The following is a 57,671-nucleotide window of genomic DNA, read 5'->3' on the forward strand; positions in this document are numbered from 1 at the left end:
CTTCAATTGCTATTGGAAAGTGTTTAGGATTTATGGTTGTGTTTCTTTTTGTTGAATATGTTGAGTCAACAATTGTTTTGTTATCTATTTTTTTTACAATATGTGGGGTGTAAAAGTAACCTCTATTGGCAATGGCTGCTGTCATATTAGCTAATTGCATTGGGGTGGTTAATATTTCTCCTTGCCCTATAGAATTTGAAATAGTATAACTAGATCTCCATCTGTTTCTGTACCATTTATTATAAAATTCAGCATCAGGGACCATTCCTTTTCTTCCTGCAGGTAAATCATACCCTAAATAATTACCAAGTCCAAAACTTTCAACATGTTTGTTCCAGTTTTTCATACCAATTTTAGGGTCGTCAGTTTTATCAATAATTTTTTTATAGGTGGTTGCAAAATAACTATTACAAGATTTTGCTATGGCTGTTTTTAAACGAACAGGTCTTCCTGTAATACCGCAATGACACCCCATGAATTCATTCTTACGCGCTCCATATTTGTAACCATGATGGCAATAAACACCAAATTGTTCATCTATAACTTCTTCTTGTAAACCTATCAAGCCATTTAAAATTTTAAAAGGGGAGCCAGGAGGGTACATAGCTTGCAAGCCACGATCAAATGTTGGCATATTAATGGTGTCGTTAAATAATTTGACTGAATTAGGAGATCGTTTACGACCAACCAATAAATTTGGGTCATAAGATGGTGCAGTTACAAGAGCTAAAATTTCACCAGTTTTTGGTTCAATAGCAACAATTCCTCCTCTTTTTCCTTTCATTAATAATTCACCATATTTTTGAAGTTCACTATCAATAGTAAGCGTTAAATCTTTACCTGTTACGGCAAGGGTATCATATTTACCGTTTTTATATGAGCCGGTAATTTTATTTAGGTTGTTTCTTTTAAAACGTTTTTTTCCTTTTATTCCTCTAAGAATTTTTTCATATTGTTTTTCAACTCCTAACTTACCTATTAATTCACCTTGTTCGTAGTAATTACTTGTTCGTGCTTTCTTTTCATTTACTTCGGCGATGAACCCTAAAATATTCGCACCTGCTTTAATAGGATAGTCTCTAATGATACGTTTTTGAATGTAAAAACCATTGTATTTTGGCAATTTTTCTTGTAAGTAAGCAAAATCTTCTTTGGCTAATTGTTTTAAGAACTTTGAAGGTAGCCACCGGGCAAATTTTTCTGCTTTTTTAAAACGTTTTTTAAAATTTTCTTTGGTTATTTTTAAAAGAGAGCAAAACTCTAAAGTATCTAATGATTTAACATCTTTAGGAATTACCATTACATCATACGATAGTTGATTTGCTACTAATAATTCCCCATTTCTATCGTAAATATGTCCACGCTCAGGATAGTCGTATTCAATTTTAATAGCTGAACTTTGTATAGGGTTTAAGTTGGCCCCACGAATAATTTGTAGTTGAAATAATCGAGCAATATAAATTATAGCAACAAGGGTAATTAAAAATACAAGTAAGAAACTTCGTTTCATTGATTTTTTGCTAATTTAAAAGCAATAATTTGCTTTAGATTGGTTTTTTTTTAAAAATAAAACTTCCCAAAAAGTACAATACTAATGTGAATATACTAGAGTATAATGTGGTTAAAAGTACTTTTGAGAACGAGTAAAAACTAAAATTAATGAAACTAAACAAAATGAAGTGATGAACCAATGTTAAAATTACAGTGTAATTAAAAACTTTATCAAATGTTTCTAGTTTTAAGTTAAATAATAAATAATCAGCTTCATTTTTTTTAAAGATAGTTTTTATAAAAAAGAGTCTTATATAGGCGATAAATAAAATTGAAAATGCATGCATTCCGCCTGAATCAGAAAAGGCATCTACACATAAACCTAGTAAAAAAGAAAGGGTTAGAAATGGAAATCTATTTATGTTTAAAGGGTATAAAAAAACAAAAACAATATATAAGTAGGGGTTTATATAACCTAAAAACAGAATGTTATTTAGTACAATAACTTGTAACAAAAGTAAAAATACAAATAAAAATATGATGTAAATTGTTCTATTCATTCTTATTTTCTACTCTTTTAATTTCCTCTTTATTAAGGTTTGTTATTATATAAATATGTTTTAAGTTGGTCATGTCATTAAATAGCTTAATGTCGATAGTGTTTGAAGCAGAAAGCTCTTCAGGTATTTTACTAACAAATCCAATAGGTATTCCTTCGGGAAAAATAGTCGATTTACCACCTGTAACAACAGTGTCTCCTATTTTAAAAATAGCTTGACGTGGTATATCTGTTAGTTGAACAATATTATGATTTTTTCCATTCCACTTAAGAGTACCGTAGTAATTATTGTTTTTAAAACTAGCGTTAATACTACTTTTAGCATTTAAGATAGATTGAATTCTAGAAAATTTGTTATCTACATTATCAGTAATTCCAATAATTCCATTACTATTAATAACTGCCATTTCAGTAGAAACTCCATGACTACCACCTCTATTTATTGTGATAAAATTATTGTTGTTATTGTAAGTGTTGTTTATTATTTTACCACTAATATATAAGAATTTTTGATGAGAATTAGTTGTGCTCTTATGCGTGTTTATGGTATCATTAAGAGAATGAAGTAAAGCTATTTTGTTTTTTAGTTTGGTGTTTTCTTCAGTTAGTTTTTCGTTATAACTTTTTAAATTAATGTATTCAGAAAGGTTAGCTGATTTTTTATAAATACTACCTGTTATAAAATTTGTTGAGCTGATGAATTTACTTCGATGAAAGGTGTGGTTATTAAAGATTAATGCAACAGCAATAATTTCTAAAAAGACAAAAAACAAAAAGGTTTTATACCTCTGAAAGAAATAAATAAGCTGTTGCATAAATAATCATTCAAAATTTATTTGATTAATACAGATTTGTATTTTTCAAGGTTTTTTAATGCAATTCCGGTACCTCTTACAACTGCACGTAAAGGATCTTCGGCAACATAAACAGGTAAATCAGTTTTTCTAGATAAACGTTTATCTAAACCTCTTAACATTGAGCCACCACCAGCTAAATAAATACCAGTATTATATATATCGGCAGCTAATTCAGGTGGGGTTTTTGATAAGGTTTCCATAACTGCATCTTCAATACGTAAAATAGATTTATCTAGGGCTTTTGCAATTTCTCGATACGATACTTGTACTTGTTTAGGTTTACCGCTTAGTAAATCTCGTCCTTGTACCATCATATCTTCTGGAGGATTTTCTAGATCTTCCGTAGCAGAACCTATTTGTATTTTTATTTTTTCGGCAGTTGTATCACCAACATACAAGTTATGTTGGGTGCGCATATAGTACATAATATCGCTTGTAAATAAATCACCAGCAACTTTTACTGATTGGTCACAAACAATACCAGCTAATGCAATTACTGCAATTTCAGTAGTACCACCACCTATATCAATAATCATGTTACCCTTAGGTTCCATAATATCAACACCAACACCAATTGCGGCTGCCATAGGTTCATAAATTAAATAAATCTCTTTCGCATTCATATGGCGACCAGAGTCGATAACTGCTCGTTTTTCTACTTCAGTAATGCCAGAAGGAATACAGATAACCATTCGTAATGAAGGAGGGAAAAGTTTCTTTTTTATGGCCGGAATTTGCTTAACAAACTCTTTAATCATCTCTTCAGATGCTTGGAAATCAGCAATAACACCATCTTTTAACGGACGGATAGTTTTAATGTTTTCATGCGTTTTTCCTTGCATTCTGTTAGCTTCATGACCGGTAGCAATAATTTTGCCAGTCAGTCTGTTACGTGCTACAATAGAGGGATTGTCGATGACAACTTTACCATTGTGGATTATAAGTGTATTGGCAGTACCTAAATCGACTGCAATATCTTCCGTCATAAAATCGAAAAATCCCATATAAAGTACGTTGTTTTACTTGTTTTTAATGTATTCTCACAAATCTAATAAAAATCTGTGGGTATTTTACATTGATTTTAATTAATGTTTAAAATGTCTGGTTCCTGTAAAAACCATTGAAACATTGTTGTTATTACAGTAATCTATACTTAGTTGATCTTTAATTGATCCACCAGGTTGAATTACGCTTTGTATACCTGCGTTATTTGCAATTTCTACACAATCAGGAAAAGGGAAAAATGCATCACTAGCCATCACCGCTCCTTTTAAATCAAAATTAAAACTATTGGCTTTTTCAATGGCTTGTTTTAAAGCGTCAACTCTACTTGTTTGCCCAGTTCCACCAGCTAATAATTGTTTGTTTTTTACTAAAATAATTGTATTCGATTTTGTGTTTTTACATAATTTAGAGGCAAATAACAAATCATTTAACTCACTTTCTGATGGTTTAGTATTTGTAGGGTACGATAAATCACTTAATTTATCTGTAATAAAATCTTTATCTTGAATTAAAACACCATTTAAAGCAGTTCTTACAGTTTGTTTTGGTAATTCAATTTCTTTTTGAATTAATAAAACCCTATTTTTCTTACCTTTTAAAACGCTTAAAGCATCATCGTCATATGAAGGGGCGATTACAACTTCACAAAATAATTTATGAATTTCTTCAGCAGTAGCTTTATCTATCTTTGTGTTTGAAATTAAAATACCACCAAAAGCAGAAACAGGATCACCAGCTAAAGCATCTGTATAGGCTTGGTAAATGGTTTCTCTTTGCGCAAAACCACATGCGTTATTGTGTTTTAAAATTGCAAATGTTGGTGCTTCTCCTGTAAATTCATTCATCAAGTTTACAGCAGCATCTACGTCTAAAAGATTATTGTAACTTAATTCTTTTCCGTGTAGCTTATTAAACATTGCTTCTAAATCTCCAAAGAAATATCCTTTTTGATGTGGGTTTTCCCCATATCTTAAGGTTTTAGAAATCGATTCACTTGCTTTATAAACAACTTCGTCTTCATTAAAATAATTAAAAATAGCGGTGTCGTAATGAGAAGAAATATTAAAAGCTTTTGCAGCTAATTTTTTTCTATCGTTTATTGATGTGGTTCCGTTATTTGCGCTAATAAGCGTTAGGAAATCTGCATATTGATCCATAGAAGAAACCAGTACAGTGTCTTTAAAGTTTTTTGCCGCAGCTCGAATTAATGAAATTCCTCCAATATCAATTTTTTCAATAATATCTTGTTCAGGAGCACCAGATGCGACTGTTTTTTCAAAAGGGTATAAATCTACTATTACTAAATCTAGTTGCGGAATGTTATATTCTTTCATTTCAGCAACATCGCCATCATGATCTTGACGGTTTAAAATACCTCCAAATACTTTAGGGTGTAATGTTTTTACACGTCCTCCTAAAATTGATGGGTAAGAAGTTACATCTTCTACCGGAACTACATCGATACCTAATTCTTTAATAAATGTTTCAGTACCTCCAGTTGAGTATATTGTAACACCTAATTCGTTTAATTTTTTTACAATTGGCTCCAATCCATCTTTGTGAAATACGGATATTAGTGCTGATTTAATAGTTTTTGTACTGCTCATTATTGTTGTGTTGTTAAGCTAGCAAAGCTACTAAAACAGTAAAGTTTACACAATAGTTATTTTAGGTTATTGCTAAATAAAAACACCATCAAAATTTTTAAAAATTTGATGGTGTTTTTTACATTAAAAAAAGAAAAATATTATTCAGCGTTTTCTAAAAAATCGCGAAACCATAAAGTAAATTTTTCTAATAATGATTGTTGAGATTTTGTACGAGCATTAGTGTTGCCTAATGCAGCGTAAGAAGGATATTCTTTAGTACTCATAATTTAGGGGATTATGTGGGGTTATTTAAGAATACGAAAATATATATAATAATCTTAATAGTCAAGTGTTTATAGGGTAATTATATAAAAAGAGCGACTTTTTTACAAACATGTTCTAATAATTCTTCATCATTTTCCGTAAATGGATTAACTGTATGGGAGTCAATGTCTATTTGCCCAACATTTTCTTTATTAACAAAAATAGGAATTACAATTTCTGATTTAACCTTCCATCCACAAGAAATATAATTATCTTGCTCTTGCACATCTTGTACTACAAAGTTTTCATTACTAACAGCAACTTGACCACAAATACCTTTTCCGAAAGGAATAATTGTGTGATCTGTAGGCTCTCCATTAAATTGCGCTAATTTTAATTCATCTTTATCTCCGTTTTTAAAATAAAACCCTACCCAGTCGTAATATGAAATTTCAGCTGCTAAGTAATCACAAATTTGTTGCAATTTATTTTCTTTAGTAATATTACTTTCTGATATTTTATTTATGTTTTTTTTTAATTCTAGTAAGTTCATTGTTAATGAGTTTTATATACTTAATCGTAAATTGAATTAAGAACTTGCAAAAATAGATTTAACAATTGTTTTAAAAAACAATTTTTTATTTTTTTGTACCTTTGTAGTCAATGAAACAAGTATTTACTAAAATATCAACCGTATTATTGGCGCTATTAGTGTTGTTTTCTACGTTCTCTTTTACGATAGAAAAGCATTTTTGTGGTGATTTTTTGGTAGATATTTCTTATGTAGGTGAAGCAAACTCTTGTAATAAAGGTCAAAAAGACGATTGTGCAACTACAACTAAGAAAAAAAAATGTTGTAAAGATGAGATTCATCAAATTAATGGACAAGATGATATTCAGAAATCTTCTTCAGAAAAAATAAGTTTCAATCAAGCTAAATTCATTTTAGCTTTTTGTGCTTCATTTAAATTATTGTTTCAAACTTTAGATAAACAATCTTTAACTCACCAATATTATTCTCCGCCTAATTTAGTTTTTGATATTCAGGTTCTTCACGAAGTATTTATCATTTGATTTTACAATTCTATTAAATAACAAGAATTGTAAAACTTAATATGATATAAAAATAATGAAAATACATATAATCGGTATGTTTATACTGATGTCTACTATCTCTTTTTCTCAAGAAAAATTTAAAGGGATGATTATGGACAAAAACGGATCTAAAGACAATTTAGGAATCTATGGAGCAAGTGTTTACTGGTTAAACACAAACATAGGAACAACTACAAACGAAAAAGGATGGTTTACCATACCCTATAAATCAGAATATAAAAAACTAGTAGTTAGTTTTGTTGGTTTTAAAACAGATACTATTACAATAAATAATTTAAAACCAATACATCATTTTTTAAAAGAAAGTAATACTTTAAAAGAAGTAACCATAAAAGCTAAAAAAAGCGCCACTCAAAAATCGTACTTAGAGGCACAAAATGTAATGATGATTAATAGTGAAGAACTTTTAAAAGCAGCCTGTTGTAATTTAGCTGAAAGTTTTGAAACAAATCCATCAATAGATGTTAATTTTTCTGATGCTTTAACAGGTACTAAGCAAATACAAATGTTAGGCTTAACTAGTCCTTACTTGTTAATTACGCAAGAAAATATTCCATCTATACGAGGAGCTTCTCAGGTATTTGGGCTTTCATTTACTCCTGGTACTTGGGTAGAAAGTATTCAGATAACCAAAGGGGCAGGTAGTGTTGTAAATGGGTACGAAAGTATTTCGGGTCAAATAAATGCAGAGTTGGTAAAACCGTATACAAATCATCGTTTTTTTGCAAATGTATATGGCTCAGCAGGAGGTAGGTTAGAGCTGAATACTCATTTGAATAAAAAAATAAGCAAGAAATGGCAAACAGGTTTGTATGTTCATGGAAATTATAGAGGAGAAAAATTTGATAAAAACAATGATGGTTTTTTAGATAATCCGCTTGCGGAACAAATAAATATAATGAACCGTTGGCAATATGTTGATGCTGAAAAAGGTTGGGTAAGTTTTATCAATTTTAGATATTTAGATGATCAAAAACAAGTAGGGCAAATTAATTTTAATCCAGATATAGATAAAGGGTCAACTACTGTTTGGGGTAGTGAAATAAATACATCTCGATTTGATGCCTCAGCAAAAATAGGTTATGTTTTTCCTGATTTGCCTTTTCAAAGTATGGGTTTACAAGCAGCTTATAGTGATCATAAGCAAGAATCATACTTTGGCTTAAGGGATTATAATATTAAGCATCAAAGTTTTTTTAGTAGTTTTACTTTTAATTCAATTATTGGTGATACCAGAAATAAATTTAAAACAGGGCTTAGCTTTACTTACGATAAATATGATGAATTTGTAAAAATTAATACAATTAATAATTACGATCGCAAAGAGAATTCAGTAGGAGCATTTTTTGAATATGCCTATGATAATTCTGATAATATAAGTGTAACAGCAGGTTTAAGAGTTGATACACATAATTTATTAGGAACATTTATTACACCTCGTTTACATATTAGATATGTGCCTTGGGAAAAAGGGGTGTTTAGAGCATCAATAGGAAGAGGAAAACGTAGTGCGAATATTTTTGCAGAAAATCAACAATTTTTTGCATCATCAAGGCAAATTAATATTGATAAAGCTGGGGGTAATATATATGGATTAGATCCTGAAACAGCTTGGAATTATGGAGTTTCATTTTTGCAAGGTTATAAGTTGTTTGGAAAGAAAGGTGATATAACTTTTGACTTTTACAGAACAGATTTCGAAAATCAGGTGGTTGTAGACTGGGAAAATCCGCAAGAAATATCATTTTATAATTTAAAAGGAAATAGTGTTGCCAATAGTTTTCAAGTAGAGGTAAATCAAAATATAATACCATATTTTAATACGCGTTTTTCTTATAAGTATTATGATGTTAATACGGATTATAAAACAGGAAACTTAGATAAGGCTTTACAAGCTAAACATCGCTTTTTTGCAAATATATCGTACGAAACTGAAAAAAATGAAAATGATGCGCATTGGAAATTTGATATAACTTATAATTGGGTTGGTAAACAGCGATTACCTAATACACAACTTAACTCAGTTGAATACCAATTACCAGTATATTCAAAAAGTTATAATTTACTAAACACTCAAATAACAAAAGTGTTTTCTAAAAAGTTTGAGATATATGCCGGCGCAGAAAATATAACAAATTATAAACAAAAAAATCCGATACTTGGAAGCGACAATCCTTTTGGTGCAAACTTTGATACCACTATTATATATGCTCCAGTATTTGGAAGTAATTTTTATACAGGTTTAAGATTTAAAATAGATTAAGATGAAAAAAACAGTATTAGTACTAGTAGTTTTGTTGATGAGTGTATCTTTATCAGCACAAAAAAAGAAAAAAAACGCCAAAGTATCTATTGATGTAGACGGTGTTTGTATGATGTGTAAAGGACGTATTGAAAAAGCTGCTTTAAATGGTAAGGGTGTTAAGTATGCGCAATGGAATGTGAAAACGCATGAGCTAAAGTTAATTATTGATGAGCGTAAAACAACCATTAAAACCATTCAGCAGAATGTAGCAAATGTAGGTCATGATACTAAAGCAATAAAAGCAACTAAAGAGGCTTATGATAATTTGCACCCCTGTTGTAAGTATAGGAGTGAAGAAATAAAGGAAGATCATAAAAAAGAAAAATAAGTAAATTAAAAATCCCGAGTTTTAAACTCGGGATTTTTTTTATAACATTTGTAAAGTGTTTACTTCTTGACTGGTTAATTCACGCCATCTACCGCGAGGTAAATTCTTTTTTGTCATACCAGCAAAAACCACACGATCTAGTTTTGTAACTGTATATCCAAAGTTTTCAAATATTTTACGTACAATTCTATTTCTTCCAGAGTGTATTTCAATACCAACTTCGGTTTTACGTTCGCCTTCTACATAAGAAACGGCATCAATAAAAACTTTTCGTCCTTCAATAATTACTTCCCCTCGTAATTTGTCTAAATCAGCTAAGGTTAATTTTTTATCTAATGAGGCATGGTATAGTTTACGTACGTTATGCTTTGGGTGTGTTAATTTTTTAGCTAATTCACCATCGTTTGTAAATAGTAATAATCCAGTGGTATTTCTATCTAATCTTCCAACAGGATAAATACGTTCTTTAGTCGCGTTAGCAATAATTTCCATTACAGTTTTACGTCCACGGTCATCCTCCATGGTTGTAATGTAATTTTTAGGTTTGTTTAATAAAATATAACGTTTTTGTTCTATTGAAATTAAGGTTCCGTCAAAACGAACTTCATCAGTAGGTTGTACTTTGTAACCCATTTGAGTCATTAATTTTCCGTTAACAGAAACACTACCGTGTTCAATATAAGTATCTGCTTCTCTACGAGAACAAATTCCTGAATTTGAGATATATTTATTTAAACGAATACCAGTATCTTCAGTGTTTTTTTGAGTTGTTTTACTAGCTTGTGATTTTTTAAAATCTTTTTTAAACTGTTTTCTGTTGTCAGAAGCGCTAGTTACAAATCTTTTTTTATCAGAAGAATTGTTGCTTCTATCAGTTTTAAAAGATTTTTTTTCTTGAGGATTGCTGTTTCTGTCAGCTTGTCGTCCTCTCGACGATTTTTTTGAGTTCATAATTTTGTTTTAAAAAGGGTGCAAATGTACAGTAAATATTTGAGTGTTAATCTAAAACATGTACGACTTTGTCTAAAATTAATGATTTATCAATAAAAAGCAAACTAAAAACTCCTATTAATAATAATATCTTTAAAACGTTATGTAATAGGCGGTATTGATTTGTTTTTGTTGCTTTCCAAGTGTAAAAACCAATAAAGAATAATACAATAGCAGTTAAATAAAAATAATATTTCATATACTCAATTGCTGGGTAATTGAATAATATTCCGACAGGAATCAGCGTAAAAATCATTAATAAAATGATTAATTTTTTAGTGATTTCTTCACCGTATTTTACAGGGAAAGTACTATAATTATTTATGATTGCCCCTTTTATGTTTTCTAGTTTTTTTATTAATTCACGAATCATTATAATTAAAAAAAGAAAAATAGCGTGTACAAAAATTACTTCAGAGAAATTTTTATAATGTACAAAAACTACAAAAAAAGGTAGTATTGTTAAGATTGTAGCACTAATTAACCCTATAAGAGGATATTTTTTAAGTTTATGAGAGTAAAACCATATACCAAAAATATAGATGGCAAAGAAAAAAGCAGCTCTTAAAGAAACTAGCCAGCCAAAACCAAATCCAATAAAGTTTAATAAGAAGTAAAGTGATAATTTTGTTTCTTGTTTAATGTAAGCATCAACTCCAGTTTTTATAGGACGGTTTATTTTATCTGACTTTTCATCATAAAAGTTGTTAATGATATATCCGGCAGCAACCGTGGTAACTGTAGCAATTACTAAGTATAGTAAATGCCAATCAAAAAGCACAGGTTTTACCGATTTTTGTTCAGAAAAAATAAAAATAGCAGCCAAATATTGGGCTGCTATTAATACTAATATATTATATCCTCTAATAACTGATAAGAGGCTAAATATTTTTTTAATTAATGTATTTAATTTTAATGCACTACTCATTAAATTGCATTTTAAAATCGATACACTAGTTCTAATTTATAATCTTTTAAACTTGTTTTGGCTTTTTCATAATCTTCAGTAAAACCTAAAATATAACCTCCACCTCCAGAGCCACAAAGTTTTAAGTAGTATTCATTTGTTTGGATTCCTTTTTCCCAAATCTTGTGAAAAGCACTCGGAATCATTGGTTTGAAGTTGGTTAAAACAACTTTCGATAATTTTTTTACATTACCAAATAATGATTTTATATCGCCGTGTAAAAAATTATCGATACAAGCATTGGTGTGTAAAGAAAATTCTTCGCTTATCATTTTACGGAATCCTTCATTCTTCATCTTATTCATAAAGATGTTTACCATTGGTTCTGTTTCTCCAATTTGTTCAGAATCTAATAAAAATACAGCACCTTTTCCTTCTTTTTGAGATGGAATACCTGCTGGTTCTATATGTTCTTTTGAATTGATTAAAATAGGTAAACTTAGATAAGAGTTTAAAGGATCTAACCCAGAACTTTTACCGTGAAAAAAAGATTCCATCAAAGAAAAAATCTGTTTTAAAACTAATAACTTATCACGGGTTAAGTTTTCTAAAACGGTAATTTTGTTTGTTGCATATTTGTCGTAAATAGAAGCAACTAAAGCTCCTGAACTTCCTACTCCATATCCTTGCGGAATAGACGAGTCAAAGTACATACCATTGTCAATATCATTTTTAAAAGAAATTAAATCAAAAGAAACTAAATCAGAGTTTAAATCGTTTAAGTAATTGTAAAAACGTGTTAAATTATGGTTTGACTTTTCGGCTTCACCGGTTAAATTTGTTGCTGATTTTAAAACACCCTTGTAAGAATTAAAGGGAATAGCAAGACCTTTGGAGTCTTTTATAATTCCGTATTCTCCAAAAAGTAATATTTTAGCATAAAATAAAGGTCCTTTCATAGTTGATTTAATTACTTAGCAAAAGTACAAGTAAAAGCGTTAGTTTACAAACTAGTATACGTTTTTGTAAAAAGTTTTCCAAACGCCTACTTTTTCGTTATTACGATATTTTCCTTTGGTTTCTATTTTTCCGTTTTTATAAAAAGTTTTCCAAACGCCATTTCTTTGCCCGTCGGTATATTTTCCTTGTTCTTTAAGTTCTCCTGTTTCGTAAAATACCTTACGAACACCATCAAGTTTTCCGTTTACATAGTTGGCTTTGTGAAAAATGTTTCCGCTTGCATGATAATACATCACTAAACCATCAAAAACTTCTTGATTTGGAGTTTTTTTAGTGCTAAAACCTTCCATTTGAACTTTACCATTTTTGTGGTAATCAACTAACCAAAAGCCATTTTTAATTTTTTTTGGTGCAGGTCGGTAATATTCATGGTTTTCTTTAGTAGTTTCTTGCCAATTGGTATCAAACCAAATTGTTTCTTGTGCATTTATTGCTGCAGAAAAAAAACAAATAAATACAGTAATTATTAATGCTGAAGTTTTCATACGGCAGAGAATTTAAGTTAAAGAGCCTTTGCTCCAAAGCCCACATTATCACAAATATACTGATTTTTTTGGCAGTAATTGGCTAATGTGTTTTTAATAAAGTTTTCAATATCAGTTTTTTCGATGTTTGGATATAAAACATGTACATTGGCACCAGCGTCTAATGTAAAACAAATATTACTGTCATTTTGTTCTCTGTATTCCCAAATTTTATTAATAACTTCTAAAGTGTTTGGCTTCATTAATATAAAATATGGATTACTTGTAAGCATCATAGCATGCAAGGTTAAAGCTTCACTTTCTACTAAGTTGATAAATTCTTTAATATTTCCGTTTTGAAGAATTTCTGACAATTTGGTTAAATTATCATTGGCTTGCTTAAAGCGCTGTTGAGCATACGGATGATTGTGCATTAAGTTATGCCCTACGGTTGATGAAACTTGCTTTTCTCCTTTATCAACCAATAAAATAGTGTCGCAATAGTTTTCAAAAACTGGATGTACTTTGTATGGATATTTTACACCAAATAAATCTGAACTTCCTTCTATTTCAGGATGTGTTCCCCAAACAACTAAAGGGCCTTCAATACTTCTACTAGCACTACCAGAGCCTAAACGTGCTAAAAAAGAAGCTTTTTTATTAATATAAGTATCAGTTAAATTAGGGTTTAGTTCTTTTTCTAAACTTAATAGACACATTGCTATCGCACTCATACCACTTGCTGAAGAAGCAATTCCACTACTGTGTGGGAAAGAATTTTCAGACGAAATCACCATTCTATAATCTAAAATATATGGGCAATAGACTGCTATTCGCTCAAAGAATTTTGCAATTTTTGGTTTAAAATCATCCTTCTTTTTTCCTTCAAAAAATAATTCAAAATCAACAACAGTATTGTTTTCTTTTTTTTCGAAATCAATTGCTGTGTTAGTATGACAATTATTAAGCGTAAAACTTATAGAGGCATTTTTTGGTATTTGGGGATCACTTTTTCCCCAATATTTTACCAAAGCAATATTACTTGGTGTTTGCCAAGAAGTTGATAAGTTTTTTACTGTTTTTTCTTCTGAAGAAAATATAAATTCTGATGTATTCAACGTGTAAAATTTTGCTGTAAAGATAAAATTTACCCTACACTTGTGCTAATTTTTGCAAAACGGATTCTTTATAGCTTCTGCTTATTGGTATTGCTTTTCTCTCAATTTCAATAAATTCGTTTGTATAAGAACTTATTTTTTGAATAGAAATAATATAAGATCGATGAATTCGTAAAAATTGATTAATTGGTAGTTTAGATAATAAATTACTCATAGTTTCTCGAGTAACAATAGTTGTGTTATCAGTAAAAATTTTTAAATAATCGCCTAAACTTTCTGCGTATAAGATATTGTTTAGGTTTATTTTTATCATTTTTCTGTCAGCTCTAACAAAAATAAAATCTTTTTCTAACTCTTTGTTTAGCGAAGCGTTTACAGTAATATTTTGTTGAAGCACTTTTTGCGTAGCCTGTAAAAAACGATCAAAAGCAATTGGTTTTAATAAATAATCTACCACGTTTAAATTAAAACCGTCAACAGCATAATCTCTATAAGCGGTGGTAAAAATAATTTTTGATTTTTTATTGATGATTTTAGCCAAACTCAAGCCATTTATTTCGGGCATATTAATGTCTAAAAAAAACAAATCAACTTCGTTAGTTTGTGTAAAAATAATTGCTTCAGAGGCATTTTTACAGGTTTTTATTAGGTGTAAGTTTGGTGTTTTTTTTATATAAGTTGCTATAATTTCTCTAGCCATAGGTTCATCATCAACAATAACACAACGGAGTATATTAGCCATTTTTTAAGGAAATTTTTAATTGAACATTAAATAAATTTTCATTTCGGGCAATGTTTAGTTGGTGTTTATTATTGTACAACATATTTAATCTTTTTCTAATATTATCTAATCCAATCCCCTTTTTTAAGGTTGAGTTATTTTTTGTTGAATTATTAATCTCAAAAAACAAGAAATCATTCGTGGTTTTTAGATAGATGTTGATTTTTAAAACATCGTTAATTTGTGAACCATGCTTAAAGGCATTTTCTACAAAAGGTAATAATAACATCGGTGCAATTTGGATGTTTTTTAAATCGGTTTCTTTGATGAAGTTGATACTTAAACTTTCCTGAAAGCGCATCTTTTCTAGCGAAATGTAGTTTTCAATATGACTAATTTCATCTTCTAAAAAAACCAAAGGTTTGTCTACTTGATACAAAATATAATCTAATAAGTTTGATAGTTTTAAAATCATTTCAGGAGCATCATCTGCTTTTTTTAAAGCAAAACCATACAAGGTGTTTAAAGTATTGAATAAAAAATGCGGGTGAATTTGCATTTTTAAGAACTTCAATTCTTGTTCTTTTAATTGTAGTTGCGTTGCCAAGAATTTGTTTTCAATATCTTTTTTATCTTCTGTAGATTTGTGATTGTGTTTTAATATTTTGAAGCTCGTAAACAATACTATTGTTAAAATAACACAAACAAATATTACATAGCTGTTTTTTGTTAAATCGGGCATTTGTTTATATTCTAGATTGAAAAAGAACATAAATCCAAAAAGCACAGTTACTAAAACACTAAAAAGTATAAAAATTATTAGATAGCTTACGTAAAGAGAGAATTTCCAATATTTTTCTAATATTAAAAACTCTGGAATTAATTTATAACCTATAACATATGAGCCACTTATTGCGATTGCAGAGAGTGTTATTGAAAAGTAAAGTAAAAAATTAATATTTGCGGAGCCAATACTAAAAAAAGAATAAAAGAAAAAATATACAATAAGCCAAAAAAATAGGTGCAATATCGTTTTTTTTAAAAGACACTGAATTTTTTTTTTCATTTTACAAATGAACATTTTTTTTACTAATAAAAAAATAATATGCGATTAATTGCATCTTTAGTGAGTTGTTTTACATAATTTAGTGTTTAAGCGCTATTCTTGTTATCTATGTACTTAAATTGTCGATCTATCTATTTAAATAAAAAGAATTATAAGTTGAATATACTTTTACCATAAAATAACTTAAAATATAATATTATGAGATTTATTACAGATGGCGCTTTAGAATTTAGAATACCATTGTTAATTTTACTAATACTGGTAGTGTTTTTTATTTTTAAAGGAATTAAAAACAACACAGATAAAAACTCAAACTTAATAAAAGAGATTAGTTTGTTTGCTTTGTTTTTTGGAGTTTTATGTTTTGTTATTGGTTGGATAGAAGCACTTGGGGTTATGGAAAGAGCAAATGAAATAGCTCCACAAGTTTTGGCTGGAGGTATGAAGTATAGTTTATTAGAGCCAACTTTTGGTATGGTAATTTTTTTAATAGGAAGATTAGGACTTATAGGTTTAGCAATTAAGAAAAAGTAAATAGCAAAATTCTTAAAATCAGTTAGTTTATTTAAATGCTCATTTCAATCATAGAAATGAGTATTTTTGTTTTTATAAAACACATAAATTGTGGATAGAAAAATAAAACTAATATGGGATTTTAAAGGCCCTGACGGATTAGCAACCGCAAAGCATCATTGTATTCATTTAAAGGAATTTGCACAAATTGATCAGTTAACATATCACGAAGTAAATCATAAAGAATTAAACCCAATGCATACCATTGCTTTTATTATTGTTGATGAAAGTAATATGAAAACTTTTAGAGACGCTTTAAAACCACATAGAGGAGAACTCGCTTAATTAAACTAAAAAAATAAAATTATGTTTTTAATAAATGCTTTAGCAAAACCAAAAAAATCATCTGAACATTACGACGAGGTTTTAGGAGCTTATGTAAGTTTATATATCGATTATAAAGATATTGAAGGCGCACTTAGACTTGCCAAATATTACATAAAATCTGAAGGATGGAAAGTAACTGAAATAGAAGAAGAGTATTTTACACTTGATTCTGTAACTGATGTTGATGAAGATCAAAAAGAATTATACAATGAAGCCATTGAATATGGATATACCATTGTTTTTAACTGTTATGAAGAAGAATAACAGCTAAAAAAGTTAATAAAATAGCCTATCTTTCAGTAAAATTATTTTATGAAAAATAGGCTTCTTTTTTTTACGGTGTTTTTAATGTGCGTTTCAATACAAGCACAGCATAAACTTTCTACCTATACCGCACATAAATCGATTACCGAAGCGATTCGGATAAATACCGAAGTAATTGCAGGGCGTACTTCTTTTTTTGAAAAACAAGCTGCTCAAAAACCATTAATGTTTCAAAAAACTAAAATTATAGTGGCTGAGTTTAATCGTTTGTCAAATAATGTATCAAAATATATTGAAGAAATTCAGAGTAAGGTAAATACCGAACAGGTTTTGTATGATATGCTAACCAATGGTTTTTATAAAAACATTCTTTTTCAAAGTAATAATGAGTTAACTTTTAAAGGTGATCAATTAAAAATTAAAATAGATAGTTTGTATAATTACTCAATAAAAATGAATGTACATAAACTATCTCAAATAAGTAATTTTGCAGATTCACATTTTAAAACAAGCAATGTTTTTTATGATTTCGATGAAAATGAATTAAATTATTTTCAACACCTATTTTATGATAAGTCTAATTACGGAATTATGATGGCCATGAACTGCTTGATTTTAGATGTAAAGACATTTCAATTATTATACTATGGAACCGTAATGAGTTACTAAATAATTACTTGCTAAAATAAAATAGCTTTGTGGCTCATATTCAGATAATTTAACTAATTTCGCGGGCTAAATTATTTCATACAAATGAAACGTATTAAAGAATATAAGAAGCTTTTTAATGTAGAAGGAGCTATCGATTTAAAAGAGCTTAAAAAAACATATCGCGGATTGGTAAAAGAATGGCATCCAGATAAGTTTTTGGAGGAAGATAAAAAGTTAGAAGCCGAAGAGGTAAGTACTAAAATTATTGATGGTTATCATTTTTTAGTAAGTATAGCGCCAAAAACAAAAGAAGACAATTTAGAGGCTTATAATACCACAATTACCGAGTTTAAAGTTGCCGATTATCAGCATAAAAGTATGTTGTTGGAGGTAACTTTTACTGATGGTAATACTTATGAGTATTTTGGAGTAACAAAAAAAATATTTCTTAAGTTTATTAATGCCAAATCTATTAATAACTATGGTAAAAGAAATATTTTTAATTCTTATACTTATAGAAAGTCGATGAAAGCATCTGCTACGGTTTAAACTAAAATCGGATAACATAAAAAAAGACCTTTTACTAAATACAGTAAAAGGTCTTTTTTTATTAATAAATTTATTCAGCAATACTTTTTGCACAAATAAATCCGCCTGTCCAAGCATTTTGAAAGTTAAATCCGCCAGTTACGGCATCAATATTTAAAACTTCACCTACAAAAAAGAGGTTTTTATGTTTTTTGCTTTCAAAACGTTTAAAGTTTATTTCTTTTAAATCTACACCACCAGCGGTAACAAATTCATCTTTAAAAGTGGTTCGTCCGTTAGCATTAAATAAACCTTTGGTCAATTGAGTTGCTAAATTATTTAAATGTTTATTACTTAAATCGCCCCAATTTTGATTAGTTTTAATTTCTGCAGCGGCAACAAAACGTTCCCATAAACGACGAGGAATATCAGTAAAAGGCGATTTTAAATGAACTTGTTTTTTTGGTTGTGATTTTTTTAACTGCAATAATTCTTCTAAAACCAAATCAAAATCTTGCCCTAGCCAATTTACTATAACATTGTATTGGTAATTTTTGTCAGCTAATATTCTTGCGCCAAAGGCAGATAGTTTTAAAATAGCTGGGCCACTTAATCCCCAATGTGTAATTAATAACGGACCAGAATTTTCAAAATTTGTTCCTGCTAATTTTACTTCGGTATTTGGTACAGCAATACCGCCTAGATCTATAATTCGTTTATCTTTTATATTAAATGTAAATAAAGAAGGTACGGGTTCAATAATTGTATGATTAAGTGTTTTACATAAATCCCATACTTTTTTAGAACTTCCAGCAGCAACGACTACAAAATCAGCCGTAAATTCCTGGTTTTTTGTTTTTACAAGCCATTTTTCTTCTTGTTGTTCGATAGAATTTACACCATGATTTTTTAAAACTGTAATACCTAAACTATCAACATTTTTTTGAAAACAATCAATAATTGCTTGCGATGTATTTGCTTCAGGAAATACACGATTGTCACTTTCAATTTTTAAAGGAATTCCTCTGTCGTCAAACCACTCAAAAGTATCACCAGTCATAAACTGATGAAAAGGCCCTAAAAGTTCTTTTTCTCCTCTAGGATAAAATTTTACGAGTTCTTTAGGTTCAAAACAAGCGTGTGTAACATTGCAACGTCCACCACCTGAAATTTTAACTTTCTGTAAAACTTCTTTTCCTTTTTCAAGAATCGTAATATCTAAATCAGGATTATTTTCTTTTGCATTTATTGCTGTAAAATATCCTGCTGCACCACCACCAATTATAATTACTTTCTTCATTTTGTATTTTGTTAGTTCGAGTAATTTTGATTTTTAGTCAAAATTGTATCAAGAACTTTTTATAAAACCATTTCTTTATAAGGTACAATTGTATCGTACCCTTTCTGTTTAAAATAAGATAAGGTGTTGTCATTTCCTGTAGCCAGAACGAAATCGCCACCCCATGCGCCTAAACTTTTTATTTCACCAAAATAATCAGGAAATAACCGTTTTTTTACAGGTGTTTGTTTAATAATTGAACTAATTAATTGTTCGTGCTCAAATATTATTTTGTTTAAATTTAAAGAAGCGTTGGCTTTTAAAAACTCTTGCGTAAGCTTATTTATTTCAGGAATTAAATTTTCAGCAACCTCTCGATGTTGTTTATAATGTGCAATTCCCTCTCTGCTATTTTGTTTCTGATTTAAGTATACAAAAAACAATTCGTCTTTAAAATTCGGGTTGAATTTTACCTCGCTAACAATAGGTTTCAACTCGAGCGTAGTCGAGAGGTTCTTTTTTAGTTGATATAAAATAGGCGATTTGTTACTAGCGCAAGCAATGTCGTAGCCACTACCAGAAAAAGCATTCCATAACAACTTAAACGGATTTATATTAGCCCAAGTAGCAATGTTGTTAATTAAAGTTGATGAACTTCCGAGTCCCCAATTTTGAGGGAATGTTAAATTGGTTTTTACGATAAATCCGTTTTCAGAATTTAAAAAATTAGAATTTAACTTTTTTGCTTCTTGTAAAATATCGGATAATGTTTCTGCTATAAATTCGGCACTACCTTCTTTATCAGAATTAAAAGTGGCTGAGGTTAATCGTAAGTTAGGTAAATCAAAAGTGGCTTCAAACCAGCATTCGCCAGTATTGGTAAAACTACCCCAAATAATTTGAGGTTCTTTAATTGGTTGAATAGTTAAATCTTGCCCAAATTTTGTAGGAACCGCCAAAGAAGTTGCTCCATCAAGAACTACATATTCGCCTGTCAATAATAATTTTCCGTTACTGTAAAATCTATCCAAAATTATTTTCTTAATTCGTTAAATTTTGCAACCACAGCACTATGCGAAACTGTTTTGTTTTCAAAATAAGCGGTAATAATTTCTTTTTCTGAAGGTGTAGCTTCTAACTGATTTAAAATATTTTGCAAGTGCATTTTCATGTGTCCATGTTGAATTCCTTTAGTTGTTAAAGCTCGTAAAGCAGCAAAATTTTGAGCCAATCCTGCGGTAGCAATAATTTCCATTAGTTTTCTTGCAGACGGTTTTTGCATCATGTTTAACGATAATTTTGCCATGGGGTGTAAAGCAGTTAGTCCACCAACAGTACCAAGAGCTAAAGGGATTTCAATCCAAAAACGAAATATATCATTTTTAACTTCACAATGCGTTAAGCTTTTGTACTGTCCGTCTTTACTAGCATAAGCATGTGCACCAGCTTCAATAGCTCTAAAATCGTTACCAGTAGCTAAAACAACGGCATCAATACCGTTCATAATTCCTTTGTTATGAGTTACGGCTCGGTATGGTTCTATTTCTGCTATTTTAACAGCTTGATGAAATTTTTGTGCAAATTTTTGAGGGTTTTCACCACCAAGTTCTTCTACTTTACAGCTTACCTCGGCTTTTACGATACATTGAGGTACGTAATTAGATAGAATACTCATTACAACTTCAATATCATCTTTTCTAAAAGTTTTCGCGATAGCTTCTAAGCATGAGTTGATAAAATTGGCCCCCATGCTATCTTTGGTTTCAAAAGTAACATGTAACTGATAGTAATTATCAAGTTTATTTGTTTTGTCAACTAATTGAATATCTAAAATACCGCCACCACGTTTTTCCATGTTTTTGGTAATAGAAGCGGTTGCTGCGTATAGTTTTTCTTTTTGTTGTTTAAAATAAGTTGTTAAATCAGCTTTGTTTCCTTGATACATAAAATGCACCTGACCAATTTTGGTAGTTGATATAACTTCGGTTTTAAATCCGCCACGAGTACTCCAGTATTTAGCAACCAAAGAAGCAGCAGCTACGACAGAGCTTTCTTCAACAACCATTGGTATAACGTAGTCGCTACCGTTAATAACAAAGTTAGGCGCAATACCATACGGCATGTAAAAGTTAGATATGGTGTTTTCTATAAAATCGTCGTGTAGCTGTTGTAATTTTTCATCTACATTCCAGTATTTTTTAAGTGTTTGTATAATTTTAGGTTGGTTATTAAAATAAGTTTTAGCCAACCAATCTATTTTTTCTTCTTTGGTAAGTTTAGAAAATCCAGCAACAATTTTAGACATTCATTGATTAATTTAGGTGGTTCAAAGATAAATTAATCCTGTTAAAATAGCGTTCTTATTTACGATTTCTACTTTTTTTGAGGCATTTTTTGGCGATTTTTCCGTAAACTTGGCAAACTTTTTAGATAAACAACAACATAACATGAAAAAAATATTAATACTTTTCATTGGATTTTCTTCGCTTTTACAAGCTCAGAAAAAAGATATTTCTTTAGAAGATATATGGAGAAAGGGCACATTTAGAGGCGATTATATGAATTCATTGAACTCAATGAATGGAGATTTTTACTCATTATTAAACTATAGTAACGGAAGTTCATCAGTAGATAAATACGATTATAAGACTTTAGAAAAAGTTGCAACAATTGTAGATAGTAAAGATTTAAACGGATTAAAATCATTTAGTTCTTATAGTTTTAATAGTGATGAAACAAAATTAATTTTAGGAACTAATTTTAAACCTATTTTTCGTCGTTCTTTTTTAGGAACTTTCTATGTGTATGATATTGCTTCAAAATCATTAAAATTGATTGGAGAAGATATTCAACGCCCTACTTTTTCGCCAGATAGCAAAAGAGTAGCGTATGCAAAAGATAATAATTTATTTATTAGAGATTTTTCTAGCAACACACTTGTTCAGATTACAAAAGACGGAGAAAAAAATAAAATTATTAACGGTATTACCGATTGGGTTTATGAAGAAGAATTCGGTTTTGTAAAAGCTTTTGAATGGAGCGCAGATGGTAGTAATCTTGCTTTTTTACGTTTTGATGAAAGTGCTGTGAAAACATTTTCTATGGATGTATATGGAAAAGGAAAATATCCTACACAAGATGTTTTTAAATACCCAAAAGCTGGCGAAGATAATGCAAAAGTAACCTTGCATGTATACTCGTTAAAAACAAACGGAACCGCAAAAATTATTTTTGGAGAATATGAATATATACCAAGAATTAATTGGACAAAAGATGATAATATTTTATCGGTACGTACTTTAAATCGTCATCAAAATGATTTAAAAATGTATTTTATAAATGCAAAAACATACGATACTACTTTAATTTTAAATGAAACAGATGCTGCTTATGTTGATGTAACAGATGATTTAACATTTTTAAATGATAATAGTTTTATATGGACAAGTGAAAAAGACGGATTCAACCATATTTACCATTACAACAATAAAGGAGAATTAATCAATCAAGTAACTAAAGGTAACTGGGAAGTAACCTCTTACTATGGTTTTAATGCTGATAAAAACACTGTTTACTACCAGTCAGTAGAAAATGGTTCAATAAATCGTGGTGTTTATAGTATTTCTTTAACTGGAGAGAATAAAAAAATAATTAGTAATCCTTCAGGAACAAACAGCGCCTCTTTTAGTAAAAACAATCATTATTTTATCAATACTTTTTCCGATGCAAATACACCAACAGTATATTCTTTAAGAAATGCCGATGGTAAAGTGTTAAAAACAGTAAAAGATAATGCTGCTTTAAAAGAAGTTATTGCTGGGTATAATTTAAGTAAAAAAGAGTTTTCTACAATTAATGTAAACGGAAACGACTTAAATATGTATACCATTAAACCTGCTAATTTTGATGCAAATAAAAAATACCCAGTATTAATGTATCAATACTCTGGGCCTGGTTCACAAAATGTAAAAAATAGCTGGAATGGAGCTAATGATTACTGGCACCAAATGTTAGCACAAAACGGTTATATTGTTGTTTGTGTTGATGGAAGAGGAACAGGTTTTAAAGGAAGAGACTTTAAAAAAGTTACTTATATGAATTTGGTAAAACACGAAACAGAAGATCAAATTTCAGTAGCTAAAAAATTAACTGAGTTACCATATGTAGATGCAAAAAGAATCGGTATTTGGGGATGGTCGTTTGGAGGACACATGAGTACTAACTGTTTATTAAAAGGAAATGATGTTTTTGCAGCAGCAATAGCAGTGGCACCTGTTACAACTTGGCGTTTTTATGATAGTATTTATACTGAGCGTTATATGAGAACTCCAGAAGAAAACCCTGCAGGATATGATGATAACTCACCATTAAACTACCCAGAGTTATTAAAAGGTAAGTATTTATTAATTCATGGTACAGGTGATGATAATGTACATGTGCAAAACGCTTACAGAATGGCAGAAGCTTTAATTCAAGCAAATAAGCAATTTGAATGGGGAATGTATCCTGATAAGAATCACGGTATTTATGGAGGTAATACACGTTTGCACCTGTATACTAAAATGACAAACTTTATTAAAAATAATTTATAAAATATGGACACAGTTAAACAAGAAGAGTTTTTGGGACATCCTAAAGGCTTGTATGTATTATTTTTCGTAGAAATGTGGGAGCGTTTTTCATATTACGGAATGAGAGCAATTTTAACATTGTATTTAGCAGCTCCTATATTATTAGGTGACCCACAATCTGGTTTTGGTTGGACAAATGCTGAAACAATTTCTTTTTACGGGACATATACAATGCTTGTTTATTTAACTTCTATACCTGGCGGTTGGATTGCTGATAAATTTATAGGACAGAAAAAAGCGGTAATGTTAGGAGGTCTTTTATTATGTATTGGTCATGGTATTTTAGCAGTTGATGCACAATGGGCATTTTTTACAGGACTATTATTTATTGTAATTGGAGTTGGTTTTTTAAAACCGAATATTTCAACAATGGTTGGTGGGTTGTATCCAAAAGGAGATGATAGAAGGGATAAAGGCTTTTATGTTTTTTACATAGGGATTAATTTAGGTGCTTTTTTTGGTGCTTTAGCTGTTGGAATTGTAGCCGCTGAGTATGGCTGGCATTATGGTTTTGGTTTAGCAGGTATTGGTATGGCTTTAGGGCAAATTGTATACATGTTCGGACTTAAATATTTAGAAGGTGTTGGGGAGTTTTTAGGTAAAAAAGATTCACCTGATAAAGAGTTAATGAAAAAGCCATTAACCAAAGTTGAAAAAGATAGAATGTTAGTAATGTTTTTATCATTTTTAATCATTATTGTTTTTTGGGGAGCTTTCGAGCAAGCAGGAGGCTTAATGAGTTTATATACAGAACAGAAAACTGATAGATTAATATCGTTTTTAGATTATCAATATGAAGTTCCAGCTGCTGTTTTTCAATCAGTCAATGCTTTTTTTATCATCGTTCTAGGTACATTAGTAGGAGGATTTTGGCATAAATGGGGAAGAAAAGGGAAAGAATCTTCTTCTTTATTTAAAATGGCAATTGGTGTAATTATTATGGCTTTTGGTTTTTTCTTTATGAGTAAAGCAAGCACTGAGGTGGTAATGAATGGAGATAATGTGGTTGAAAAATCAGCTATGACATGGTTGGTATTAGCGTATTTATTTCACACGATAGGTGAGTTATGCGCATCACCAGTAGCATTATCATTTATTACAAAATTGGCACCAGTAAAGTATGCGTCTTTTATGATGGGAGCTTATTTTGCTGCTACAGGATTAGGAAACAAAGTTGCTGGATTAGTAGGAGAAATGTCAGAAGGGGCTGGAGAGTTTCAAGTATTTACAGGTATAGCAGTGTTTTGTACATTGTTTGGAATACTAATTTTATTAATATTAAAACCTTTAAAAAGATTAACACACGGAGCTGAAGATATTGAGGTAACTTCAAAAGAAGAAACTGAAGGTTTTGAATTAGCAGACAATAACTAAAAATAAAATAAAGTCTTGTAATGTATTTGAGCATTACAAGACTTTTTCATTTATAAATTATATAACAAAAATATGAGTACAAACACTGTTAGATTTGAAGGTTCTGAGATGAACCGTAAGTTATTAATGGGACACCCATCAGGATTATTTGTCCTTTTTTTTACAGAAATGTGGGAGCGCTTTTCGTATTATGGAATGCGTGCAATTTTAGTATTATTTTTAACATCAGCAATTACAGGAGATAATCCAGGTTGGGGTTGGTCTAGAGAAGATGCTTTAGGGTTATATGGTACTTACACAATGCTTGTGTATTTTTCACCTATTATAGGAGGTTATTTAGCTGATAAATTTTTAGGATATAGATATGCGGTAGCTATAGGAGCATTAATTATGACAGTCGGACACGCTGCAATGGCTTTAGATACTCCCTGGAGTTTGTATTTAGGAATAGGGTTTTTAGTTGCAGGGAATGGTTTATTTAAACCAAATATTACATCTATTATTAACGGAGTTTACAAAAATGCACAAGATAAAAAAGATGGAGCCTTTACCATATTTTATATGGGTGTAAACGCTGGTGCATTTGTTGGGATATTACTTTGTGGATATGTGGGTGAGACATCTGGATGGCACTATGGTTTTGGACTAGCAGGAATATTCATGTTTTTAGGAATGTTACAATTTTGGTTTGCTCAAGGAATTTTTGGAAGTATTGGTTTGTCTCCATCTAAAACAATTGAATACAATGATGCTATTGATAACAATGAGGAAAAATTAGTTGAGGAAGAAAAAGTTCCGGCAAAGGTTCAAAGAGATAGATATATTGTTGTAGGTATTTTAGCATTTTTTACGGTATTCTTTTGGGCTGCTTTCGAGCAAGCAGGAGGGTCTATGACTATTTTTGCTGGAGATTATACAAACAGAGTTTTAGAAGGAGGGTCTGCCAATGTATTTAGAATTGCTAATACATTATTAACAGTAATTCCATTATTAATAATAACTTATGTTTTATTTCAATTGTTTAAAATAACTTTTAAAAAGTATGCATTGTCTAATCTTTTTTTAGGGGCTAGTTTTGCTATTATTTGGTGTATTGTTATTTGGATGTTAAAAAACCAATTTAGTGATGTTAAAACTGAGGTTCCGGCATCATGGTTTTCTATTTTAAACTCATTTTATATTATTGCTTTTGCACCATTAATTTCAAAAATATGGGAAAGTAAATTTAATCCACCAGCAACTGTAAAATTCGGAATGGGATTAGTTCTTTTAGGATTAGGTTTTGGTGTGCTAGCATACGGTTCGGCTGAAATACCACAAGGAGCACAAACAGCATCTGTAAGTATGATTTGGTTAATATTGGCTTATTTATTGCATACTTTAGGCGAGTTATGTTTATCACCAGTAGGTTTATCTTATGTATCTAAACTTGTACCAGCATCTACTATTGGTGTTATGTTTGGTCTTTGGTATATTGCTGTAGGTATGGGTAATAAGGCAGCAGGTTCAATGGGAGGTATGATTGATAAAATTACAGCTGCTTATGATATGAGTACATTCTTTTTAATTTTTACTATTGTACCAATACTGGCAGGAGTTATTTTAATGGGGTTAACTCCAGTAATTAAAAAACTAATGCACGGAGTGAAATAGTTAAATCACAAACGTTAAAATATATATAAAGCCTATCAAGAATAAAAACTTGATAGGTTTTTTTGTAAATTTGGAACACTTATTGAGACCAAAGAGATATGAGAAAAATAATTTTAGTAGCTGTATTTGCATTTATTTCAGTCGTAGTAAAAGCACAAGAAGAAGTTAATTGGTTAACTTTTGAAGAAGCGATAGAAAAAAACAAAGAAAACCCAAAGCCTATTTTAGTAGATTTATATACAGATTGGTGTGGATGGTGCAAAAAGATGGATAAAACTACCTATAAAAATGAGGTTATCGTTAAGTATATTAATGATAATTATTATGCAGTAAAAATGGATGGTGAAGGAAAAGAAGATATTACTTTTAAAGGTAAAACTTATAAGTTTGTACAACAGGGTAGAAGTAAATATCATGAATTAGCTGCTGCTATTTTAAAAGGAAAAATGAGTTATCCTTCTACTGCTTTTTTTACTCCAAAAGAGCAATTAATTCAAGCAGTTCCTGGTTATTTAGATGAAAAAAAGTTTGAAAAAATTTTAGCATATTTTGCAAAAGACAATTATAAAAAAACTAAGTGGCAAAAATTTTCAAAAAACTTTAAAGGGACTATCTAATTAGTTTTTAAAAAGAATATATGCTCCGTTTTGTCCAGTATGATGAAACGGAATTTTTTGTTTTCTACAAGTTACCTTCCATTGGTTTATATAACTCTTGTAATTACTTCCGTCAGCAACTATTTGTTTAGGTTTTAAGATGTTTATCAAGCGAGTTAAATTAATTTTAGGAGAATGTTGTAATATCACAATAGGGTTTTTAGTACCAATATTATAAACACCTAAACTATCAATGATTATAATTTCATCAGAATTAAACTTAAAGTAATTAGGTATTTTATTAGTAAACTTACTTCTTACATTTTCATTTATCTGATAATCTATAATTGCTTTGTTAGCAGTTATTTTAAGACTATCCAAGTTGTGAAAAACACATAGTTGATTCCCATTTCTTTTTGCTAAAATATTTTTTCTACTTCTATTAAAAACTATAAATTCCTGTTTTTGTTGTCGATCCCTTTTTTCGAAAATAAACACGGTTTGTATAATAACGATGGATGTAAATAAAAACAACAGTTGTTTTGCTTTTCTAACAAGTATAAATTGATACGTAAATATGATTATAAAATACCAGCAAATCATTTCGTAAAAAGACATCGATATTTCTTGCCATAAAAAAGTTTCTTGATTTGCAATCCCATCAACTATTTTATTCATTAAAGAAATAACAAATCCGTAAATATCAACAAGAAATTGCGGGAGTAAATTTAACAACGCAAATAATATAACTAAAATTCCGCCGATTAAGATACCGCCTAAAAAAGGAATGATTAGTAGATTTGATATAATAAAAAGCCCAGGAAATTGATGAAAATAATACAAGCTAACAGGTAATATTCCTACTTGTGCAGCAACAGAAACTGTAAGTAAACTCCAAACTTTATCGAGCAACCAAAGTTTAGGTTTGTATAGTAGTGGTTGTATCCAAATAATTCCGAAAACAGCCAGATAACTTAATTGAAAACCTACATCAAATAAAAACATAGGTTTTACTAATAATAAAAGAAACATCGAGCTTATTAATGAATGTTCTACGATTCTTTTTTTCTTAAAAGAAGCACCAAAGGCAATAAATGTAAACATAGTAACTGCTCTAACAACTGAAGCTGATAAACCAGCGATAAAAGCAAACATCCATAGTAAAATAACGACGAGTATTGCTTTTATTGTTGCTCCATATTTTAAACGCTCTAAAGGTTTAAATAAAGATGATAACAGGAGTAAGATAATACCGATATGTAAACCAGAAATGGCTAAAATATGTACAGCTCCAGCATTGATATAACTTTCAAGAAGGTTTTTAGAAATATCTTGACGCTGCCCTAATAACAAAGCATTAATTACTGAAAGTTGATCTTTAGTAAAAGAGTATCTTTTTAAGGAAGTTTGTATTTTATTTCTGAATTGTGCGGATAATCCATACAAAGAAACAGTTTCTTTTTGTAATACTTTATATTCTTTTTTATGGATGAAAATCTGTTGATAGATATACTGTTTATCTAAGTATTTTTTGTAATTAAATTGATGCAGATTTAATGGAGCTGTTAAGTTTTTAAAATCAGGTTTTAAAAAGATACGATCATCAATAGTTAAAGTTGTAGAAACGCTGTCTTTTTTTAGATTTATTAAAATCGATCCACTAGTTTTTTTAGAATCAACTTGAGTTACATCGGCAATAAATTTATGATTGTAATTGTCTGATTTTAAAACTTTATGAATACTTACTATTGCTGTTGAATTGTTAGAGATATGATATTGGTAATAATCGTTGTAATTTTTAGGGTTGTGTATAAATACAGATGAAATTCCGATAATTATAAAAAAGAACAACGCATTAATAGAAAACAACTTTCGAAATTTCTTTCTTTTTAATACGTATAAAAAAAGTAGAAATAAGAGTGTACATGCAATTAGATAATTAAAATCATAATACCATATACGATTGTAATACTGTAAAATAATCCCAATTATCAAACAAATCAGAAATTGAAAAGGTAAATATTCAATTAGTTTTTTCATAGCTCACTAAAGTTAGTGAAAAATAATTAGCTATTTATAAGTTGAATTAAATGTAAAAAAAGTGTAAAAATTAAGGTTTTACACTTTTTTTACATTTAATTTTCAGATACTTATGTACTAATAAGTATATTTACTATGTAAAAGAAGACATTTATGAGAACAAAAATTTTTATTTCAACAAGTTTATTAATTATTACAAGTTTTATCATATTTAGTTTTATAGATAAGAAAGATTATCAAAAAAAGGTTGCCCTAAAAAACTGTGCGGACGTTATGTCTACAGGTTTTAGTAATACGATTTTAAAACCAACTCCTATAAGAAAACTTACGTATTCCGTAAGGAGTGCAAACAATAAAACAACTACAAAAGGTATTTTAAGTAAAGCTAAAACAGTAAAAGAAATATTTGAGTATTATCCTTCTAGTTGGATTGAAGAATATGTTTTAGTTGAAATTACAAGAATTAGTAATAATAAAGAAAAAAAAGAATTAAGTAAAAATGTAGCTTTAACAAGTAAACAACAGGCACTCTTAAAGAGTGCAAAGGTTGGTGATGATATGTTAGTTAGAATCGTTTATAAAACGAAAAACTCTGTGAAAAAGGGAGTAGATACTAGCGAAATAAAAAAAAGAGTAACGATTGTTCCTGATGTTCCAGCTCGTTTTAAAGGAGGAGAAAATGACTTAACAGTATATTTAAGAAATAATAGTAGTACTGAGATTAGAAATTGGGAATTTGAATCAGGACAAAGTACTAAAATTACATTTACGGTTGATGAGAAAGGTGAGACGACCAGTATAAAAGTAACAGAATCTTCAAGAGTGATTTCTGTAGATAAATCTATAATACAATTACTAGAACAAATGCCTAAGTGGATGCCTGCAAAAAACAACAAAGGAAAGTTGGTAAAACAACAATTTGAATTAACGATTGGAGACGCAGGTTGTTAATTTTAATAAGAATGGTATTTAGAAAAAGAAATAAAAAAAGCAACCAAATTTGGTTGCTTTTTTATTTCTTTAAAAGAATATTTATACTATTTCAACAAATAAACCATCGTCTGTTTTTTCAACTTTCGCTAATTTGTTTTTGGTTAAACCCTTAATGGTTTTGTCCCATTTTTTGTTTGATAAGCCACTTTGCGTTTTTAAATCATTTAAAGCAATATTTTCAGCCTTTTCAATCAATGCTAACACTGCTTTTTCATCATCATTTAATTCAACAGCAGGAGCTTTTTTTTCAGGTCTCATTTGAGGGAAAAACAATACTTCTTGTATTGATGGATTGTTTGTTAAGTACATAATTAAACGGTCCATACCAATTCCTAAACCAGATGTTGGAGGCATACCGTATTCTAAAGCACGTAAAAAATCATGATCTATAAATTCACTCGCTTCATCATCACCACGTTCAGCTAATTTAAGCTGCGCTTCAAAACGCTCGCGCTGATCGATAGGGTCGTTTAACTCAGAATAAGCATTGGCAATTTCTTTACCACAAACCATTAATTCAAAACGTTCTGTTAATTCAGGGTTGTCTCTGTGTTCTTTACATAAAGGCGACATTTCCTTCGGATAATCAGTAATAAAAGTAGGCTGAATGTAATTTCCTTCACATTTTTCACCAAACATTTCATCAATTAATTTTCCTTTACCCATGGTTGCATCAACCTCAATACCCATTTCTTTAGCAGCTTCAAAAAGCTCACTTTCAGATTTTCCGGTAATATCAAACCCTGTAAAATGTTTTATAGAATCGGCCATGGTAACTCTTGCGTACGGTGCTTTAAAATCTACCTCGTGTTCACCAAAAGTAGTTTTTGTTGTTCCGTTTACAGCAATAGCACAGTGCTCTAATAAGCGCTCTGTAAAATCCATCATCCAGTTGTAGTCTTTGTAAGCTACATAAATTTCCATCGCTGTAAATTCAGGATTATGAGTTCTATCCATTCCTTCGTTTCTAAAGTTTTTAGAAAACTCATACACACCATCAAAACCACCAACAATTAATCTTTTAAGATATAATTCGTTAGCAATACGCATGTATAAAGGCACATCTAAAGCATTATGATGCGTTACAAAAGGTCTTGCAGAAGCACCACCAGCAATAGGTTGTAAAACAGGAGTTTCAACTTCAAAATAACCAGCGTTATTAAAAAAGTTACGCATTGCAGTAAACAACTTTGTACGCTTAACAAACACATCTTTTACATGGGGGTTTACCACTAAATCGGCATAACGCTGACGGTAACGCATTTCAGGGTCTGTAAACCCATCAAACGTATTTCCTTCAGCATCGACTTTAGGTAGTGGTAAAGGTTTTAATGATTTACTTAACAATTTAAAGCCTTTAACCATTACGGTTTTTTCGCCTACTTTGGTAGTAAATAACTCACCTTCAATACCAATAAAATCACCAATATCTAGTAGTTTTTTATATACTTCATTGTACAAGGTTTTATCTTCGCCAGCACAAATTTCATCACGATTAAAATATACTTGAATTCTTCCATCGCTATCTTGTAATTCAGCAAAAGAAGCTTTTCCTTGAATACGACGACTCATTAATCTACCAGCAATTACCACCTTTTTACCTTCTTCAAATTCGTTTTTAATACTTGTTGAATTTGAATCTAATGGAAATAAATCAGCAGGGTACGGATTAATACCTAATTCGCGTAGTTTCCCTAACTTTTCTCTACGTACAACTTCTTGTTCTGATAATTGCATGGGTTGTTTTTTATAATTTTTAATGAAGCTGCAAAGATACAATCAATTGCAGAATTAAACAACGCTAAACAAATGCAAGTTTTTACAGAAAAAAATAAAAAAATTTGGTAGTCTTAAAAATGGTTGTATATTTGCAGGCTGCTTTTTTTTAAAAGTAGCATTTAGTTGTGTTGTTAGGCACTTTAAATAGTGTCATGGTTTTGTTAACCAATGGAAAGCTTCCCTGAGATGGGTTGCTTTTTTTTTGTTCTAAATTTAAAATAATCTATTTTTTTTGAAGCTATTTCCCGCTTTTCGCACTCGCTCTCTGCGAGGAGCTCAAACAAATACTACAATCGGGGCTAAGCTTATTTACTAAGTGTTTAACTTAAATAAAAGCATTTCTGTATTCCCAAAGAGTAGTAAAAAACAAAACAAAATAAACAACAGCAATCGAAAATTTAATGGTTGCTGAAGTAATAAAACCAAGCAAAGCTCCAAACGATGCTTTTAAAGCTCTGCTGGTATCTTTGCTGTCATAAATTAATTCGCCAATTAATGCTCCTAAAAAAGCACCGATTATAATTCCGAAAGGAATAGGAGATAATAAACCAATAATTAGTCCGATCGTTGTACCGTATACTCCGTATTTAGTGCCCCCAAAACGTTTGGCTCCCATGGCAGGAATAAAATAATCTAGAATAAATATAATAACAGCAATAGCTAAGGTGATTCCTAAAAACCACCAATCTTGCGGAATTACTTTTGTTAAGTGCAGTAATAATAAGCCAATCCAACTTGTAATTGGGCCAGGTAAAACTGGTAAAAAAGCACCAATGATTCCTAAACAAACAAAACAAAAGCCTACTAAAATTAAAAACACATCCATATAAAAACTATTAATTATCTAACTATAAGACGAAAATAAGAATTGTTTGTTACATATTTGTAACTAAAAAATTAGTTTTAACTAATTTTTTAGTTATATTTGAATCGAAGTTATTAAAACATACAGTATGAATAAACAATTAACAAAAGCCGAAGAGCAAATAATGCAAGTTTTATGGGAGTTAAAAGAGGCATCTGTAAAAAATGTAATTGAAGAATTACCCATTCCGAAACCAGCATACAATACAGTTTCAACAATTATCAGAATTTTAGAAACTAAAGAATTTGTTGGGCACAGAACAAAAGGAAGAGGTTATGTGTATTATCCTTTAATTGAAAAATCTTCTTATAGTAACCAAAGCTTACATAAGTTAATGGATGGTTATTTTGGAGGTTCGTTTAAAAGCATGGTGTCGTTTTTTATGAAAGAAAACGAAATGAATATTAACGAGCTTGAAAGTATTTTAAAAGAAGTTAATAAAAACAAAAAGTAATCGTTAGTTCGAGTAAATTTTGAAATATGAAAAATTTGTATCGAGAGCATTTTACAAGTTTATCTCTATCAATAAAACTCAAAGTGATAACATAAAATAAAGACTCATGATAAATTATATAATTCAAGTCATCTTATTTCAGGTGTTATTTGTGGCAGTATATGATTTCTTTTTTAGTAAAGAAACTTTTTTCACTAAAAACAGGTGGTATTTATTAAGTACATCGGTTATTTCATTTTTATTACCACTTTTTAAAATACCAACCATACAAAAAGTAGTTCCGTTAGAATACACCATTTTATTACCCGAAGTAGTTTTGTCGCCACAAAGTGTATTAGAAAAAGCAGCTTGGTATCAATCTATAAACTATTTAGATGTTTTGTTTGTAGCGGGGAGTTTACTTTTTTTAACCATTTTTATTATAAAACTACAGCGAATAGTTCGTTTGATTTTTAAATACGGAAGCGAAAACAGACAGGCATACAAATTAGTGTTGTTGCCTAAAAATGCAAAAGCTTTTTCGTTTTTCAATTATATCTTCTTAGGAAAAGGGATTCCTACTGAAAAGCAAGAAAAGATAATTGAACACGAATTAGTTCACAGTACACAAAAACACACCTTAGATTTATTGTTTTTTGAGTTTTTAAGAATATTCATGTGGTTTAATCCGATGGTGTATGTGTATCAAAACCGCATATCGTTAGTACACGAATATATTTCAGATGATGTGGTAAGTAAAGCAACCGAAAAAGAAAATTACATTAATAATTTATTAGCTGATATTTTTCAGGTAGAAAACATCTCATTCGTAAATCAATTTTATAAACATTCATTAATTAAAAAAAGAATTATTATGATGACAAAAGGAAAATCAAAACAAGTGAAGCAATTAAAGTATTTATTATTAATTCCGTTGCTGGCTAGTATGGTGCTCTACACAGCGTGTAGTGATAATGAAAAAAAAGAATCCGAAGAAGAACTGATGACAATTTATAATAGTAAAGAAGGTAAATTAACATCAATAAAAGGAGAGAAAACTAGCTTACTAGATTCTTATTATGGAGATAGTAAGGTAGATTTAGGAAAAGAATTATCTATAAAGGAATTATCTGAAGAAGAAAAACAAGAGTTTTTTAATATAAGGGATAAAGTTAATTCGAGTAAAATTGGTTCAACGATGAATGTGAAAATTTTCTCAGGATTTAATGGACGAAAAATTATTGCTCATTTATTTGATTTCTCAAAAAGTGAAAGAAAAAAACACATAAAAGGCGAGGATATTCCATTTTCAATCATAGAAAATGCACCAACGTTTCCAGGTTGTGAAGAAGGAAATAAAAGTTGTTTAAATAGAAGTTTACAGGATTTTGTAAAAGAAAATTTTGATGTCAAATTAGCAAATGCTTTAGGGTTGAAATCAGGAAAAAAGAAAATTTATGTACAGTTCAAAATAGATAAAGATGGTAGCATTACAGATGTAAAAGCAAGAGCACCACACCCGAAACTAAAAGAAGCGGCAATGGAAATGATTAAAAAGTTACCCCAAATGAAACCAGGTGAGCATGAAGGTAAAAAAGTAAAGGTCGGATATGTGTTACCAATATCATTTATAGTTGAGTAAAATTATATGAAAAATAAAATTTTAAGTATTGTTCTTATTATTTCATTTTTAAAAGTCGGGGCGCAAACCTCGGCTTTTAAATCTATTGATAACTTGGTACATATTGGTCGTTATCAAAAAGCATTAATACAACTTAAAAAATTGCCTGAGAATTATAAATCAAACAAAAAAATTGCAAGTATTTATAGTTCGATAGATAATTATAAACAAGCATCTAAATATTACGAAAAAGCGCTTTTATTAAAAGACGAATATTCTACTAAAATAGCCTTAGGTAAAAGTTATCAAAAAGAAAAAAAGCTGCAAAAAGCAATTAAAATTTTTGAAGAAATTACTGCTGATGATTCAGATAATTTATTAATAAAGTATAGGTTAGGAAAACTGTATTTACAAACAAAGCAACCTAAAAAAGCTAAAAAGGTTTTTGCTTTTTTACTACAAAAAGATAAAACTAATGCAAGTTATCATTATCAAATAGGGATTGCGTACGCAATGCTAAAAAAGAGAGATTTAAAAATTAATAGTTTTTTAGATACCTATAAGAATGATAATGAACATATAAAAGCAATTCATCAGTTGGCAGTCGCGTATACACTTTTAAGGGATAAAGATTCGTCAAATTTATTTATTGATAAAGGGTTAAAAGTAAATACAAACCATGTTGCTTTAAATAGATTAAAAATTAATAAGCTATATAGGAGTAAACAATACTTAAAAGCTATTGACTTATTGGAAAAAATTGATTCATTAGAGCCAAACGAGCACTACACAAAAAAAATGTTAGGACGCAGTTTTTTTAAATTAAAAGACTATGAAAATGCAAGAAATAATTTTAAAAAAGCATTAAAAATAGATAGAGCAGATTTTAAATCATACACGTATTTAGGCGATATTGATTTTGCTGAAAAAGACTATAAAAGTGCTCGTTTTAACTATTGGTTTGCAACATTTGTGGGTAAAGAAGCGCGTGATACAGAATATTATCAGATAGCTAGAGTTTATAAAGAGTTAGGTGAGCCTAAAAAAGAAATGAATGCGTATAAAGATGCTTATGATGAAAATTATAAAAACTACAGAGCATTGTTTCAGTTGGCAAATACTTCAGAACATTTTTATAAGGATAAAAGGATAGCCTATAAATATTATAAAAACTATATGAACAAGTTTAGAACAAGTGATTCTTTATTAACGAGTCAAGTAAAAACAAGATTAAAGGAAATTAAAAAGTTTTATTTCTTAAAAGGCGAGGTGTTAGAGTAAATTATTTTTTGTATTTTCATCTAAAAATCAGTTAGATGCGATTTTATGATGTAGTTTTTGTAATAATGCTTTTCTTGTTTTTATCGTGCGATTCTTTTTCAAAGAAAACTACAAAAAATAACTTTAATTCGATAATTGACTTTACAAAAGTAGATATATCACCTACGTTTAAAATTTGTAATCAATTACCGATTAGTGAAAAAAAAGCTTGTTTTTATGAAGAAGTGACTAAAAGAATACAAAACTCGATTGCTACTTATAAGTTTATAACAAAAGAAACAATTAATGAAACTATTTTAATTGATTTGTTAGTTGACAAAAGAGGCATATTTAAATTAGAAGAAATAAAATATTCAAAAAAGGTTATTCAGCAGTTTCCGAAATTAGATAGTGTTTTAAGAGCGTCGATTATGAAATTACCCCAAATAACACCTGCTTACAAAAGAGGCATTCCTGTAGCTACGCAATACCGATTGCCTTTAAGAGTTGAGGTTTAGTAAACTTACAGCTTTAACAACTCTTCAACAAAATCACGTTTGTTTGATAAACGAGGAACTTTATGTTGCCCACCTAATTTACCTTTTTCTCTTAGCCAATCATAAAATAAATTTTTACGAGCTTCGTGTATTATAGGCATTGCTAAGGTCATATTGTTATACCGTTTAGCTTCATAATCAGAATTAATAGTTTTTAAAGCATCGTCTAATAATTGAGTAAAATAAGTAATGTTTTTTGGTGGATTACTAAATTCAATAATCCACTCATGCGCACCACTTTTTTTGTCATTCATAAAAACAGGACCAACAGTATAATCTTTAATATTAGCGTTGGTTTTTTGGCTAGCAATTTTCAATGCTTTTTCAGCATTCTCGATAATTAATTCTTCGCCAAAAACATTAATATGATGTTTGGTGCGTCCAGTAATTTTTATACGATATGGATTTGTTGATGTAAATTTAACAGTATCACCTATTAAATAACGCCATAAACCACCGTTAGTTGTAATTATTACAGCGTAATTAATTCCTTTTTTTACTTCAGAAAGCGGTATAGCAACTGAGTTTTCACCATTATAATCACTCATTGGGATAAATTCATAAAAGATACCATAATCTAACATGAGTAACATTTCGTTAGAATTATTTCTGTCTTGAATACCAAAAAAACCTTCTGATGCGTTGTAGGTTTCATAATATTTGAAACTTTCTTTAGGGATCAGCTTTTTATATTGCTCTCGATATGGATTAAAATTTACGCCACCATGAAAATATACTTCTAAATTAGGCCATACTTCTAAAATATTATTTTTCCCTGTTTTTTCTAAAACACGATTTAATAAAACTAACATCCAGCTAGGAACACCAACTAAACTCGTAATGTTTTCGTTAATAGTCTCATCAATAATAGCTTCCATTTTAGTTTCCCATTCAGCCATTAAAGAAACTTCAGAGCTAGGAGCAGAGCTAAAATCTGCCCAAAAAGGTAAGTTTTCGGTAATAATTGCCGATAAATCTCCGAAATAAGAATTATTGTCTTCGTAAATAGCCGTGCTACCGCCTAGTTTTAATCCTTTACCTGTAAACATTTGTGTTTCTTCGTTGTTGTTGATGTATAAACACAACATGTCTTTTCCCGCTTTTAAGTGGCAGTCTTCTAGGGCTTCATCACTAACAGGTATAAATTTACTTTTAGCATTGGTGGTTCCGCTACTTTTTGCAAACCAATGAATAGGGGTGGGCCAAAACAAATTTTGTTCACCTTTTCTGCAGCGTTCAATTAGAGGCTCTATGCTTTCATATTTTTGAATAGGAACATTGGCGGCAAAATCAGTATAGTTTTTTATTGACGAAAAGCTATACAGTTTACCAAATTCAGTTTTTTTTGCAGTATTTAATAATTTTTGTAATAACTCGTTTTGTACATCAATTGGATATTTTAAAAACAATTCTACTTGATGTTTGCGCTTTTTTAAAAACCAAGAAATGATAGAATTTATAAATGGAAACGACATAGATTAGCTCTTAATTTAATTTTTTTACTGTAAGTTTGTGAAGCTAAAAGTAATAAAATTTAAGACATGCAATACCAAGGAGTTTTAAAAAAAATGAGAACCGAAAATTTAGAGACGGTTGCGTATTATTTAGATATGAAATCTGATTTTATAAATGTAAATCAGTTGTTAAATAAAGAAATAACACTAAGTTTTGTTACATACGAATGTTTAAACTGTCATTTAGAAAAAACGATATACCGTCAAGGGTTTTGTAAAAAATGTTTTTTTGAAACACCCAATGCTGGTGATTGGATTATGCGACCAGAATTAAGTAAAGCACATTTAGGTATTGAAGATCGTGATTTAGAATACGAAAAAAGCGTGCAATTAAAACCACATATTGTGTATTTAGCCAATTCTAGTAATGTAAAAGTTGGAGTTACTAGAAAGCAACAAGTACCAACACGTTGGATAGACCAAGGGGCGCATGAGGCAATTGAAATTGTTGAGGTGCCTAATCGTTATTTAGCAGGAATTACAGAGGTTGCTTTAAAAGAATATGTAGCTGATAAAACTAATTGGCGTAAAATGCTTAAGAATGATGTTGAAGATGAAAGTTTAATATCTTGGAAAGAAAAATTAAAAGATTTTATACCTGTAGAAGCTCAACAGTATATTATTGAAAATAATGAAGAGACTACGATTAATTTTCCTGTTGAAAAATATCCTTTAAAGCCTAAAAGTTTAAATATTGTAAAAGAACAAACTTATACGGGGGTTTTAGTTGGTGTAAAAGGGCAGTATTTAATTTTTGAAGACGAAACTGTTTTTAATGTTCGAGCTAACGAAGGCTTGGTAGTAAAATTAGAGTTGGTTTAGCAAGCAATTACTATTAGGATGAGATTCTGAATCAAGTTCAGAATGACTTTAGATCATAATTAGAAAGAGATATAATAAAAAAAAGCAGCCCCAAAGGCTGCTTTTTTTTATTGTTTTACTATTGTGTAATTTTTATTCATTTTTAACTCACTCAGTACATTAAGAGCTTCATTTAAATAAATATCTTTTTTCAAATTTTTGTGCCATACCACGCGTTTTTCTTTTAAAACTGTGTCTTTAGCAAATAGGTTCAATTCGTATTTAGGGGAGTTAAAAGTTAAATTAGAGTTGAATTTAAAAATATCTTTAAATTGTTTAGTTTCCTCTATCTTATCATGACTTTCTTTTTTAAAAGTATTGTAATTTAAAGAATACACTCTTTCTTCTTGGTTTTTCTTAAGCCATTTTGCGTATTCGTTAATTTTTTTAAACTTTTTATCATTTAAAACACGCTGTTGGCTGTTATACACAGCATCACCAAAATTACTGTATGAGTTTGTTGTTTGGTATTTGGCTTGTTGTACCTTGTCCCAAGGTAATGCACCTTCTAAATCACGTTCACCGAATTTCATATAACTGTATCTGCTAGGTAATGAAATATCAGAATAAACTCCTTCTATTTGTGTAGAACCTCCATTTATTCTGTAAAACTTTTGAATCGTCATTTTCAACGCACCTAAATCACTCGGGTATTTTTCGTAAAAACGATTAATAGGTAATACATTTTGCACGGTTCCTTTTCCGTAGGTTTGTTTACCACCAATAATTACTCCACGTTTATAATCTTGCATTGCAGCTGCAAAGATTTCAGAAGCAGAAGCAGAAAACTCGTTAACCATTACAACTAAAGGACCATTCCATTGAACTTTAGCGTCAGTATCGTTTTTAACCAACGGGTCTTCATCTCTGTATTTTACTTGTACAATAGGGCCTTTTTCAATAAATAATCCACCAATCTCAATAGCTGTTTTTAAAGAGCCACCACCATTATCACGTAAATCAACAATCAATCCTTTTACGTTTTCTTTTTTTAAACGCTCAATTTCTTTTTCCATATCCTTAGCAGCATCTCTACGGCTTAAGTCATTAAAATCAATATAAAACCTTGGTAGGTCGATAACTCCGTATTTTTGACCATTTTTTTCAACAATACTCGATTTTACAAACGTTTCGTCTAGTTCCACAACATCTCTAATAATTGAGATTACTTTTGTAGAACCATCAAATTTTTTCTTAACGGTTAAACGAACTTCAGTGCCTTTTTTTCCTTTTATAAATTTAATTGCATCATCTAAACGCATTCCAACAATGTCTAAAGGTTCTGCATCTCCTTGAGCTACTTTTAAGATAATGTCATCTGGTTCTAAGTCACCTTGTTTCCAAGCAGGACCTCCAGAAATTAACTCAACAATATGGGTGTAAATTCCTTTTTTTTGTAAACGAGCACCAATACCTTCTAATTTACCTGACATTTCTTGATCGAAACGAGATTTTAAACGAGGAGACATGTAGGTTGTATGTGGATCAAACCCACTGACTACACTGTTTAAAAAAGTTGAATACCAATCAGAATTTTCAAGTTCATCAATACGTTGGTACAATTCGTTCATATTTTTTAAAACTTCTTTCCGAGCTTCTTTTTCTAATACAGAAAATGTTTTCTTTTTAAAGGTTTTATCCTTTTTTGCTTTATCGTTTTGTAAGTCTTCTGCATCTTCAATTCTACTTAAAATAGAAAGTTTCAATTGTTTTCTCCAATAATCCACCAATTCACTTTCATTTTTAGCAAAAGGAATTTTTTCAAAATCCATATCAATAACTTCCTTCTTTTTGTAATTAAAAGATTCGGTTAGCAAAGCACGGTAATTTCTTTTTGCAGTTTTTAACTTAGATAAAAATCGATTGTATACCAATTTATAAAAGTCAATGTTACTACTTTTTAATTGATCATCTATTTGATATTTAAATTGCGAAAACTCTTTTAAATCCTCTTGTGTAAAGTATCTTTTGTTAGGGTCTAATCCATCAATAAAATTAGTGTAAACATGTGCTGAAAAATCATCGTTTAAATCTTTTTGAACATAATGATATCTGCTTAAAATGTTTTTTAAGACATAAATAATCACTCTATCCTTTTCTGGGTCTGATTTTGAAACGGTATTTGAAAAAATAATGTTTGAAAATAATAGCGTTATCGCTAAAAAAGGAATGATAAATTTCGTCTTCATATATCTACTGTCTTTATAATTAAGTACTAATGTTGCTAAGCTACTAAAATAATGCCATATTTAATAGTGATGCTTGTATATAACTAAATATTGAGTTGTTTTTATAATCTATATGTTATATTGGTCGTGCTTTTTAGTTTGTAGTTTTATAAATTAAAAATGAAAAGCAAGATCTTTTTATGAAGCTTTTATTATTGCAGAAAAAGTAGAAATAATAAAAACAGATAAATAGATAATAATTCGAACCATGTTATTAGTGTTTGATTACTACAATTTTACGAATAATATGTAGGATTGTTTCTTTATAAAATGTTAAAATAAGAATGCTTTTTTTATGTTACATTTGTTGTAAAACTTACATACTATGCAAGAAAGACCCTTAATTTTAGTAACAAACGATGATGGAATTACAGCACCTGGTATTCGTATGCTTATTGAAATAATGAATAAAATTGGTGATGTTGTTGTTGTAGCTCCTGATAGTCCACAAAGTGGAATGGGGCATGCTATTACAGTTGATAATGTATTACGCTGTAATCCTATTACCATTGATGAAGGACCGCAAATTGAATATAGTTGTTCTGGTACCCCAGCAGATTGTGTTAAAATGGCAAAAAATGAAATTTTAAATAAAACACCAGATTTATGTGTTTCAGGTATTAATCATGGTGCAAATTCATCAATAAATGTACTTTATTCTGGTACTATGAGTGCGGCTGTTGAAGCGGGTATTGAAGGGATTCCTGCCATTGGTTTTTCATTATTAGATTTTGATTGGCATGCTGATTTTAGAGCCGCTAAAAAGTTTATCGAAAAAATTGTGTTAAACGTTTTATTAAATGGGTTACCAGACGGAGTAGTTTTAAATGTAAACATTCCAAAGTTAAAAGAAGAAGAGATAAAAGGAGTACGTGTTTGTCGTCAAGCAAATGGATATTGGAAAGAAAATTTCGACAAGCGCAAAAGTCCCTATGGTAAAGAGTATTATTGGCTATCGGGTGAATTTGTAAATAAAGATAAAGGGCAGGATACTGATATTTGGGCTTTAGAAAACGGATTTATTTCTATTGTTCCTGTTCAATTTGATATGACTGCACATCACGCAATCCAAAAACTTAATTCATGGGACATATAAGTAAAGAAGTAATAATTGGCGCTTTAACATCAATATTCGCTACTGCATGCGGGTTGTTTATTTATTTAGAATTTATATCTATTCATTCCTTTGCCGAAACTTTTAAAAAAGTGATAGAAGGAGGAGTATTAGGGCCTGTTTTAGCTTTGGCAGCCATTCCTAATTTATTTGTTTTTTGGGTGTTTTTAAAAAAGAATCAAGATTATAGAGCAAGAGGTGTATTAATTACTACTGTTGTGATAGCATTGATAACGTTGATTTTAAAATTTAGATAGTTTTCATGAAATATTATATTCTTGTAGGAGAAGCTTCTGGTGATTTGCATGGTGCTAACTTGATGAAAGCTTTGTTAAGAGAAGATTCAAAAGCAGAAATTCGTTTTTGGGGAGGCGATTTAATGCAACAAGTTGGCGGAACACTTGTAAAGCACTACAAGGAAAGGGCTTTTATGGGATTTGTTGAGGTATTAATGAATTTACCCAAAGTACTAGGAATGCTATCTTTTTGTAAAAAAGATATTGCTCAATTTAATCCTGATGTACTTGTTTTTATTGATAACTCTGGGTTTAATCTTCGGATAGCTAAATGGGCAAAAAAACATAATTTTAAAACCAATTATTATATTTCGCCCCAAGTTTGGGCTAGTAGAGCCGGTAGGGTAAAGGATATTAAACGCGACGTAGATCAAATGTTTGTAATTCTTCCTTTTGAAAAAGCATTTTATAAAAAATATGATTACGACGTAAATTTTGTTGGACATCCGTTAATTGACGGAGTAGCTGGTAGAAAACAAATAGACGAAACTACTTTTAGAGAAAAACATGGTTTAGGAAATAAAGAAATTATAGCTTTATTACCGGGTAGCAGAAAACAAGAAATTACTAAAATGTTGTCGGTAATGTTATCTTTAGTAAATGATTTTTCTAATTATCAGTTTGTAGTAGCAGGAGCACCAAGTCAAACTAACGAATTTTATAAAGGATTTATCGGCGATAAAAATGTGAAATTTATCAATAATAAAACATACGATTTATTAAGCATTTCACATGCAGCTTTGGTAGCATCAGGAACCGCAACTTTAGAAACAGCCTTGTTTAAAGTGCCTCAAGTTGTTTGTTACAAAGGAAGCAATATTTCATATCAAATAGCAAAACGAATTATTACACTTAAGTATATTTCGTTGGTAAATTTAATTATGGATAAGGAAGTTGTAACCGAATTGATCCAAGATGACTTTACAAAAGAAAATTTAAAAACTGAATTAACTAAGATTCTTGATGAAAAACAAAGAGAACATTTGTTTTTGGATTATTTTGATTTAGAGCAAAAGTTAGGAGGTAAAGGTGCTTCAGAAAAAACAGCCAAGTTAATTGTGAGTGGACTAAGTTAGTGTATATTTTCTCGAGCGCAGTTGAGATATATATAGAATACGTAGAATTAAATTTCGACTGCGCTCGATTTGATAAAAGTAAGATGAAAAAGATACTATTTATTTTAATGCTTTCTTTTTTGATGGTTTCGTGTGGAGCATCAAAAAATGTAACAGTATATAAAAAACCAAAAAAAGTTATAGTAAAAAGAACCCCTTCAAAAGGAAAACCAACCATAGCAGATAAAATTGTTTGGACGGCGGTAACATATAAAGGTGTGCCTTATAAATATGGAGGGATAACAAACAGAGGAATGGATTGTTCTGGCTTAATTCATACTTCTTTTAAGCAGCGTAAAGTTCAATTGCCTAGAACATCACGTGATATGTACACTAAAGGCTATGTAATTTCTTTACGACAGGTACAACGTGGTGATTTATTATTTTTTAAAACATCTAGAAAAGGCCGAGGCGTTAATCATGTAGGTTTGGTTACTTCTATTAAAAATGGAGATATTCGTTTTATTCACTCTACAAGTTCTCGTGGAGTTATTGTTACGTCACTACATGAAAATTATTGGAGTAGGGCGTTTATAAAAGCGAAAAGAGTTTTGTGATAGATGTATAAAAACAAAATTTTACTGTTAATTATTATTGGGTTTATCGCTTTTCAATTTATCAGTCAAGATGATCAAGAATTAGGTGAAAAAGAGGGGCAGGTAGCTACAGAAAAAACAAAGATTAAGAAGTTGTTAGCGATAGCAAATTCATATAAAGATGTTTCTTATAAGGCTGGAGGAACAACAAAAAACGGAATGGATTGTTCTGGGCTTGTAAACACATCGTTTAGACAAATAGGTATTAAATTACCGCGTTCATCAAAAGCAATAAGCACTAAAGGAAAAGAAATTCCGCTAGTTGATGTGAGATTAGGAGATTTGCTTTTTTTTGATATTGCTCGTTTAAAAGGCCGAATAAATCATGTTGGATTAATAACTTCAATAGAGAGTGGTGAAATATTTTTTATCCATTCAACAACTTTAAAAGGGGTTATTATATCTTCAATGAATGAATCGTATTGGGAAAAGGAGTTTGTACTAGCGAAGCGAATATTTTAATCTATCCATAAAATAATTAGTGACGTTAATAGTATTAAAATAATTTAATACTTTTGAACATATCCCTTAAAACCTTATTTAAAAATGAACACATTGAATGTAGTTATTATTGAAGATGAAGATTTAGCTGCCTCTTCTTTAGAAAGTTTATTGCTTAAAAGTCCACATTCAATTTCTGTAAAAAAGCGATTGGAAAGTGTTGAAGATTCAATTCTTTGGCTTAAAGAAAATACCTGTGATTTAATTTTAAGCGACATTCACCTTGGCGATGGCTATAGTTTTGAAATTTTTGAGGATTTAAAAATCTCAACACCTATTATTTTTACAACAGCTTTTGACGAGTATGCAATCAAGTCTTTTCAGTTTTTTGCTATAGACTACTTATTAAAACCATATAGTGAAGAATTACTTAACAAAGCGATAGAAAAATACATAAACCTTAATGAAAATAAAGGGTATACTGATAAGCTAGAGCAATTATTATTACAAATGAATAGCAAAATACAGCATCAAAAAGAAAAAGAACGTTTTTTGGTATCAAAAGGAAGTTTGTCTATTTCTATAAAAAGAGAAGATGTAGCTTATTTTATGGCGCAAGGAAAGTATTTGTTCTTATTTACTTTTGATAACGAAAGTTACCTTTATGACGGGACAATTTCTAGCTTAGAAGAAGAACTATCTGAAAAATACTTTTTTAAAATTAATAGGAAATATATTTTACAGCATTCAGCGATTAATAACATATCAAAATACAGTAACAATCGTATAAAAATAGAATTACAACCAAACTTAAATGTAGAGGAAATGCTTTTAGTGAGCGCTCAAAGAATAAAAGAATTTAAAAAGTGGTTGGATAACTAGTTTTTATGAAGTTTCCGTTAAAAAAAAGAAAGCATCAGTATTATCTTTTAGTAAGTGTATCGTTAATCGTATTGTTTTTTATTGGATATAGATTAATAACTAATAAAATAGCTTTAGAAGCTGAGAGCTTGATAGAGGTTGTTATAAAACAATATGCAAAAGAAAAGGAAAGTATTTTGCAATTTGATTTTAATGAATTTAATAAATTCATTATCGATACTCAAAAAATTATAGAAAGTAGTGATGACTTAGGTAGAAGTGAGCTAAAAAATAGATTACTTTTTAATAGTGAATTAGCTTTCTCTGAAGAAAATATAGATATTAGTTTTGTTTACTTTCTAGACGATAATAAAGTTTTAGATTCTTACTTTTTTGGTAGTATGGATGCTAATAAAAGTGTATTAGAAAAGGCGAAATCTCTTGAAGATAAAAACCAAGTTTTTGATACAATTTTAAATTTAAGAGGTAAAATATACTACCGAAAGGTTATCAAACATAAATTGCAAGATGGCACTTTCGTTGTTTTTGGTTATGATATTAACCTATTGAAGTATTGGGATTATTTTTCACAAAAATATAGTGGTAAAGGAGGGTATGTTACTTTAACGAATAAAGAGGGTGTTTGTATGCTACATCCTGAAATAGGATATATAGGAAAATATGAGACTTCTTTTTTTGATAAAGTTTCGTTGAGCCAGATTGTCAAGAACTTTGAACAGCAAGATTATGAAAAGAAAAATCAAGTTAAAGTAGCTGTAACTTCTGAATATTTGAATTTAGAAGTAATGCGTTATTATGATGTTATACAGGTAGGTAACTCGGAATTGATTTTAATAACAAGTTTTCCTTTAAATATTTTTATCAAAGAGTCTGTGAACAATATAAAGCAATATTTACTATGGATGAGTTTATTAGCATTACTAACCTTTTTGTTAATACTCGCTTTTTCCCGAAGTCAACTAAGAAGTCAGTATTTAAAAACGCTTCAGTACGAGCAAGAAAGAAAACGATTGGCTATAAGTAATGAACAGTATCAACAAAAAAATGCTCGATTACAGTTAAGTCAGTTACGAAAAAAGTTAAACCCCCATTTTTTATTCAACACGTTAAATTCTTTACATGCTCTAATAGGTTTGGATAAAACAACCTCTCAGCAGTTTGTACTAAAATTATCTGAAGTTTATAGGTACTTATTAAAAGAAAGAGAGGCTAATTTTACTACTGTTAAAGAAGAGCTAGATTTTTTAAAGCAATATTTCTTTTTGCAAAAAATCAGATTTAATAATAGTATAAACTTAAGTATTGTAGATAATAGTGAGGAGGGTAAAGCATTATTGAAGAGAATTCCATTTCTAGCATTAGAAACATTAGTAGAAAATGCTATTAAACATAATGAGATAACAAAAAAGAACCCTCTTTTTGTTGAGGTTTTAATAGAAAACGATATAATTATAGTGAGTAACAATTATAATCCAAGAAAAGGCGAGAAAGAAGCAAGCTACAGTGTCGGTTTAAGTTATTTGAATAATTTTTATGCATTTTATAATGTAAATTCATTTAAAACAGAGATTGTTTGGGGTAAATTTAAATGTTATCTTCCTTTATTGTCAAAATAATAAAACTCACTCCTTTAAAAAGTTATTTCACTCTCATTTAGTTTTTAAAAAGCATCTTCAGTTCTACATTTGGTTTCTTGTTAATCAAAATAATTTATGAAGAGGTATTCTCAAATGAAGAACATTAATTTAAAAGTACTTGGTTTATTCTTGGTGTTTTTTACTACTACAGTAGTAATAGCACAAAATAAAGAAGAGAAAAAAGATACTATTAAAAGTACTAGCAAGGTTTCGTACAAGAAATTACAAAAAGAAGGAAGTAAGAAAGAAGGATTGTTTAACGTTTATAGATTAAAAGAAGATATCTATTTTGAGATTCCAGATTCGTTATTATCAAAAGACTTTTTAATTGTCAATAAAGTTTCTCAAGTTCCTTATGCACTAAACGGACACGGATTAAATAAAGGTATGGCTTATGAAACTAAATTAATTAGGTTTTATAAAGATACAGTATTAAATAAGGTTTGGGTAAAAACAATTAACCCAAGAGTAACTTCTCCAAAAAATAATACAATTACACTTTCAGTACATGATAATTTTGGAGAATCTATTATAGAGGGATTTAAAATTGAGTCAGAAAACGAAAAGAAAACATCGGCTTTAATTAAAGTAAATAGAGTTTTTGACGGGAACGACAAAAGTTTTAATGATTTATTGTCAAATATAGGTTTAGGTGGTAGTGTTAAAACAAAACTATCAAAGATTGAGAGCGTAAAAACTTTTTCTAAAAATATAGTAGTAAAATCTCTTTTAACAACTTCTGTATCTGAAGGGAAAAGTGCAGCGTTATCTTTATCAGTAGGTGTGACTACCAATATAGTTTTGTTGCCAACTAATATAATGAAGCCGCGTTTTGGTGATAAACGAATAGGTTACTTTAGTAAACCGATGGACTATTATTCTGATAGTCAACACGAAGTAGAGCATCGTGAATTAATTACACGCTGGAGGCTTGAACCCAAAAAAGAAGATATCGAAAGATATAAAAAAGGAGAATTAGTAATTCCTAAAAAACAAATAGTATATTATATAGATCCTGCAACGCCAAAAAAATGGATATCATATATTGAAAATGGAGTTTATGATTGGAATAAAGCTTTCGAACAGGCTGGTTTTAAAAACGCAGTAGTTGTTAAACAAGTTACGAAACAGGATAAAGATTTTGACATTGACGATGTTCGTTATTCTGTAATTACTTACGTGGCATCAGAAAGACAAAATGCAATGGGACCTTCAATAGTAGATCCTAGAAGTGGAGAAATTTTAGAGTCAGATATCATTTGGTGGCATAATTTAATGAAAGGTCTACACCAATGGATTCGTGTTCAAACAGGGCCTATAAACCCTAAAGCAAGAGCTAATGTTTTTTCAGATGAAATAATGGGGGAGTCTATTAAATTTGTATCGTCTCATGAAGTAGGGCACACTTTTGGATTAAAACATAACATGGGAGCATCATTTAGCTACCCCGTAGATTCATTAAGATCAGCTAATTTTACTAAGAAAATGGGAGGGACTGCACCATCTATAATGGATTATGCTCGTTATAATTATGTAGCTCAACCAGGTGATAATGTAACCGAAATTAGTCCGAAAATTGGAGTGTATGATAAGTATGCTATTAATTGGGGGTACCGTTGGTTAGAAGGAAAAACAGCTCATGAAGAATTACCAATACTAAACCAGTGGATAAGAAAACATGAAAATGATCCATTATATTTTTATGGCCCACAACAAAGAAAGGTTATAGACCCAAGGTCGCAAAGTGAAGATTTAGGTGATGATGCAGTAAAAGCAAGTGAGTACGGATTAAAAAACTTACAAAGAATTGTTCCTAATATTTTAACATGGACAAAGGAGGAAGGAGAAGATTATTATAGAGCATCTAAGTTATATAAAGCAGTAATAGATCAGTGGGTATTATACAATAATCACGTTATGGCAAATATCGGAGGAATTTATATCAACAATACTATTTATGGTGATAATAAAAACACCTTTGTGCCAGTTCCTGTACAGGTTCAAAAAAAATCATTAGAGTATATAATAAATAAAGCGATTTTACCACAAAAATGGCTGTTTACCCCAGATTTAATTCATAAAGTATACCCTGTTAGAGATGCACCAGATGGTGAACGATTTTACTCTCCGGTCTCAATGCATCGAGCCTATCAAACAAACATGATTTATCGTCTTATTGAAACAGATAGATTAATGAGAATTGCTGAAAACAAAGTGTTAACGCCTGACAATAAAAAAGTTTTTACAGAAGAATATTTATTTAATAAACTTTTTAAAGCTGTTTTTAAAAAAACAATTAAGAATGAAATTCTAGACATGTTTGATCGTATGACTCAAAAAAATTATGTAGACGTATTAACTGTTGATAGAAACATATTATTAAAGAAAACAAAACAAACAACATTAACAAACGAACATAAGAACTTTAAAAATGTACACTTTACTTACATACCCAGAGTGTCAGATGCGGGTTCAAATAAAAGAGCAGAGTTAGAAAGAATCTTAAAATTATTGAAAAAGAAAAGAAAGAAAGGAAATGTAGCTACAAAAAACCATTATAATGATATGATAGCTAGAATTGAATATAACCTGAATAACTAATAATTATGAACAAAAAAATATTTTACATACTATTTTTTATCTCACTTTCTGTTTTTGCACAAAAAACGAAAACAATTAGTGGTACAATTATAGATGCGTCAAGAATGGATCCTTTACCGGGTGTTTCGGTTTATGCATCAACAAAAATGATTGGTAGTAAAACCAATATAGATGGTATTATTCGAGCTTCAATGATAGGTTCGACAACTGATTTTGATGGAAACTTTTCTTTTAAGGGATCAAAAGATATAAAATACATTATAATATCATATATGGGTTTTGAAACTCAAAAAATTAATGTTGAGAATAAGAGTAAAAACCTCATAATTTCTTTAGAAGAAAAGGAAGAAATTTTAGGAGAAGTAATTGTAACAGGATATCAAAAGATTGAAGAAAGAAAAGTGACTTCCTCTTATGTTAAAATAAAAACAGATGATGTTAAACGTGCTGGTACGGCTAATATTGATCAAATGCTTTCTGGAGAAATTTCAGGAGTACTTGTTCAACCAACTAGTGGCGCACCTGGAGCTCCAGCAAAAATTCAAATTAGAGGTACTTCAACCTTAAATGGTTCTTCAGATCCTTTGTGGGTTTTAGATGGAATTCCTTTACAAGGAAATGATATACCTAAAGATTTTACAGATAAAGATAATATTGATAACTTAAGATCGTACCCTATAGCAGGTATAAATCCTGATGATATAGAAGAAATTACAGTTTTAAAAGATGCTTCAGCAACATCTATTTATGGAGCTAGAGCAGCTAATGGAGTAATTGTAATTACTACAAAAAAAGGTAAAAAAGGCGAAATGAGAATTAATTTTAACGCAAGTTCTTTTTTAACTTTAAGACCTAATTTTGATAAATTAAACCTAATGAATGCTTCTGAAAAAGTAGACTTTGAATTAGGTTTAGCAAGTAGGTCAGATTTAGTATATCAAAGCGAAAGAGGTGGAGTGTCTCGTATTTTACAAGCTTTCGGAGAATATGATAACTTTCAAAACAATGGTTTTTCAAGTATAAACCCATTAGCCCAAAATGCTATTAATAATTTAAGAAATAAAAATACTAATTGGGGTAATGAATTGTATCAAGCAGCAATAAATCAACAATATGGGTTAACACTTTCAGGAGGAAGTGAAAAATCAAGGTATTATTTTTCTTTAGGGTATTTTGATGAAGAAGGAACAACAAAAGGAACTGGATTAAATAGGTATAACCTTACTTTTAAAAATGACTATGATGTAAATGATAAGCTAAATATTGGAGTATCAGTTTTTGCAAGTAGAAATAAAAGCACATCATATATTACAGGGATTGATGCATACACAAACCCAGCAAATTATTCAAGAAGAGTAAACCCTTATTTTACACCATATAATACTGATGGTAGTTATAATTATGATCCAGATTTAATTGAAAGGTCAGATTTAAATTTAAATTATAATCCTTTAGAAGAAAGACAGAATACAAATCAAGAGCTTACATCGTATTCTATTAAACCAATAATTGACCTTACATATAAATTTGATAAAACTTTAAGATTGTACACGCAGTTAGGTATGCAGTTCGATTTTGATCAAACTGAAAAGTTTGGAGGTAAAAACAGTTACTATACTCGAAAATACAGATTTGGGTCTAGATATCAAGATGAAGATGGGAACGACGCTTTTTTTATGCCACAAGGAGGTATAAATCAAAATTGGAATAGTGATGCTTTTCAATACAATTGGAAAACTACTTTAAATTATAACACTTCTATAAATAATATTCATGAAGTTGATGTGATGCTAGGTACCGAGTTTAGAGAAGACAAGCGTACAGAAATTCATACAAAAGGGTTTGGTTTTAATAGCAACACTTTAAGAACCATACCAATAACAGATGAAAGAGCTTTAGAAAATGAATTGTTTAATCCTTACAAAAAAACAATTAACGAAAATGCATATGCATCTTTCTTTGGAACAGCTTCGTATACTTACGATAGAAAATATACAATATTTGGAAGCTTACGATATGATGGTTCAAACTTATTTGGAGTAAACCCAGAGTTTAGATACTTACCTTTATGGTCAGTTGCAGGTTCTTGGAATGTCGCTAAAGAAAGCTTTTTTGATATAGAGGCAATAAAAGACTTTAAAATAAGAGGTTCATATGGTGTACAAGGAAACATAGATAAATCAACATCTCCTTTTGTGGTTGGAGAGTATAAAGATGTTACTATTTTACCAGGAAATTCTGAACAAGGAATTAATGTAATATCTGCTCCTAACAAAGATTTACGTTGGGAAAAAACAATCTCATCAAATGTAGGGTTTGACTTAGGTTTGTTTAATAATAGAGTATATGTATCAGCAGATTATTATTATCGTAAAAGTTCTGATTTAATTGGATTACAAGCAATACCTCTAGAATCTGGTTTCAATTTTATTAACACAAATTGGGCAACATTAAGTAATAAAGGTGTTGAGTTGGCTATTAATACTAAAAATATAGTAAATGATGATTTTAAGTGGAGTACAAGTTTTAATATATCACACAATAAGAATAGAGTAGAGAAAATTCAAATAAAAGAGAACGATTTTAAACCTTCTTTATTAGGATATGGAGTTAACGGAGTTTTCGCTATAAAAACAGCAGGTTTAGATAGCAATGGGTTGCCATTGTTTTGGAAAGATGGAAATAAAGTAACAGCGGTAGATTTTTATAACTTATCAGAAGGGGTTGATGGAAACCAATTAACAAGAGAAGAGCATAGAAATTTATATACTTATGTAGGTAATGCAGATCCTGAATTTAGTGGAGGTTTTATTAATAAGTTTCAATACAAAGATTTTAGTCTAAGCATAGCAACTAATTTTAATATAAATCAAACTGTAAAAAGAACACCAACATACCATCCTACACAAGTAAGTCCTACTTATAATTATAATAAAGAAATTTTAAAAGCAGGTACAGGAAATTACCCTGCATTGATTGGTAGTACAACTCCTGGGTTTGAAACAGACTTAGTGTATAATTGGTATCACACATATGATACAGGTAATACATTCAGAGACTTAGATATATGGATAGATAAAATATCATACATAAGAGTTAATAGTATAAAGTTTGGATATAGTGTGCCAAGTAAATATCTAGAAAGTATGAATGTTTCAAGGTTAAGTTTTAACCTTGAAGGGAGAAATCTATTTGTTTTCGGAACAGATTATGACGGATATTTTGACCCAGAAACTTTTGGTAGTTCATATTCACAACCAATACCAAAAATTATTTCTTTCGGATTTAATCTTTCTTTTTAAAAAATACATATAAAGATGAAAAAATACATATACATATTATTTGTAACAATAATTACGCTAGTTTCATGCGATGATTATTTAGATATTGAGCCAGTTGGTCAAGTAATACCTAAATCAGTAGAAGATTATAGAAGTTTTTTAACTACAGCTTACGGAACCAAAAAAAATAATCATATTTTAACAACATATAGAGCTGATGAATTACAGTTGAGTAAAAGCTCTCCAGGATCATCGCAATATGAAGATATTTACTTATGGAATGATACAAACACCTCACCATTAACAACTCCTTTTTCATACGCTAGTTTCTATAAAATAATTTTTCATGCAAATCATGTAATTGAAAAAGAAACTGAAATTACTGGTGACGTAACAGCTGTTAACCAGTTGGTAGGAGAGGCTTATGCATTACGAGCACTACAATATTTTCAGTTAGTTAATTTATATGCAAAAGCATATAGTACTACTTCTGCTAACAGTGATAATGGTATTCCTATAGTGACTGAATATAACTTAGATCAAAAATATGATATTCAATCAATTGAGGAAGTTTATGTACAGATTTTAAATGATCTTTCTAATGCTGAAGCACGTTTAAATATTGAACAACAAGCTACTGGTTTAAACTATAGATTTTCAAAGATTGCATTAAAAAGCTTAGAATCGAAAGTGTATTTATATAAAAAAGAATGGCAAAAAGCTATCATCGCAAGTAAAGAGGCACTTGCTATAAAAAATACAATACAAGATTTAAATGTAGATGATTCAATTATGCCATCAGAGTTTAGTTCTGTAGAATCTATTTTAGCATTAGATCAAGTATCATCGTTTGATATAGCAAGTAATGCTGCAGTTTCAGATCAACTATTAAATAAATATGATCGAACAAATGACTTAAGGTTTAATTTGTACTTTAAGAAAGACGGAAGCGTTTATAGACCAGCCAAAACAGCAAATTTAAAGTATAAGTCAACTTTTAGAGTTGCTGAATTATATTTTAATTTATCAGAAGCTTATCTACAAAACAATGAATTAGCTTTAGCAAAATTAGAGTTGTTAAAAGTAGCTGAAAATAGATATACCCCGTCTAAGATGGCTACATATATAACATTCATAAACTCTTTAAATAAAGAAGATTTTTACAAAGAATTATTAGAAGAAAGAGCGCGTGAGTTGGCAATTGAAGGACATCGTTGGAATGATTTAAAAAGAACCTTGCAGCCAAAAATAATTAAATGGTATGAAGGTACAAATTATACATTACAACAAAATGATGATCGGTACGTAATACAATTTCCTAATGATGCTAAAATAAATAATCCCAATTTTTAAAATATAACTCCGGTAAGTGTCAAACGGATTAAAATAATTGACACTCAAAAATTAACAAATTAAATATATACATTATGAAAAAAGTTTTCCCTTTTTTATCTTTAATTATAGCACTTATAATAATAGGTTGTTCTAGTGATGATAAAGATAGCGTATCTCAATCATCGTTAAATAGTATTACAAGTTTCAAAATTAATTTTGAAGGCTTAAATGAAGATGATGTTATTTATAACTTAGGAAATAATATTACTATTAGTGTTCCTTATAAAACGAACATTTCAGATTTGGTTACGAATATAACGATATCTGAAAATGCTACAATTGTTCCTGCGTCAGGGCAAGCTGTAAGTTTTGTAGATGGACAAGAAATGCCTTTTGTTGTTACTGCCGAAAATGGTACAGATAAAGTATATAACGTAACCATAAATATTCGTGGAGAAGTGGGTAGTGGTTCACAGATAGCAACTTATCATTTTAAAGACGATTTTAGCGAAAGTAAAACGACTTATACTTATGATGATGTTTCTAATTTTATGAAATCTTATTCAGAAGAAGCAGGAGGATCTACCACAACTTATACCTATGTTTACAATGATAAAAATCAAATAATAAAAAGAGAATCAGATACACAAAGTGTTATATATACATATAATGATGAAGGTTTAATAATAAGTGCTAAACAGACCGATGAAGGTACTGAGTCTTACACATTTTCTTACACTTATAATGATGATAAAAGATTAGAAAAAAAAGAAAGAATAAACAAAGAGAATGATAGAGTAACAAATACAAGTTATACTTATGATGCTTCAGGAAATGTTAAAACAACAACAATTGGAGCAGAAACATTAGAGAATAACTACGACAACAAAAATAACCCATTTAAAGGTTTATATCCTTCATCTTATGCTAAAATTAATGTAGGAGTTGGCCTATCAGAGGTTAATGTAAATAACCCTGTACAAGGTAGTTTTTCAACTGATACACCTGTAGTTTATACATATAATACAGACGGGTATCCTTTAACTGCATCATATCTAGTATTTGGGTTCATTAATACTAATGTAACATATACATATTTGAATTAATTGATGTTTCCCCTAGTTAAGCACTCTTAAAATTTATTTTAGGGGTGTTTTTTTTATGCAAATTTATTATTATGAAAAGATTAACCATATTATTAATAACTATTTTACTAACCGGCTGTAAAACAAGTGCTACAAAAAACGAAGATATAACTATAGAGTTGACAAATGAAGAGCAACTAAATAAATTGTATCAAGAAAGAATAAAACCTCTATTTAGTTCGTATAGAGATATAATGATACCTAATGATTTTAGAATAGATAAAGAAGATAGTTCTATTAATGCTGGAGCAGCAGACGGTTATATTGAAGTAAGTCAAGGATTAGTAGACTATGATAAAGAGTATATAAAAGTTTATGTGTTATCTCATGAAATAGGTCATATCGTAACACTTAATCAAGCACAAAAGTTTGAATTAGGTTCGCAAATACCTTCTGGAATTAAAACAAATGATTATAAAAAAGCAGAGTATTTAGCAGATTTAATTGCGATACATTTAATGCTAACCAAAGAGAAAACTTTAGGAGAAGAATTAAAACAGAATTTAGAAGTAGTTCAATCTTTATTAGGACCAGAAATATTTACACATCCAAGTGCTGTAGATAGAGTAGAGCTAATGAATTTGTATATTGAAAAAAGCTTTAATGAAGATCCAAACATAGCTTTTGAAGAAATTTTTGAAAAGATATGGAATATGGATTAAAACAAAAGCGTCCCAGAGGGCGCTTTTGTTTTTTATAAGAGATTATTATGGTACTTCTAGAAAACTTTTTAATTCATTGAGATAGTCATAAGTGATGTTCTTTTCATCTAGTTCTTTTAAATAGCTTTTAATATCATTGTGCCATTTAATTTTATGTAATTTAATATTTGGAGACTCATTTTTGTTATTATCGTCAATTTGTTTTCTGAATTCATCAGTTCTTTCTAGAATTTTCCGTAAAATGTCTTTTAATTTTTTTGCAGATTCTTTATGAGTAATACCTTTGAATAAGAATTCCTTTTGAAATCGATTGAAATTTATAAACTCATTAAGAAGATTGATTAGTTGACTTACTAACCCATGAATATTGGTAATTGAATAATTTGTCATATTCTCACTAATCAAATTAGTGATTTTTTGTAATAATGTTATTTGGTTTTGAAGCTCTTGGTATCTAAGCTCAAAAAGCTTATTCTTTTTTTGATTAATTTGATTTAATAAGATTTGAAAAACACCTACTATTAAGGCAAGTAATGGAATTAGAGCAGCAAGTATTTTATCTGTTCCGTCAATAATTTTACAATTAAAAAATAAATAAAATATTACTGATGTAATAATTATTAGAGATAGATAAAGAAAAATATAATCCAAATTTTTTCTAACCTTTTTGATCATTTAGTAGCGTGTCTAATTAATGAAAACAACTTTTTTAGTTTAAAGTACTTAAACATATACGTTT

The 57,671-nt window shown here is 29.7% G+C and carries 53 protein-coding genes (1 of these 53 only partly in view); 30 read left to right on the forward strand and 23 right to left on the reverse strand.

Annotation, left to right across the window (positions count from 1 at the left end; all coding sequences use genetic code 11):
• From mrdA to Q4586_RS11660, 7 genes are all read right to left on the reverse strand, one after another.
• On the reverse strand, positions 1–1,510 hold the 5' portion of the coding sequence (gene mrdA / locus Q4586_RS11630; protein WP_303529122.1) for a penicillin-binding protein 2. 374 nt of this gene lie to the left of the window's left edge; only the first 1,510 of its 1,884 coding nucleotides appear in the window; the start codon lies at positions 1,508–1,510; its stop codon lies off the left edge, out of view.
• A gap of 34 nt (positions 1,511–1,544) precedes the next feature.
• Positions 1,545–2,051, reverse strand: a complete 507-nt coding sequence (mreD, locus tag Q4586_RS11635; protein WP_271407063.1) for a rod shape-determining protein MreD — start codon at positions 2,049–2,051, stop codon at positions 1,545–1,547.
• Positions 2,044–2,865 (reverse strand): rod shape-determining protein MreC, encoded by an 822-nt coding sequence (mreC, locus tag Q4586_RS11640; RefSeq protein ID WP_303529124.1) that lies wholly within the window; start codon positions 2,863–2,865, stop codon positions 2,044–2,046. Before mreC ends, mreD begins: the two co-directional genes overlap by 8 nt.
• A gap of 17 nt (positions 2,866–2,882) precedes the next feature.
• Positions 2,883–3,911: a rod shape-determining protein gene (locus Q4586_RS11645; protein ID WP_303529125.1), complete on the reverse strand. Its 1,029-nt coding sequence runs from the start codon at positions 3,909–3,911 to the stop codon at positions 2,883–2,885.
• An 81-nt stretch (positions 3,912–3,992) separates the two neighbouring features.
• The gene (gene purH, locus Q4586_RS11650) at positions 3,993–5,519 is read right to left on the reverse strand and encodes a bifunctional phosphoribosylaminoimidazolecarboxamide formyltransferase/IMP cyclohydrolase (RefSeq protein WP_303529126.1); all 1,527 of its coding nucleotides are present in this window, start codon (positions 5,517–5,519) and stop codon (positions 3,993–3,995) included.
• A 140-nt stretch (positions 5,520–5,659) separates the two neighbouring features.
• Entirely contained in the window at positions 5,660–5,785 is a 126-nt protein-coding gene (locus tag Q4586_RS11655) for a hypothetical protein (RefSeq protein WP_262509353.1), read from the reverse strand.
• A gap of 80 nt (positions 5,786–5,865) precedes the next feature.
• Complete coding sequence (locus Q4586_RS11660) at positions 5,866–6,318, reverse strand: GAF domain-containing protein (RefSeq protein WP_303529128.1); 453 nt, start codon at positions 6,316–6,318, stop codon at positions 5,866–5,868.
• A gap of 110 nt (positions 6,319–6,428) precedes the next feature.
• On the opposite strand from Q4586_RS11660, the gene Q4586_RS11665 reads away from it, so the two are divergent.
• From Q4586_RS11665 to Q4586_RS11675, 3 genes are read left to right on the forward strand one after another with little or no spacing between them, the layout of a single operon-like run.
• The gene (locus Q4586_RS11665) at positions 6,429–6,839 is read left to right on the forward strand and encodes an HYC_CC_PP family protein (RefSeq protein WP_303529129.1); all 411 of its coding nucleotides are present in this window, start codon (positions 6,429–6,431) and stop codon (positions 6,837–6,839) included.
• A 55-nt stretch (positions 6,840–6,894) separates the two neighbouring features.
• Positions 6,895–9,144 carry a TonB-dependent receptor gene (locus Q4586_RS11670; protein ID WP_303529130.1) on the forward strand — a complete coding sequence of 750 codons (2,250 nt, stop codon included), beginning with the start codon at positions 6,895–6,897 and terminating at the stop codon, positions 9,142–9,144.
• A 1-nt stretch (position 9,145) separates the two neighbouring features.
• Complete coding sequence (locus Q4586_RS11675; protein ID WP_068701268.1) at positions 9,146–9,514, forward strand: heavy-metal-associated domain-containing protein; 369 nt, start codon at positions 9,146–9,148, stop codon at positions 9,512–9,514.
• A 39-nt stretch (positions 9,515–9,553) separates the two neighbouring features.
• Here the strand turns inward: Q4586_RS11675 and Q4586_RS11680 are convergent, their stop codons facing one another.
• The 7 genes from Q4586_RS11680 to Q4586_RS11710 are packed head-to-tail and all read right to left on the reverse strand — an operon-like array spanning position 9,554 to position 15,476.
• Positions 9,554–10,465 (reverse strand): pseudouridine synthase, encoded by a 912-nt coding sequence (locus Q4586_RS11680; protein ID WP_141677631.1) that lies wholly within the window; start codon positions 10,463–10,465, stop codon positions 9,554–9,556.
• A 46-nt stretch (positions 10,466–10,511) separates the two neighbouring features.
• Positions 10,512–11,432 carry a geranylgeranylglycerol-phosphate geranylgeranyltransferase gene (locus Q4586_RS11685; RefSeq protein WP_303529135.1) on the reverse strand — a complete coding sequence of 307 codons (921 nt, stop codon included), beginning with the start codon at positions 11,430–11,432 and terminating at the stop codon, positions 10,512–10,514.
• 11 nt (positions 11,433–11,443) lie between these two features.
• Positions 11,444–12,370, reverse strand: coding sequence for a mevalonate kinase family protein (locus tag Q4586_RS11690; RefSeq protein ID WP_303529137.1), 927 nt, complete (start codon positions 12,368–12,370; stop codon positions 11,444–11,446).
• 51 nt (positions 12,371–12,421) lie between these two features.
• On the reverse strand, positions 12,422–12,916 hold the full coding sequence (locus Q4586_RS11695) for a toxin-antitoxin system YwqK family antitoxin (protein ID WP_068701259.1): 495 nt from the start codon (positions 12,914–12,916) through the stop codon (positions 12,422–12,424).
• Positions 12,917–12,933: 17 nt separating this feature from the next.
• Positions 12,934–14,013, reverse strand: coding sequence for a diphosphomevalonate decarboxylase (locus Q4586_RS11700; RefSeq protein WP_068701257.1), 1,080 nt, complete (start codon positions 14,011–14,013; stop codon positions 12,934–12,936).
• A gap of 34 nt (positions 14,014–14,047) precedes the next feature.
• Positions 14,048–14,755 (reverse strand): LytR/AlgR family response regulator transcription factor, encoded by a 708-nt coding sequence (locus Q4586_RS11705; protein WP_068701255.1) that lies wholly within the window; start codon positions 14,753–14,755, stop codon positions 14,048–14,050.
• Complete coding sequence (locus Q4586_RS11710; protein WP_303529139.1) at positions 14,748–15,476, reverse strand: sensor histidine kinase; 729 nt, start codon at positions 15,474–15,476, stop codon at positions 14,748–14,750. The genes Q4586_RS11705 and Q4586_RS11710 overlap by 8 nt, the downstream gene beginning before the upstream one ends.
• 522 nt (positions 15,477–15,998) lie before the next feature.
• Between Q4586_RS11710 and Q4586_RS11715 the strand changes: the two genes are divergently transcribed.
• The 5 genes from Q4586_RS11715 (at position 15,999) to Q4586_RS11735 (ending at position 18,164) form a co-directional block, all read left to right on the forward strand.
• Positions 15,999–16,334 carry a hypothetical protein gene (locus Q4586_RS11715; RefSeq protein WP_068701250.1) on the forward strand — a complete coding sequence of 112 codons (336 nt, stop codon included), beginning with the start codon at positions 15,999–16,001 and terminating at the stop codon, positions 16,332–16,334.
• Positions 16,335–16,424: 90 nt separating this feature from the next.
• Entirely contained in the window at positions 16,425–16,658 is a 234-nt protein-coding gene (locus Q4586_RS11720) for a hypothetical protein (protein ID WP_068701247.1), read from the forward strand.
• Positions 16,659–16,679: 21 nt separating this feature from the next.
• The gene (locus tag Q4586_RS11725) at positions 16,680–16,964 is read left to right on the forward strand and encodes a hypothetical protein (protein ID WP_303529141.1); all 285 of its coding nucleotides are present in this window, start codon (positions 16,680–16,682) and stop codon (positions 16,962–16,964) included.
• Positions 16,965–17,012: 48 nt separating this feature from the next.
• Positions 17,013–17,633, forward strand: coding sequence for a hypothetical protein (locus Q4586_RS11730; RefSeq protein WP_303529143.1), 621 nt, complete (start codon positions 17,013–17,015; stop codon positions 17,631–17,633).
• A gap of 84 nt (positions 17,634–17,717) precedes the next feature.
• Positions 17,718–18,164, forward strand: coding sequence for a KTSC domain-containing protein (locus tag Q4586_RS11735; RefSeq protein WP_068701241.1), 447 nt, complete (start codon positions 17,718–17,720; stop codon positions 18,162–18,164).
• 70 nt (positions 18,165–18,234) lie between these two features.
• Here Q4586_RS11735 and Q4586_RS11740 read toward each other — a convergent pair whose 3' ends face one another.
• The 3 genes from Q4586_RS11740 to Q4586_RS11750 are packed head-to-tail and all read right to left on the reverse strand — an operon-like array spanning position 18,235 to position 21,727.
• Positions 18,235–19,443, reverse strand: a complete 1,209-nt coding sequence (locus Q4586_RS11740; RefSeq protein WP_303529146.1) for a BaiN/RdsA family NAD(P)/FAD-dependent oxidoreductase — start codon at positions 19,441–19,443, stop codon at positions 18,235–18,237.
• Positions 19,444–19,502: 59 nt separating this feature from the next.
• Positions 19,503–20,453 carry a GYDIA family GHMP kinase gene (locus Q4586_RS11745; RefSeq protein WP_303529147.1) on the reverse strand — a complete coding sequence of 317 codons (951 nt, stop codon included), beginning with the start codon at positions 20,451–20,453 and terminating at the stop codon, positions 19,503–19,505.
• A 2-nt stretch (positions 20,454–20,455) separates the two neighbouring features.
• Complete coding sequence (locus Q4586_RS11750; protein ID WP_303529148.1) at positions 20,456–21,727, reverse strand: hydroxymethylglutaryl-CoA reductase, degradative; 1,272 nt, start codon at positions 21,725–21,727, stop codon at positions 20,456–20,458.
• Between the two features lie 142 nt (positions 21,728–21,869).
• Between Q4586_RS11750 and Q4586_RS11755 the strand changes: the two genes are divergently transcribed.
• The 4 genes from Q4586_RS11755 to Q4586_RS11770 all read left to right on the forward strand — a co-directional run bounded on the left by Q4586_RS11755 (position 21,870) and on the right by Q4586_RS11770 (position 27,697).
• Entirely contained in the window at positions 21,870–24,014 is a 2,145-nt protein-coding gene (locus tag Q4586_RS11755) for a S9 family peptidase (protein WP_303529149.1), read from the forward strand.
• Between the two features lie 3 nt (positions 24,015–24,017).
• On the forward strand, positions 24,018–25,427 hold the full coding sequence (locus Q4586_RS11760) for a peptide MFS transporter (RefSeq protein WP_068701230.1): 1,410 nt from the start codon (positions 24,018–24,020) through the stop codon (positions 25,425–25,427).
• A gap of 72 nt (positions 25,428–25,499) precedes the next feature.
• Entirely contained in the window at positions 25,500–27,080 is a 1,581-nt protein-coding gene (locus tag Q4586_RS11765; RefSeq protein WP_068701228.1) for a peptide MFS transporter, read from the forward strand.
• Positions 27,081–27,178: 98 nt separating this feature from the next.
• Complete coding sequence (locus Q4586_RS11770) at positions 27,179–27,697, forward strand: thioredoxin family protein (protein WP_068701226.1); 519 nt, start codon at positions 27,179–27,181, stop codon at positions 27,695–27,697.
• On the opposite strand, the gene Q4586_RS11775 is transcribed toward Q4586_RS11770, so the two are convergent.
• A complete protein-coding gene (locus tag Q4586_RS11775; protein ID WP_303529154.1) occupies positions 27,698–29,716 on the reverse strand; it encodes a ComEC/Rec2 family competence protein in 2,019 nt (672 codons plus the stop codon).
• 153 nt (positions 29,717–29,869) lie between these two features.
• Between Q4586_RS11775 and Q4586_RS11780 the strand changes: the two genes are divergently transcribed.
• The gene (locus Q4586_RS11780; RefSeq protein ID WP_068701222.1) at positions 29,870–30,667 is read left to right on the forward strand and encodes an energy transducer TonB; all 798 of its coding nucleotides are present in this window, start codon (positions 29,870–29,872) and stop codon (positions 30,665–30,667) included.
• 81 nt (positions 30,668–30,748) lie between these two features.
• On the opposite strand, the gene lysS is transcribed toward Q4586_RS11780, so the two are convergent.
• Together lysS and Q4586_RS11790 are read right to left on the reverse strand one after the other, a co-directional pair.
• Positions 30,749–32,446, reverse strand: a complete 1,698-nt coding sequence (gene lysS, locus Q4586_RS11785) for a lysine--tRNA ligase (RefSeq protein WP_068701220.1) — start codon at positions 32,444–32,446, stop codon at positions 30,749–30,751.
• Positions 32,447–32,813: 367 nt separating this feature from the next.
• Positions 32,814–33,314 carry a DUF456 domain-containing protein gene (locus tag Q4586_RS11790; protein ID WP_068701218.1) on the reverse strand — a complete coding sequence of 167 codons (501 nt, stop codon included), beginning with the start codon at positions 33,312–33,314 and terminating at the stop codon, positions 32,814–32,816.
• 127 nt (positions 33,315–33,441) lie between these two features.
• On the opposite strand from Q4586_RS11790, the gene Q4586_RS11795 reads away from it, so the two are divergent.
• The 4 genes from Q4586_RS11795 to Q4586_RS11810 all read left to right on the forward strand — a co-directional run bounded on the left by Q4586_RS11795 (position 33,442) and on the right by Q4586_RS11810 (position 37,185).
• Positions 33,442–33,807 carry a BlaI/MecI/CopY family transcriptional regulator gene (locus tag Q4586_RS11795; RefSeq protein WP_068701216.1) on the forward strand — a complete coding sequence of 122 codons (366 nt, stop codon included), beginning with the start codon at positions 33,442–33,444 and terminating at the stop codon, positions 33,805–33,807.
• Positions 33,808–33,913: 106 nt separating this feature from the next.
• Positions 33,914–35,428, forward strand: coding sequence for a M56 family metallopeptidase (locus tag Q4586_RS11800; protein ID WP_068701214.1), 1,515 nt, complete (start codon positions 33,914–33,916; stop codon positions 35,426–35,428).
• A gap of 6 nt (positions 35,429–35,434) precedes the next feature.
• Positions 35,435–36,688: a tetratricopeptide repeat protein gene (locus tag Q4586_RS11805; protein WP_084442976.1), complete on the forward strand. Its 1,254-nt coding sequence runs from the start codon at positions 35,435–35,437 to the stop codon at positions 36,686–36,688.
• Between the two features lie 35 nt (positions 36,689–36,723).
• A complete protein-coding gene (locus Q4586_RS11810) occupies positions 36,724–37,185 on the forward strand; it encodes a hypothetical protein (protein ID WP_303529165.1) in 462 nt (153 codons plus the stop codon).
• A 5-nt stretch (positions 37,186–37,190) separates the two neighbouring features.
• On the opposite strand, the gene Q4586_RS11815 is transcribed toward Q4586_RS11810, so the two are convergent.
• Positions 37,191–38,699 carry a GH3 auxin-responsive promoter family protein gene (locus tag Q4586_RS11815; protein ID WP_303529168.1) on the reverse strand — a complete coding sequence of 503 codons (1,509 nt, stop codon included), beginning with the start codon at positions 38,697–38,699 and terminating at the stop codon, positions 37,191–37,193.
• Positions 38,700–38,765: 66 nt separating this feature from the next.
• Between Q4586_RS11815 and Q4586_RS11820 the strand changes: the two genes are divergently transcribed.
• Positions 38,766–39,560 (forward strand): DUF2797 domain-containing protein, encoded by a 795-nt coding sequence (locus tag Q4586_RS11820; protein ID WP_303529170.1) that lies wholly within the window; start codon positions 38,766–38,768, stop codon positions 39,558–39,560.
• Positions 39,561–39,667: 107 nt separating this feature from the next.
• On the opposite strand, the gene Q4586_RS11825 is transcribed toward Q4586_RS11820, so the two are convergent.
• Positions 39,668–41,788 (reverse strand): carboxy terminal-processing peptidase, encoded by a 2,121-nt coding sequence (locus Q4586_RS11825; RefSeq protein WP_303529171.1) that lies wholly within the window; start codon positions 41,786–41,788, stop codon positions 39,668–39,670.
• 364 nt (positions 41,789–42,152) lie between these two features.
• Here Q4586_RS11825 and surE point away from each other — a divergent pair, with 364 nt between their 5' ends.
• From surE to Q4586_RS11885, 12 genes are all read left to right on the forward strand, one after another.
• Positions 42,153–42,923: a 5'/3'-nucleotidase SurE gene (gene surE / locus Q4586_RS11830; RefSeq protein ID WP_068701202.1), complete on the forward strand. Its 771-nt coding sequence runs from the start codon at positions 42,153–42,155 to the stop codon at positions 42,921–42,923.
• A complete protein-coding gene (locus Q4586_RS11835; RefSeq protein ID WP_068701200.1) occupies positions 42,911–43,198 on the forward strand; it encodes a hypothetical protein in 288 nt (95 codons plus the stop codon). The genes surE and Q4586_RS11835 overlap by 13 nt, the downstream gene beginning before the upstream one ends.
• A gap of 5 nt (positions 43,199–43,203) precedes the next feature.
• A complete protein-coding gene (lpxB, locus tag Q4586_RS11840) occupies positions 43,204–44,313 on the forward strand; it encodes a lipid-A-disaccharide synthase (protein ID WP_303529173.1) in 1,110 nt (369 codons plus the stop codon).
• 83 nt (positions 44,314–44,396) lie between these two features.
• A complete protein-coding gene (locus Q4586_RS11845) occupies positions 44,397–44,909 on the forward strand; it encodes a C40 family peptidase (protein ID WP_303529177.1) in 513 nt (170 codons plus the stop codon).
• A 3-nt stretch (positions 44,910–44,912) separates the two neighbouring features.
• Entirely contained in the window at positions 44,913–45,410 is a 498-nt protein-coding gene (locus Q4586_RS11850; RefSeq protein WP_068701194.1) for a C40 family peptidase, read from the forward strand.
• 84 nt (positions 45,411–45,494) lie between these two features.
• Positions 45,495–46,271 (forward strand): LytR/AlgR family response regulator transcription factor, encoded by a 777-nt coding sequence (locus Q4586_RS11855; protein ID WP_303529182.1) that lies wholly within the window; start codon positions 45,495–45,497, stop codon positions 46,269–46,271.
• A 5-nt stretch (positions 46,272–46,276) separates the two neighbouring features.
• Positions 46,277–47,887, forward strand: coding sequence for a sensor histidine kinase (locus Q4586_RS11860; RefSeq protein ID WP_068701192.1), 1,611 nt, complete (start codon positions 46,277–46,279; stop codon positions 47,885–47,887).
• A gap of 114 nt (positions 47,888–48,001) precedes the next feature.
• Positions 48,002–50,509, forward strand: a complete 2,508-nt coding sequence (locus Q4586_RS11865; RefSeq protein ID WP_245662300.1) for a zinc-dependent metalloprotease — start codon at positions 48,002–48,004, stop codon at positions 50,507–50,509.
• A 5-nt stretch (positions 50,510–50,514) separates the two neighbouring features.
• The gene (locus tag Q4586_RS11870) at positions 50,515–53,811 is read left to right on the forward strand and encodes a SusC/RagA family TonB-linked outer membrane protein (protein WP_303529191.1); all 3,297 of its coding nucleotides are present in this window, start codon (positions 50,515–50,517) and stop codon (positions 53,809–53,811) included.
• A 15-nt stretch (positions 53,812–53,826) separates the two neighbouring features.
• Complete coding sequence (locus Q4586_RS11875; protein WP_303529193.1) at positions 53,827–55,143, forward strand: RagB/SusD family nutrient uptake outer membrane protein; 1,317 nt, start codon at positions 53,827–53,829, stop codon at positions 55,141–55,143.
• 74 nt (positions 55,144–55,217) lie between these two features.
• Entirely contained in the window at positions 55,218–56,231 is a 1,014-nt protein-coding gene (locus Q4586_RS11880; RefSeq protein WP_303529195.1) for an SGBP N-terminal domain-containing protein, read from the forward strand.
• A 71-nt stretch (positions 56,232–56,302) separates the two neighbouring features.
• Positions 56,303–56,932, forward strand: a complete 630-nt coding sequence (locus Q4586_RS11885; RefSeq protein WP_303529196.1) for a M48 family metalloprotease — start codon at positions 56,303–56,305, stop codon at positions 56,930–56,932.
• Positions 56,933–56,977: 45 nt separating this feature from the next.
• Here Q4586_RS11885 and Q4586_RS11890 read toward each other — a convergent pair whose 3' ends face one another.
• The gene (locus Q4586_RS11890; protein WP_068701179.1) at positions 56,978–57,607 is read right to left on the reverse strand and encodes a hypothetical protein; all 630 of its coding nucleotides are present in this window, start codon (positions 57,605–57,607) and stop codon (positions 56,978–56,980) included.
• Between the last annotated feature and the right edge of the window lie 64 nt (positions 57,608–57,671).

The sequence above is a fragment of the Tenacibaculum soleae genome (assembly GCF_030549005.1).
Lineage (GTDB): Bacteria > Bacteroidota > Bacteroidia > Flavobacteriales > Flavobacteriaceae > Polaribacter > Polaribacter soleae.

Excerpts from the sequence above, each read along its gene's own strand:
- mreD (WP_271407063.1), bottom strand. The coding sequence starts at position 2,051 with ATGAATAGAACAATTTACATCATATTTTTATTTGTATTTTTACTTTTG.
- mreC (WP_303529124.1), bottom strand. The coding sequence starts at position 2,865 with ATGCAACAGCTTATTTATTTCTTTCAGAGGTATAAAACCTTTTTGTTT.
- Q4586_RS11645 (WP_303529125.1), bottom strand. The coding sequence starts at position 3,911 with ATGGGATTTTTCGATTTTATGACGGAAGATATTGCAGTCGATTTAGGT.
- purH (WP_303529126.1), bottom strand. The coding sequence starts at position 5,519 with ATGAGCAGTACAAAAACTATTAAATCAGCACTAATATCCGTATTTCAC.
- Q4586_RS11655 (WP_262509353.1), bottom strand. The coding sequence starts at position 5,785 with ATGAGTACTAAAGAATATCCTTCTTACGCTGCATTAGGCAACACTAAT.
- Q4586_RS11660 (WP_303529128.1), bottom strand. The coding sequence starts at position 6,318 with ATGAACTTACTAGAATTAAAAAAAAACATAAATAAAATATCAGAAAGT.
- Q4586_RS11665 (WP_303529129.1), top strand. The coding sequence starts at position 6,429 with ATGAAACAAGTATTTACTAAAATATCAACCGTATTATTGGCGCTATTA.
- Q4586_RS11670 (WP_303529130.1), top strand. The coding sequence starts at position 6,895 with ATGAAAATACATATAATCGGTATGTTTATACTGATGTCTACTATCTCT.
- Q4586_RS11675 (WP_068701268.1), top strand. The coding sequence starts at position 9,146 with ATGAAAAAAACAGTATTAGTACTAGTAGTTTTGTTGATGAGTGTATCT.
- Q4586_RS11680 (WP_141677631.1), bottom strand. The coding sequence starts at position 10,465 with ATGAACTCAAAAAAATCGTCGAGAGGACGACAAGCTGACAGAAACAGC.
- Q4586_RS11685 (WP_303529135.1), bottom strand. The coding sequence starts at position 11,432 with ATGAGTAGTGCATTAAAATTAAATACATTAATTAAAAAAATATTTAGC.
- Q4586_RS11690 (WP_303529137.1), bottom strand. The coding sequence starts at position 12,370 with ATGAAAGGACCTTTATTTTATGCTAAAATATTACTTTTTGGAGAATAC.
- Q4586_RS11695 (WP_068701259.1), bottom strand. The coding sequence starts at position 12,916 with ATGAAAACTTCAGCATTAATAATTACTGTATTTATTTGTTTTTTTTCT.
- Q4586_RS11705 (WP_068701255.1), bottom strand. The coding sequence starts at position 14,755 with ATGGCTAATATACTCCGTTGTGTTATTGTTGATGATGAACCTATGGCT.
- Q4586_RS11710 (WP_303529139.1), bottom strand. The coding sequence starts at position 15,476 with ATGCCCGATTTAACAAAAAACAGCTATGTAATATTTGTTTGTGTTATT.
- Q4586_RS11715 (WP_068701250.1), top strand. The coding sequence starts at position 15,999 with ATGAGATTTATTACAGATGGCGCTTTAGAATTTAGAATACCATTGTTA.
- Q4586_RS11725 (WP_303529141.1), top strand. The coding sequence starts at position 16,680 with ATGTTTTTAATAAATGCTTTAGCAAAACCAAAAAAATCATCTGAACAT.
- Q4586_RS11730 (WP_303529143.1), top strand. The coding sequence starts at position 17,013 with ATGAAAAATAGGCTTCTTTTTTTTACGGTGTTTTTAATGTGCGTTTCA.
- Q4586_RS11735 (WP_068701241.1), top strand. The coding sequence starts at position 17,718 with ATGAAACGTATTAAAGAATATAAGAAGCTTTTTAATGTAGAAGGAGCT.
- Q4586_RS11740 (WP_303529146.1), bottom strand. The coding sequence starts at position 19,443 with ATGAAGAAAGTAATTATAATTGGTGGTGGTGCAGCAGGATATTTTACA.
- Q4586_RS11750 (WP_303529148.1), bottom strand. The coding sequence starts at position 21,727 with ATGTCTAAAATTGTTGCTGGATTTTCTAAACTTACCAAAGAAGAAAAA.
- Q4586_RS11755 (WP_303529149.1), top strand. The coding sequence starts at position 21,870 with ATGAAAAAAATATTAATACTTTTCATTGGATTTTCTTCGCTTTTACAA.
- Q4586_RS11760 (WP_068701230.1), top strand. The coding sequence starts at position 24,018 with ATGGACACAGTTAAACAAGAAGAGTTTTTGGGACATCCTAAAGGCTTG.
- Q4586_RS11765 (WP_068701228.1), top strand. The coding sequence starts at position 25,500 with ATGAGTACAAACACTGTTAGATTTGAAGGTTCTGAGATGAACCGTAAG.
- Q4586_RS11770 (WP_068701226.1), top strand. The coding sequence starts at position 27,179 with ATGAGAAAAATAATTTTAGTAGCTGTATTTGCATTTATTTCAGTCGTA.
- Q4586_RS11775 (WP_303529154.1), bottom strand. The coding sequence starts at position 29,716 with ATGAAAAAACTAATTGAATATTTACCTTTTCAATTTCTGATTTGTTTG.
- Q4586_RS11780 (WP_068701222.1), top strand. The coding sequence starts at position 29,870 with ATGAGAACAAAAATTTTTATTTCAACAAGTTTATTAATTATTACAAGT.
- lysS (WP_068701220.1), bottom strand. The coding sequence starts at position 32,446 with ATGCAATTATCAGAACAAGAAGTTGTACGTAGAGAAAAGTTAGGGAAA.
- Q4586_RS11790 (WP_068701218.1), bottom strand. The coding sequence starts at position 33,314 with ATGGATGTGTTTTTAATTTTAGTAGGCTTTTGTTTTGTTTGTTTAGGA.
- Q4586_RS11795 (WP_068701216.1), top strand. The coding sequence starts at position 33,442 with ATGAATAAACAATTAACAAAAGCCGAAGAGCAAATAATGCAAGTTTTA.
- Q4586_RS11800 (WP_068701214.1), top strand. The coding sequence starts at position 33,914 with ATGATAAATTATATAATTCAAGTCATCTTATTTCAGGTGTTATTTGTG.
- Q4586_RS11805 (WP_084442976.1), top strand. The coding sequence starts at position 35,435 with ATGAAAAATAAAATTTTAAGTATTGTTCTTATTATTTCATTTTTAAAA.
- Q4586_RS11810 (WP_303529165.1), top strand. The coding sequence starts at position 36,724 with ATGCGATTTTATGATGTAGTTTTTGTAATAATGCTTTTCTTGTTTTTA.
- Q4586_RS11815 (WP_303529168.1), bottom strand. The coding sequence starts at position 38,699 with ATGTCGTTTCCATTTATAAATTCTATCATTTCTTGGTTTTTAAAAAAG.
- Q4586_RS11820 (WP_303529170.1), top strand. The coding sequence starts at position 38,766 with ATGCAATACCAAGGAGTTTTAAAAAAAATGAGAACCGAAAATTTAGAG.
- Q4586_RS11825 (WP_303529171.1), bottom strand. The coding sequence starts at position 41,788 with ATGAAGACGAAATTTATCATTCCTTTTTTAGCGATAACGCTATTATTT.
- surE (WP_068701202.1), top strand. The coding sequence starts at position 42,153 with ATGCAAGAAAGACCCTTAATTTTAGTAACAAACGATGATGGAATTACA.
- Q4586_RS11835 (WP_068701200.1), top strand. The coding sequence starts at position 42,911 with ATGGGACATATAAGTAAAGAAGTAATAATTGGCGCTTTAACATCAATA.
- lpxB (WP_303529173.1), top strand. The coding sequence starts at position 43,204 with ATGAAATATTATATTCTTGTAGGAGAAGCTTCTGGTGATTTGCATGGT.
- Q4586_RS11845 (WP_303529177.1), top strand. The coding sequence starts at position 44,397 with ATGAAAAAGATACTATTTATTTTAATGCTTTCTTTTTTGATGGTTTCG.
- Q4586_RS11850 (WP_068701194.1), top strand. The coding sequence starts at position 44,913 with ATGTATAAAAACAAAATTTTACTGTTAATTATTATTGGGTTTATCGCT.
- Q4586_RS11855 (WP_303529182.1), top strand. The coding sequence starts at position 45,495 with ATGAACACATTGAATGTAGTTATTATTGAAGATGAAGATTTAGCTGCC.
- Q4586_RS11860 (WP_068701192.1), top strand. The coding sequence starts at position 46,277 with ATGAAGTTTCCGTTAAAAAAAAGAAAGCATCAGTATTATCTTTTAGTA.
- Q4586_RS11865 (WP_245662300.1), top strand. The coding sequence starts at position 48,002 with ATGAAGAACATTAATTTAAAAGTACTTGGTTTATTCTTGGTGTTTTTT.
- Q4586_RS11870 (WP_303529191.1), top strand. The coding sequence starts at position 50,515 with ATGAACAAAAAAATATTTTACATACTATTTTTTATCTCACTTTCTGTT.
- Q4586_RS11875 (WP_303529193.1), top strand. The coding sequence starts at position 53,827 with ATGAAAAAATACATATACATATTATTTGTAACAATAATTACGCTAGTT.
- Q4586_RS11880 (WP_303529195.1), top strand. The coding sequence starts at position 55,218 with ATGAAAAAAGTTTTCCCTTTTTTATCTTTAATTATAGCACTTATAATA.
- Q4586_RS11885 (WP_303529196.1), top strand. The coding sequence starts at position 56,303 with ATGAAAAGATTAACCATATTATTAATAACTATTTTACTAACCGGCTGT.
- Q4586_RS11890 (WP_068701179.1), bottom strand. The coding sequence starts at position 57,607 with ATGATCAAAAAGGTTAGAAAAAATTTGGATTATATTTTTCTTTATCTA.